Source organism: Bacillus sp. PK3_68, assembly GCF_003600835.1.
GTDB lineage: Bacteria > Bacillota > Bacilli > Bacillales > Domibacillaceae > Pseudobacillus.
Genome location: NZ_NQYC01000001.1, coordinates 1,089,924 through 1,147,311, shown reverse-complemented (window position 1 = coordinate 1,147,311; position 57,388 = coordinate 1,089,924). Strand labels below are relative to the sequence as shown.

The window sequence follows — 57,388 nt, the reverse complement described above, 5'->3', positions numbered from 1 at the left end:
TTTTCGTTCTTTCTTCTATTGCTAGTAATTTTTCAAATGAAGCGATTGCTACTTCCACTTGATCATCTTCCGGCTCTTTTGTTGTTAACAGCTGAAGCCATAAGCCGGGATAGCCAAGATAGCGAAGAATAGGAATATCCCGAAGTTTATTTGTCAGCTGCAACACTTCAAATGAGATGCCGAGAACGACCGGAATAAGAGCGATTCTGTTTAATACCCTGACGTAAAGTGGATCAGTCGGAACGAGCATATAAATGAAGATACCAACAATCACAGTGAACAAAATGAAGCTTGATCCACAGCGATAATGGAGACGCGAGGCAGCCTGCACGTTTTTCACTGTTAGTGGTTGCCCGCTTTCAAACGCATTAATTACCTTATGCTCAGCTCCATGATATTGAAACACTCGTTTGATGAGTGGAGTTAAAGAGATTAAGTAAATATAAACAAGCAGGAGAACTAGCTTGAAAAAGCCTTCAACTAGGATTTGCGCAAAATTGCCCGAGAAAATAGGGCGGGTAAGTTCCGCAAGAAAGACTGGAACAAGTGTAAAGATAAATTTTCCAAACAAAAACGACAGAATGCCGATAGCAGCTACGCCAAGAACCATCGTCCATTTTGAAGGTTCTGCCGCCTCATTTATTTGACCATCTTCATCCGGATCCAAATCATAGCGTTCCTGTGCAAAATTTAAATGCTTAGAGCCGGTCGCTGCTGAATCCAGGATCGCAAAAATGCCGCGTAAAAATGGGATTTTTTTCAACTTCTGCAAAGCAGGTTTAGGTGCTCTTGGCAAATGAAAGAATTCAATTGAACGGTCTTTGCGGCGAATGGCTGTTACCGTATGGTGTTTTCCTCCAAACATAACGCCTTCTACCAGTGCCTGCCCGCCATAAACTGGCTTTTGCTCACTCATCTTATACCCTCTTTCATTATTAACAGATGTAAAAATGTAAAAAGCTTCTATATACATATTCTATCCCTTATTAAGCAAAAATAAAAGCTGAATCACTTAGTAATCTTTTTTTATAATGCTTTAACTCATTTTTGGAGGTGTAGGATGGTGAACAAGCGGGAAAAAGAGCACAAAGCAGAATTTCCTTTAAGTTACGCATTAGTGATCGGCCTGTTCGGCGGGATAATATGGGGTGGCCTTGCGCAATTTGCTGCTTACTTTCATTTTATGACGATCGACATCAATGCGGTCGTTACATATGTCAATATTCCAAAAATTCACAGCGGTTTCTGGAAAGTACTATCTGGCCTGATATTCCATACAGGAATATCACTACTCCTAGCCATAGTGTATTATTTCTTGCTGAGGAAAAGTAAAACGATCTGGTCGGGCGTGCTCTTTGGCGCGGCGATTTGGGTTTTCTTATTTGTGATTATCCATCCACTTCTCGCTAGTATTCCTTCTTGGCAAAAATTAAACGTCAATACATTGTCCACAACTATTTGTCTGTTAATCCTTTACGGGCTATTTATCGGCTATTCGATTTCCTATGGGTATGAACAACATCTTTTGAAAGAAAAAAGATTAAATGAGCGGAAAAAGGCAAACGGCTAAGTAGTTTTTGTAATTTTAAATATGTTAAAATATTCATGTAACTAAATTGGTGGAGCGGAGAGATTACATGAAGAGCATCCTCTTATTGAACGGACCAAATTTGAACCGGCTGGGGAAACGAGAGCCGGAGATTTACGGCAGTGAAACCCTGCAAGACCTAGAAAGCCGTATTATAGCTAGAGGAAAAGAGTTAGGAGCATTTATCAGCGCGTTTCAGTCTAATCATGAAGGAGAATTAATTGACAGAATTCATCTAGCTGCTGATGAAAAAATGGATGGCATCATCTTTAACCCGGGGGCCTTTACTCATTACAGTTATGCAATTAGAGATGCGGTTGCGTCTATTTCTGTACCGGTCATCGAAGTGCATATCAGCAATATTCATAGCCGTGAGCCCTTCCGTGAGCATTCAGTCATAGCGCCTGTAGCCGCTGGGCAAATTGCCGGTCTAGGGTTTATCGGTTATGAACTAGCTTTACAGGCACTTATACATATCTAAGGGAAGGGAGAAACTAATGATTAAAATAGAGAAGCTGCGCACGCAGATGAAAAAAGAGGGAATTGATGGTTTGCTCGTGATGAGTCCTTATAATCGCCGTTACCTGACGAACTTCACAGGATCTGCAGGAGCAGCGCTTATTTCCGAAGAGAAAGCTATTTTTATTACCGATTTTCGATACATGGAGCAAGCCGGGAAACAAGCAGAGGGATTTGAGATAGTTCAGCATAAGGGAACGTTGTACGAAGAGGCAGCCGCGCAAGCTGAAAAGCAAGGAATCAAACGCCTTGGATTTGAAAAAGCATATACAACTTTCCAAACTTATGAAACGCTCAAAGGTCTCTTTAAAGATGAATTAGTCCCTACAAGCGAAATGATTGAAAAATTGCGCTTGATTAAGGATAATTCAGAGATTAAGATATTAAAGGAAGCGGCCGATATCGCTGATGCAGCCTTTAAACATATCATTGAATTTATCCAGCCGGGCATGACTGAGCTGGAGGTTTCAAATGAGCTGGAATTCTTCATGAGAAAATGGGGGGCAACCTCTTCATCTTTTGATACGATTGTAGCTTCCGGCAAACGCTCAGCTTTGCCTCACGGTGTAGCAAGCGATAAGGTGATTGAAAAAGGCGATATGGTGACATTGGATTACGGGGCTTATTATCAAGGGTATGTTTCCGACATTACCCGGACCATTGCAGTCGGAGAACCGTCCGAACAAATGAAGGAAATTTACCAGATTGTGCTGGATGCCCAGTTAAAAGGGATGGAGCAGATCAAGGGAGGCCTGACGGGCAAAGAAGCGGATGCTATTACCCGCGATTATATTACCCAAAAGGGGTACGGAGAGCATTTTGGCCATTCAACCGGCCATGGCATTGGGCTTGAAGTTCACGAAGGGCCGGCGCTTTCTTTCCGTTCTGATATGGTTCTTGAGCCGGGAATGGTCGTTACGGTTGAGCCGGGCATCTATTTGCCAGGCATTGGCGGCGTACGCATTGAAGATGATACGTTGATTACAGAAACAGGCAATGAAACGCTCACGCATTCCACAAAAGATTTACTCATTCTTTAAGGAAACAGGAGGAAACACAACATGATTTCAGTAAACGATTTTCGTACAGGTTTAACAATTGAGGTAGACGGCGGCCTTTGGCGCGTAGTCGATTTCCAGCACGTTAAACCTGGAAAAGGAGCGGCATTTGTTCGTTCTAAATTGCGTAACCTGCGTAACGGCAACATTCAGGAAAAAACATTCCGTGCGGGTGAAAAAGTAGAAAAAGCACAAATCGATCACCGCAGAATGCAGTACTTATATGCAAATGGCGACCAGCATGTATTCATGGACAATGAGTCTTATGAGCAGATTGAATTGCCTGCTTCTCAAATTGAACATGAGCTGAAGTTTTTAAAAGAAAACATGGAAGTTTCCATTATGATGTATCAAACAGAAACATTGGGAGTAGATCTTCCAAACACGGTTGAACTAAAAGTCATCGAAACCGAGCCGGGCATTAAAGGCGACACCGCTTCAGGCGGAACAAAACCTGCAACTGTTGAAACAGGATTAACAGTACAAGTTCCATTCTTCGTTAACGAAGGGGATGTCCTTGTTGTTAACACAGATGACGGAAGCTATATTTCTCGTGCCTAATAGTATGAAAGCCGCTCCTTTAGGGAGCGGCTTTTTTTTATATAAGAATTCATGATAAAAGAGATAAAAAATAAAGAAATGTTGAAATGGCGGAGGGATTCTGGCCATTTTTTCTTTTGATAGAACGGAGTCGGCATATCTTGAAATTAGGCACATACATTGAATAAAAAGGAGGAGAAAAAGGAGGAAGCGTTCATGGAAACTGTATATGCTTATCTGCCGCAAACATTAAAAGAGACAATCAATGCCATGCCATCCGAATTAAAAGGAAAAATTGAAGAAATTAGGGTGCGCATCGGCAAGCCGCTCGAGATTATTGCTGGCCGCCCTTTTCATTTGTCTCACATCGTTACCCTTGAAGAAGGACAAGCGCTCGTCAATAAATTAAGTCAGCATTCGTTTTATGCGTTTGATGAAGAATTAAGATGCGGCTATTTAACCATTGAGGGGGGACACCGTGTTGGCCTGGCGGGAAAGGTCATTCTTGAAGAGGGAAAAGTAAAAGCTTTACGCTATCTTTCTTCCTTTAATTTAAGAATTGCCAGGGAAAAACCGGGTGTTTGCCATCCGCTGATCCCCTGGCTTTTTGATGGGAAATGGAAAAACACACTCATTATTGGAGCGCCACAAACGGGAAAAACTACTCTGCTCAGAGATTTGGCAAAAACCGCAGCTACAGGTATGGAGCAGAGAAACATTGCACCAGTAAAGGTAGGGATTGTGGATGAGCGTTCGGAAATTGCCGGCTGTGTAAAAGGGATTCCACAGCTTGATATTGGCTTGCGGACAGATATTCTCGATGCTTGTCCAAAAGCGGAAGGAATGATGATGATGATTCGCTCCATGAGCCCAGATGTGCTGGTGGCGGATGAAATCGGGAGAGCAGAAGATGGACAGGCTGTAGCGGAAGCGATCAATGCAGGAATTAGATTAATAGCTACTGTTCACGGTTCAAGCTATGCCGAAGTGATTCGCCGGCCGATTGTGAAAGCTATGATAGAAAGCGGAACATTTGAGCGGTTTATCGAGCTTTCTTCCGAGAGAGGAGTCCGGTCATTTAAAGTGCTTGATCATTTGGGCCAGGAGCTGACTTCCCCGGCAAGGACCGTTCAATGAAGTGGGCAGGTGCATTGATCATATTGTTTGCTTCTATTTGGATTGGCGCGGAGCAATCAAAGAAATTAAGCGACAGGCCGAAACAAATTCGTTTAATCCGGTCTGCTTTACAATCGTTGGAAGCTGAAATTGTATATGGGTTTACCCCTTTGCATGAATCGGCCAGAAAATTGTCCGAGCGGCTGCCAGCGCCTATAAATGAACTGTTTGCTTTATTCAGTGAACTGCTCACATCAACCGAATTAGACGCCAAGGAAGCCTGGCGGAAAAGCTTGGCAAAAATTTGGCCCCATACAGCATTGCTGGAAAGTGAGAGATCTATCTTACTAGAATTTGGAGAAACGGTAGGCAAGCATGACCGTATAACAGAGCAAAAACAGATTCTTGTGACACTGAAACACTTAGAACGCCAAGAAGAAGAAGCGCGTGAGAAGCAAAAAAGGTATGGGAAAATGATGAGAAGCTTAAGTCTTATGGGCGGTCTGTTAATCGTGCTTCTGCTGTTTTAGCAGAAAGGGGGAAGAAAATGGGCATTGAGGTGGAAGTGATTTTTAAAATTGCCGGTGTCGGTTTAGTCGTGGCATTCCTCCATACGATTTTAGAACAGGTAGGGAAGAAAGAATATGCCCAATGGGTGACACTGCTGGGCTTCGTCTATATTTTATTTCTGATTGTTTCCATCGTAGAGGAATTGTTTGACAAGATTAGAGAAGTTTTTTTATTTCAGTGATGGGAGAGGAGAACCATTGAAATTATCCAAGTAGCTGCTGTTGTTCTTGTGACAGTTTTTTTGGCTCTTCTCTTGCAAGAACAGCAGCCGATTTTTGCTTTTTTACTCGTAATGTTTGTTGGATGCGGTCTGTTTTTATTTTTAGCTGATCGAATTGCGGAAATTATCCTCATGATTAAAAAGCTGGCAGCCCGGGCGGATGTCGAGTTTGTCTATGTGGAAACGATTTTAAAAATTATTGGTATCTCTTATATTGCTGAGTTTGCGTCTCAAATTACAAAAGATGCCGGCCAGGAAGCATTGGCCGCCAAGATGGAGCTGGCAGGCAAGGTCATTATTTTATCGATGGCTGTGCCCATTTTAACAATTTTAATTGAAACAATTTTAACGATGCTTCCAGGAAAATAAGTGACAGTTCTCAACCGGAGCATGTTAGCTGACTAATTGGTTACCTGATTTTCAAGTAAGCGATGAGGCGGATAGAGGATTGAGTTCGTATTTGCCGACCAATCTACATGGCTATTTACAAACAGCGGCAGGCAGGAAAGAGATAGCCGAGGGAAGGCGGTGAGAAAGGTGAGGATCTGGCAAAGAATCGCTTTACTCTTTCTGGCGCTCTTATTCTCCGCTGCTGCCTCTACACAAGCAGAATCGGAGGAAGAGAGGAGCAAAGATATAGGAGCAGTCGCTGAGGAACAGCTTGGGGAGCTTGGAATGGATGAGCTGTCTGTCTATTGGGATCAGCTCTTGAAAACATATGGACAGTATCTGCCAGAAACAGAACAGCAACCACTGAGCGCTCTTTTTAAAGAAGGACAAGCCTTTTCTATTGGTGCTTGGGCAAAAGGTCTGCTAGGCTTCGTTTTTCATGAGTTATATGCCAATGGAAAGTTGCTCGGAACCCTTATTCTATTAACGGTTTTCTCTGTTTTTCTGCAAATTCTTCAGAATGCTTTTGAACAGGGGACAGTAGGTAAAACAGCCTACAGTGTTGTGCTGATTGTACTTCTTATTCTAGCATTGAACAGCTTTCGACTTGCCATGGAATACGCCACGGATGCTGTGGATCAAATGATCCAGTTTTTGCTGGCACTCATGCCGGTTTTGCTGGCGCTTCTTGCCTCGACGGGAGGAGCTATTTCAGCTACTGTATTTCATCCATTTTTGTTATTTCTGATGAATATTAGCGGATTGGTCATTCAAAAAGTCGTACTTCCACTATTGTTTTTCTCTACTTTGCTAAGCGTCGTCAGTTTATTTTCTACTCATTATAAAGCAACCAAATTAGCTGACTTGCTCCGTCATTGGAGTGTTGGGCTTTTGAGTGCCTTCATGGCGATATATTTGGCCATTGTCTCCATTCAAGGCTCGGCCGCAGCGGTAGCAGATGGGCTGGCCATTCGAACGGCAAAGTTTTTTGCCGGCAATTTTATCCCGGTTGTTGGAAAGATGTTTACGGAAGCGGCGGATACGGTTATGAGTGCTTCCCTGCTGTTAAAGAACACTGTCGGGATTGCAGGAGCGGGAATTTTGCTGGTGATTGTCGCTTTCCCTGCTTTGAAGATCTTTGCTCTTGTCATTGTATATAAGGTTGCTGGTGCTGTTTTGCAGCCGCTTGGTGACGAAACGATTACAGAGTGTCTTGAGATCATCGGGAAAAATATGACTTACGTATTTGCTGCATTAGTCATTGTTTCTTTCATGTTTTTGCTATCCATCGTCATTCTCGTCGCAGCTAGTAACGTGACGATGATGATTCGCTGAAGAAAGGGACGAAGCCTATGGCTTTTTTTACTGACTGGCTGGAAAGTGTCATTGCTTTTCTGTTATTGGCTGCTGTGATGGATTTGCTCATGCCGTCCAATCGCTTTCAGCAATATGCAAAGGTGGTCATTGGATTGCTTTTACTGTTTGTAATGCTGCAGCCATTGTGGAAGGTTCTTTCAGTGAATATTGAAGAAGAGCTGTCAAAGTGGGCAGAGAGCACGATAACTAATCAACAGGCAACTACAGCTGTTGCCAACAAACAAAGCAGCTTGGAGTCTTCTAAAGAGCTATTCATTTTAAAAGAGAGTGAACAGCAACTGCAGGCGCTTGTAGAGAATGAACTGAAGCATACATTCCATAAGCAGATTGTTGATATCAATATTCAGGTGAGCAAATGGGAGAATTCTTTGCCAAAAAATATTGAACGCATTGATGTATACATGGCTTCACTCTCAGCTGAGACAGAAGGTCAATATGTAAAAGAGGTTCGCATTGACTCTTCCGAACAAACAGAGCCCATTCAAAAAGAAGAGAGAAACCTAGCTTCTTTTCTCTCAAAAAAGTGGAATATTCCGATGGAGCAATTGAATATTCATATGGTAGAGGAGGGGGACAGCCTTGAGTGATCGTAAAAGCCGCTTTAAGTGGCTGCAATCCTTAATCCCATCTAAAAAAAGCGGAGAGGAGAAAACAGCGAACAAAGCAAAATGGATGGCAATTGCCGCCATTATCGGTATTAGTTTTATGCTTCTAAGTGATTTGAAGGATAGGGGAGAAATAAATGCTGTCCTCCCGCAAGACTCTTCTGAGGAGGAGGGAAATGAACAAACAGCGCCTGCAAAGGAAGATTTTGAAAAAATCTATGAGCGGGAGCTTACCGCTGCTTTGGAGCAAATCGCTGGTGTCAGCAATGTTACAGTTGTAGTTACTATTGAAGCATCCGAGAGAAAGGTATTTGAGAAAAATACAGCTGTAAAAACACAGGAAACAAAGGAACAGGATAAGAAAGGTGGGGAACGTACCATTACTGACCAAACAAGGGACGAAAATTTAGTTATGGTGAAAAAAGACGGAGGGGAAGCACCCGTCATTCAGGAAATGAAAAAACCTGATATCCGTGGCGTCCTAGTTGTAGCGGAAGGGGCCGAAAATATTCAAGTGAAAAAATGGATCATTGAATCAGTAACCAGGGTGTTAAATGTGCCAAGCCATCGTGTGGCAGTCATGCCGAAAAAACCAAAGGAGGATGCTTAAATGTTATTAAAAAAACAAACTGTCTGGCTGCTGACAATGCTAAGTTTAGTTGTTGTTCTATCGGTCTACTATATTACTTCGCCCGAACAGCTATCTCCGGAAACAGCTTCACCCGTAGAGGAAGGACAAATAACAACTGAAGTGGCGGAAGAAAAAGTAGATGGCAGTAAAGTGACGGACCAAGAAGCAAAGAGCACAGCGGGTGATAAGCAGGCAGCTATCGTTACCGAATCAGCAGGCGATGAAGCGTTTGATATGCTTCGTCTGGAGATGCAAGATGACCGCAATAAGATGAAAGAAGAGCTAACATCAAAAGTAGCGTCGAAGGACTTATCTGCTGAAGACAAAAATGCAGCTTATGAAGAAATGGAGAAGCTGACAGAATTAGCTACAAAGGAAAATGTGCTGGAAACATTGATTAAATCTAAAGGATATTCTGATGCGCTCGTTCGGGCAGATGGAGAGAACATTCGTATCACTGTAAAGTCCAATGAGCATTCAGCAGCGGCTGCAAATGAAATTATCCGCATGGCGAAGGACGAGCTTGGCAAGCAGCAGCCGATCGCTGTTGAGTTCCAGCCAGTTAAATAGATGAGGGTCGAATACTTTTTATCGACTAAGGGAAATTCCTGTCAGGACAGGTAGTCATCTGTCCTGACAGGGTTTTTTTATGAAAGTCCGGATTTATTATTTCATCTTAATAAAAAAAGGGATAAAATGAACCATACAAGCTTCAGCTAATTTTTCAGTTGAAGTTCCACTAGATATTATCGTAAGATGTTAGTATCTAGTCATAATCTTTCAAGGGGTGTCCATTAATGAAAGTACAGGAAATTAGAGAATTGATTAAGCTTGTCGATCAATCGTCAATTGAAGAGTTTGTATTTGAATCTGAAGGCAGTAAAATAGAAATGAAGAAAAATTCAGGTGTTACATATTCAGTTGCACCGCAGGCAGCACCTGTACAAGAGCCTGTGCAAGCTGCGCCTGTACAAGCGGCACCGGTTGCGCCTGCTGTAGTGGAACCAGCTGCTGTTCAGGAAACACCAACACCTGAAGCGCCAAAACCAGCCGCTTCAAACGAGAATTTACATAAGATTACTTCTCCTATGGTAGGAACATTCTATGAATCACCTTCTCCAGATGCAGACCCATACGTAAAAGCAGGCTCGAAAGTTTCGGCAGACACAGTCGTATGCATCGTAGAAGCAATGAAACTCTTTAATGAAATTGAAGCGGAAGTAGATGGAGAAATTGTAGAGGTTCTTGTAAAAGACGGCCAGCTGGTCGAGTATGGCCAGCCGTTATTTTTAGTGAAACCTTAATAAGGGAGAGAACGGAATGATTAACAAACTATTGATTGCCAACCGCGGCGAGATCGCAGTGCGGATCATCCGTGCCTGCAAAGAACTCGACGTGGAAACAGTCGCTGTTTATTCCGAGGCCGATAGAGAAGCTCTCCATGTCCAGCTCGCTGATGAAGCGTACTGTATTGGACCGACGGCTTCTAAGGACAGTTACTTAAATTTTACAAACATTGTTAGTGTGGCCAAGCTGACGAATTGCGATGCCATTCACCCAGGTTACGGCTTTTTGGCAGAAAATGCTGACTTTGCCGAGCTATGCCGCGAATGTAACATTGTTTTCGTTGGCCCGTCACCGGAAGCTATTACACAGATGGGAACGAAAGACGTAGCCCGTGAGACGATGAAGAAAGCCGGAGTGCCAATTGTGCCGGGGTCTAATGGGATTATTCAATCGATTGAAGACGGTCTTTCGACTGCTGCTGAGATCGGCTACCCTGTCATCATCAAAGCAACGGCAGGCGGCGGCGGAAAAGGCATTCGTGTAGCGCGGGATGAAGAAGAATTGAAAAAAGGCATTAATATGACGCAGCAGGAAGCGGCTACGGCCTTTGGAAATCCAGGAGTATATTTAGAGAAGTTCATTGAGGATTTTCGTCATGTTGAAATTCAAGTGCTTGCTGATACACATGGGCATGTTCTCCATTTGGGAGAGCGTGACTGTACGATTCAGCGCCGCATGCAAAAGTTGCTGGAAGAAACTCCTTCGCCAGCACTGGATGAAAAGACCCGAGAAGAAATGGGGAATGCTGCTGTTAAAGCTGCGCAAGCTGTCGAGTACACAGGAGCAGGAACAGTCGAGTTTATTTATGATTACCATGAAAGAAAGTTTTATTTCATGGAGATGAACACCAGGATTCAAGTAGAGCATCCGGTGACAGAAATGGTAACTGGTGTGGACTTGATTAAAGAACAAATCCGGATTGCCTCTGGAGAAGAGTTGTCCTTCACTCAGGAAGATGTAGAATTTACGGGCTGGTCTATTGAATGCCGTATAAATGCGGAAAACCCAGAGAAAAACTTTATGCCTTCTCCAGGAAGAATTACAGACTATATGCCGCCAGGAGGCTTTGGTGTCCGCGTGGATTCAGCCGCTTATCCAGGCTATATGATTCCACCGTATTATGATTCTATGATTGCTAAATTAATCACATATGGAGCAACACGTGAAGAAGCTATCGCCCGCATGAAAAGAGCATTAAGTGAATTTGTGATTGAAGGCATTCATACAACTATCCCGTTCCACTTAAGATTGCTTGAGCATGAGCAATTCGTTGGTGGAGAATTCAACACAAAGTTCCTCGAGAAATATGATGTAATGAAGACGGAGGTGTAAAAAATGGCAGAAAGCAATCAAACAGCTAATCAAGTATTAGAAATGAGCAACGGAGACAACGGTCTTGGTAGAATTGAGATTGCACCGGAAGTGATTGAGGTCATTGCTGGTATTGCTGCATCGGAAGTGGACGGCGTGGAAAAAATGCGCGGCAGCTTTGCATCTGGCGTAGTAGAGCGCCTCGGCAAGAAAAACCACGGGAAAGGTGTCCGTGTTGACTTAACGGAAGAGGGAATTAAAATCGATGTATATTGTGTCATCGCATTTGGCGTTTCTATTCCAGGGGTTGCTCAAAAGATCCAAGACGGTATTCGACAGGCATTATTGAATATGACTGCGTTAGAAGCGGAAGAAGTAAACATTCACGTAGTTGGTGTCCAATTTGATACAAAGGACACAAAAAACACTGAAAGCGATTTCGCTTCAGAGGTGTAAACAAAAAACCAAAGGGCTTTTCCCCTTTGGTTTTTTCTATAGGCAGGTTTTTTCAGAAGAAGATGTGACTTCGTTTGAATATGTGCTATTATCTTTTTATAATGCAGAAAAAGGCCAAATAAAGGAGCTTGAAATACATGAAAAGACGTACAGCACGTGAGAAGAGCCTGCAGGCACTTTACCAAATGGATGTAAGCGGCGCAGAACCGGAAGAAGCGATCAAGAATGTTTTAGAAGAAGAGCCGGCTGATGAATATTTGAGCAAAAGTGTAAAAGGGACTTTTGAGCACCTGGAAGAAATTGATGCAATCATCAAAGCCCATTTAGAAAAATGGTCCTTTGATCGCTTAGCGAGAGTGGACCGGAACATTCTACGGCTTGCCGTATTCGAAATGAAGTATGAAAATGATGTACCAGAGAAAGTAACTATTAATGAAGCCATCGAATTGGCCAAACAATTTAGTGATGAGCAATCAGGCAAATTTATTAATGGTGTGCTATCAAGAGTAAAAGAAACTTTATGATTTAGTGGAGAGCGAAGGGAGAAGAACAATGACAGCAGCTATTATCGACGGCAAAGCAATTGCAGGCGATATTCGTACTGAGTTAAAGAAAGAGATTGCAGAACTGAAGGAAAAGAGAATAACACCGGGATTGGCCGTTATATTGGTTGGGGAAGATCAAGCCTCCCATACATATGTGCGCAACAAAGAAAAGGCTTGCGCTGAAGTAGGCATTCATTCTGAGATTTACCGCTATCCGGCAGATTTGTCAGAAGAAGCGCTTTTGCAAAAGGTAGCAGAGCTTAATGAAGATCCGGCTATCCACGGAATTCTCGTCCAGCTGCCTTTGCCGGCACATCTATCCGAGGACAAAGTGATTGATGCAATCTCTCCGGAAAAAGATGTAGATGGTTTTCACCCAGTAAACGTAGGGAAAATGGCGATTGGCAAAGAAGCATTTTATTCGTGTACTCCGTATGGCATTATTAAAATGCTTGAAAGGGAAAATATTTCTTTAGAAGGCAAGCATGTCGTTGTCGTTGGCCGGAGCAATATTGTCGGCAAACCGGCAGCTCTTCTGTCGTTAAAAGAAAGCGCAACGGTCACTGTTTGTCATTCAAGAACAAAGGATCTGTCCGCTTTTACCAAGCGGGCGGATGTAGTGATTGCTGCAGTTGGAAAAGCAAAATTCTTGAAAAAAGATGACTTCAAGCCGGGAGCAATCGTTATTGATGTCGGCATGAACCGGGATGAAAACGGCAAGCTATGCGGCGATGTGGACTTTGAAAGTGCGAAAGAAATAGCTGGTGCTATTACGCCTGTACCAGGCGGGGTAGGGCCGATGACAATTACCATGCTGCTTTACAACACAGTACAGTCAGCGAAGCAAAAAGCAAAGCAGGCTGTTAAATAATCTTTCTATGAAAAGCTGTCTCCTAATCATGTTATAATGAGGAGGCAGCTTTTTAGCTGTTGTGAAAATCATCAAGTGATGACCGTGATACCTTTTTAAGGAGCCTGTCTTTGACGTCTGGCTTCTTATGCATCCAAATCACTTGTCCTCCATGAAGCCAGAAAACGACTTTTTGCAGGAAAGAACATTTTGCTTGTCTAGATCCATCAAGGCGCTTGCGCATTTGTTTTTCGAAAAGGTGGAATGAGAAATGGAAGTAGAACGTTATTTAACTGTTAAAGCCTTAACAAAATACATAAAGAGAAAGTTTGATGCCGATCCTCATTTAACAAACGTCTATGTTAAAGGGGAGATTTCCAACTTTAAAAGCCATTCAAGCGGGCACATGTACTTTACATTGAAAGATGATAAAGCACGGATTCTAGCTGTTATGTTTTCATCTGCCAATCGCTCGCTGAAATTTCAGCCAGAAAACGGCATGCAGGTGCTGGTCACAGGAGATATTACTGTCTACGAAGCGGGCGGGCAATATCAAATTTATGTAACCTCTATGCAGCCGGACGGTATCGGCAGTTTATATCTAGCTTTTGAACAACTAAAAACGAAGCTTGCGAAAGAGGGGCTTTTTGATGAGAATAGAAAAAGGCCGCTGCCCGCATATCCGAAAACGATCGGTATTGTAACTTCCCCGACAGGAGCAGCTGTTCGGGACATTATTACAACGATTAAGCGTCGTTATCCAGTGGCAGAAATGTTGATTTATCCTGCTCTCGTTCAAGGGGCGAATGCCGCTCCATCCATTGTAGCAGCCATTCAGCGAGCAAACGATGATGAACGGGCCGATGTACTGATTGTCGGGCGTGGCGGGGGATCCATTGAAGAGTTGTGGGCTTTTAATGAAGAAGACGTAGCCAGAGCAATTAATTTTTCGGCCATCCCTGTGATTTCAGCCGTCGGGCATGAAACCGATGTAACGATTGCTGATTTTGCGGCTGACAAGAGAGCGCCAACACCGACGGCTGGGGCCGAAATGGCTGTTCCGCATCTCGAAGAAGTATTGGAGAAGGTATTCGTTCGGAAAACAAGATTGATTCGGGCGATATCGGAAAAAGTGAGACGTGAGAGAAAAAGATTTGAAAGTGCCAGAAGTGCTTATATTATTCGTAATCCACAAGCGTTATATAGGCAGCAGCAGGAACGGCTCGACCGATTAACAGATAGGCTTGAAAGAGGACAATCTGTGTATATAAAAAATACAGCAGCACAAGTCAGCAATTTAACAGAAAGGTTGCAGCGGAGTCATCCAAAACGAAAGATTGATGAAGCAAAGCAGCAAGTCCAACGTCTGGATGCTTCTCTTTCTCGAGAGATTGGAACGCTTTTGCGAAGTAAAAAGGAAGAGTTGCGCCAGCACCTTTCCATGCTGGATGCATTGAGTCCTTTGAAAATCATGGAGCGCGGCTACAGTCTCGCTTATGATGAAGAAAACAAGCTTGTAAAATCAAGCGGTGAGGTGCAGGTCGGCGAGCAGGTGAAAGTGCAGCTTGTTGACGGAAGTTTGATTTGTCAAGTTGAATCAATTGAGGTGAAAGAGAATGGAAAATAAAGAGATCACATTTGAGGAAGCGATGGAAAAGCTGGAGTCTATCATTATGAAGTTAGAAGAGGGAGACGTGCCGCTGGAAAAAGCATTAAGCCTCTATCAAAAAGGGATGGAATTATCCGGGTTTTGTCATGCGCTTTTAAGCCAGGCGGAGGAACAATTAGCAAAACTAATAACAGATGATGGCGAAAAAGATTTTTCTGTTGATGAGGGGGAATAAACATGGCGGCTACACTGTCTGTTTTTATGAAGGAATACAAAGAAGTTTTAGAGAGAGAATTAAAAGAGTTAATTGCTGAATTGCAAGCACCCTCCGTGTTGAAAGAAGCGATGGACTATTCGCTGCAGGCTGGGGGCAAACGCATCCGTCCCATGTTAATTTTTGCTACGCTCGCTTCCTTTGGGGAACATCCTCGGACCGGCCTTGCAGCTGCTGCAGCACTTGAAATGATTCATACATACTCGCTGATCCATGACGATTTGCCGAGCATGGATGATGATGACTTGCGAAGAGGACAGCCTACAAACCATAAGGTATTCGGAGAGGCGGCTGCTATTCTAGCAGGAGATGCCTTATTAACGTACGCTTTTCAAATAATAGCTAAGTCTGAGAGTTACTCAAACGAGCAAAAAGTAACGTTAATTGAATGGCTCGCTGAGGCAGCAGGTCCCGAAGGAATGGTAGGCGGCCAAATGGCTGATATTGAAGGGGAAACAAAAGAGCTAACACTTGCTGAGCTGGAGTACATTCATAAGAATAAAACAGGCCGTTTACTCGCTTACAGTGTAATGGCTGGTGCTTTACTCGGGGGAGCAAATGAAGAACAACTGGCGCATTTTCAGCAATATGCTTTCCACATTGGTCTTGCGTTTCAAATCCAAGATGATATTTTAGATGTGGAAGGGTCGGAAGAAAAGCTTGGCAAACGAGTTGGCAGTGACTCTGCCAATCATAAAAGTACCTATCCAGCCTTGTTGACGATGGATGGGGCAAAAGACCAATTGGCCAAGCATGCAGAATTAGCACGTGCGGCGCTTTTGCAAACGAATACAGACTCGGCCTTGTTGCTCGAGCTTGTTGATTTAATTGCTACACGTGATCAGTAAGAAAATTGGCTAAAATTGTTGTGATTTGTTCTGTGTGGTATAATGATAGTATTACTTTCATCAAATTGCCGTTATCACACTTTGTGTTAGCGGCTATTTTTTCAAAGTATTTCAAGAAAAAGCAAATCAGTCAATTTTTCAGGGAAAAGTTGTGTAAAATAATGATCACGTTATAATAAAGAAAGTGAAATGACACAGTTATGAAAGTGAGTGATCCGATTGGATCTGTTATCTATTAAAAGTCCTGCCTTTTTAAAGGGCTTGACGATTGATGAATTAAATGACTTAAGCATGGATATTCGACAATTTTTGATTGAGAATTTGTCTAGAACAGGTGGCCATATCGGCCCTAACCTTGGGGTTGTTGAGCTGACCGTTGCTTTGCATCGCTGCTTCAATAGTCCTCAGGACAAAATTTTATGGGATGTCGGCCACCAATCGTATGTTCATAAAATATTAACTGGACGTGCTGGGCAATTTGAATCACTCCGCCAATATAAAGGGCTATGCGGCTTTCCTAAAATGGCAGAAAGCGAGCATGACGTATGGGAGACCGGGCACAGTTCTACGTCTTTGTCGGCGGCAATGGGCATGGCGATTGCCAGAGATTTAAAGAAAGAACAATCCTATATTGTGCCTGTGATTGGCGACGGAGCATTAACGGGCGGCATGGCTCTCGAAGCACTGAATCATATTGGCCATGAAAAAAAGAATATGATCGTCATCTTAAATGATAATGAAATGTCCATCGCTCCGAATGTAGGGGCTCTTCACAGCATACTTGGACGACTGCGGACCGCCGGCAAGTATAATTGGGTGAAAGATGAGCTTGAAGGTTTATTGAAAAAAATTCCGGCAGTTGGCGGAAAAATGGCCCAAACAGCCGAACGCTTAAAAGACAGCTTGAAATATTTACTCGTTTCTGGGATGTTTTTTGAAGAGCTTGGGTTTACTTATCTGGGGCCGATCGACGGACACAATTATGAAGAGTTATTAGAAAACCTGCAATATGCTAAGAAAACGGAAGGGCCAGTTTTGTTACATGTTTTAACTAAAAAAGGAAAAGGGTATGGCCCAGCAGAATTGGATACAAAGGGAACATGGCACGGAACCGGCCCGTATAAAATTGATACTGGCGATTTAATCAAGCCGGTCGGACAGCCGCCTGCCTGGAGTGCGCTTGTCAGCGAAACTGTCAGAAAAATCGCCCGCAAGGATGAACGCATTGTGGCGATTACACCAGCCATGCCTGTTGGCTCCAAGCTGCTTGGCTTTGCGGAAGAGTTTCCTGACCGGATGTTTGATGTCGGAATTGCAGAACAGCACGCTGCCACTGTTGCTGCCGGATTGGCTACCCAAGGGATGAAGCCTTTTCTGGCGATTTATTCTACGTTTTTGCAGCGGGCATATGACCAAGTTGTTCATGACATTTGCCGTCCAAACTTAAATGTATTTATTGGCATTGATCGAGCAGGGCTTGTCGGTGCAGATGGAGAAACCCACCAAGGTGTATTCGATATCGCCTTCCTGCGTCACATACCAAACATGGTCTTGATGATGCCAAAAGATGAAAATGAAGGCCAGCATATGGTTCATACAGCCATTCAATATGACAATGGGCCAATCGCTATGCGTTTCCCACGCGGCAATGGGCTGGGAGTAGCGATGGATGAAGAGCTGAAGCAAATTCCGATCGGCTCATGGGAAGTGTTGCGTGAAGGCACAGATGCCGCCATTTTAACTTTCGGCACAACGATCTCAATGGCGTTGAAAGCGGCAGCTATGGCAGAAAAACAAGGGCTATCAGTAAAGGTGGTCAATGCCCGCTTTATCAAACCGTTTGATGAATCAATGTTAATGAGTATATTCGAAGCTAACATGCCGATTTTGACGATCGAAGAAGCTGTTCTCCAAGGGGGCTTCGGCAGCGCTGTGATTGAATTTGCTCACGATCATGGATTTTATGGACAGGTTATTGATCGCATGGGAATTCCGGATTGCTTTATTGAACACGGCAGTGTGAATGCGCTGTTGGAGGAAATTGGTTTGACGGAAGAGACAGCTGTTCGCAAGCTGGCAGCAATGACACCAAAAAAACAGAAAAGAGCATGAGTATGAAAGCAAAGAAAGAACGCATAGATGTACTGCTCGTGGAAAGAGGGCTTATTGAGACGAGAGAAAAAGCAAAGCGGGCTGTGATGGCCGGTCTTGTGTATTCTAATGAAGAACGGCTTGATAAACCAGGTGAAAAGATCTCTTCAGATGCTCCTTTGCAAATAAAGGGGAATGTGCTTCCTTATGTAAGCCGCGGCGGTTTAAAATTGGAGAAAGCACTAAAGGTATTTGATTTAAAAATTAAAGATAAAATTATGATTGATATCGGCTCATCGACGGGGGGATTTACCGATTGTGCCCTGCAAAACGGGGCGAAGCTGTCTTATGCACTTGATGTCGGTTATAATCAGTTGGCCTGGAAGCTGCGCCAAGATGAGCGAGTCGTCGTCATGGAACGGACAAACTTCCGCTATGTGACACTGGCAGATTTTAGCAAAGGAGCTCCTGAATTTGCCACTATTGATGTATCTTTTATCTCGCTTTCGCTCATTCTTCCTGTTTTGAAAACCCTGCTTGTGCCCGGAAGTGACACAATAGCGTTGATTAAACCGCAATTTGAAGCAGGAAAAGAGCAGGTTGGCAAAAAGGGAATTGTCAGAGAGCCGGCTATCCATAAAGAAGTAATAGAAAAGATCATCAGCTTAGCGCTCGGACTCGGGTATGATGTTAAAAACCTTTCTTTTTCCCCAATTACCGGGGGGACGGCAACATTGAGTTTTTGATTCATTTAAATTGGCCACAGGCAAAGGCTGAAACAGGAGAGAACTTTTTAGAGGAGTCCGTTGATTCAGTTGTTAAGGCGGCTCACTCTGAATTGAAACAAATAAAAAAAATAATTAGCCGAAGGAGAAGACTGGTCAGGAATTTCCGGCCAGTTTTCTTGTTTATTAACCATCGGCCATCAAGAGAAAAAGCAAGGCCCATTACCAACATTATTTACCGAATAAACCTTATTGTCTGAAAGCTTTCCCTCGCTATACATAAGAAGTTAAATAAGATAGAATGTTGTATATTAAAGCATATTTATACGATTCCCGAGGTGGTAAACGATGAATAAAGGACAACGTCACATTAAAATTAGAGAAATTATTGCTAATAATGAAATAGAAACACAAGATGAATTAGTGGATTATCTAAAAGAACTCGGTTACAACGTTACACAGGCAACCGTTTCCCGGGATATTAAAGAGCTTCACTTAGTTAAAGTTCCATTAATGGATGGCCGCTATAAATACAGCTTGCCGGCGGATCAACGATTTAATCCCCTGCAAAAGTTAAAGCGTTCGCTGGTAGACTCTTTTGTCAGCATTGATTCTGCTGGACACTTTGTCATCATGAAAACACTTCCAGGAAATGCCCAGGCGGTCGGTGCATTGATTGATAATTTAGATTGGGAAGAGATCATGGGGACTATCTGTGGGGATGATACCTGCCTGCTCATTTGCCGCGCTCCAGAGCATACAGCTGTGATTTCAGAACGCTTTTTAGAAATGCTTTGATTTGAGGTGAACTGATTTTGTTACAGGAACTGTCCATACGCAATTTTGCTATCATAGAAGAACTTCATGTATCGCTGGAAAAAGGGCTGACTGTGCTTACTGGTGAAACCGGAGCCGGGAAATCGATTATTATTGATGCCGTTCACTTGCTTGTAGGCGGCCGTGGTTCGTCCGAATTTGTTCGTCATGGAGAAAAGAAGGCTGAAATAGAAGGAATGTTTCAAATTGACAGCCCCGATCACCCTTGTTTGGAAAAGGCGCAAGAGTTCGGCATTGATGTCGAAGAAGAAGCGATTGTCATTCGACGTGAAATCTCTGCAAACGGCAAAAGCGTGTGCCGCATCAACGGCAAGCTTGTAACGATCGGGATTTTGCGTGAGGTAGGTTCAGCTCTCGTTGATATCCACGGCCAGCATGAACATCAGGAGTTAATGGATGCCAGCCAGCATTTACGCCTGCTTGACCATTTTGGCGGAACGGAAGTGTTAGCAGCGAAGGATAGCTATGCGGAGGTTTACAAACGTTATGAACAAACGGTCAAAGCTATTAGCCAGTTGAGCGAAAATGAGCAACAGATGGCTCATCGATTGGACTTAATTCAATTTCAGCTTTCAGAAATCCAAAAAGCAGACTTACGGATTCACGAAGACGATGAACTTATGGAGGAGAAAAGAAAGCTGAGCAATTTTGAAAAACTGTATGAATCTGTTCAAAATGCCGCCAATGCCCTGCAAGGTGAAGGAAAGGGACTCGATTGGATTGGATTGGCCATGACTCAGTTAGAGGCTGCAGCTGAGATTGATGAGTCATATAAATCAGCCTACGAAGCCGTATCCGAGAGTTTTTATGTGCTTGAAGATGCCGCTCGACATGCAGGCTCAGCTTTGGATGGTCTCGAATTTGATCCAAATCGACTTAACTTTATTGAAGCAAGACTAAATGAAATCAATCAGCTGAAAAGAAAGTATGGAGGCTCTATCGAGGAGATTTTAGAGTATGGAGCCAAAATTGAAGAGGAAATTGACACGTTAACTAATAGAGAAACGCATATTGAAAAATTGCGTCATGAACTCTCAGCGTATGAGAAGGATTTGCTGCTTGAAGGAGAGCAGCTAAGCCATTTAAGACGGAAGGCTGCCAAGAAATTGACGGATGCCATTCATCTCGAGCTTAAGCAGCTATACATGGATAAAACAGTGTTTCAAATCCAATTCGCCACAATAGATGGAAAAGACGGAGTCCAGCCGAAGGTCTTTAAAAAAGATGGCCTTGATGAAGTAGAGTTTTATATTTCAACGAACCCGGGAGAACCGGTTAAACCACTTTCTAAAGTAGCATCGGGTGGAGAATTGTCACGGATTATGCTCGCCATGAAGACAATTTTTTCGCAGCACCAGGGCATCACTTCCATCATATTCGATGAAGTAGACACAGGAGTTAGCGGTCGTGTAGCTCAAGCTATCGGCGAGAAAATATATGAAGTCGCTGTCCATTCACAAGTGCTTTGTATCTCCCACTTGCCACAGGTGGCCGCTATGGCTGATACTCACTTATACATTTCAAAAATGATGAAAAATGGGCGGACGAAAACCCTAGTGGAGCCATTGAAAAACGAAGCAAAGGTCCGGGAGATTGGCCGCATGATCTCTGGAGTGGAGATGACAGATTTAACGAAACAACATGCAAAAGAACTGCTCGATCTGGCTGCCTCGTTAAAAATAAAATAAAAAGAAAAGCTGCTCTTGCGGCTTTTTTCTATCTTTTCATTTATAAGTTTAGAGCATCTCGGAAAGAGATATAAAAGTCCAATCGATATGGTTACGTCGGCAAAGGAGAAGGGGAGATATGTTTATAGCGGTAAGTGATTTTGTGTTTAATTTGGGTGTTGCTACTATTTTATCCATGATCATGGGATTGGAGAGAGAAATCAAGAAAAAGCCTCTCGGTTTAAAAACATGCGTCGTTATCGGAATTACCAGTTGTTTGCTTACCGATGTTTCCATTGAGGCGGCTAATCATTTCGCTATTCCTTACGAAAAACCAATGGATCCGCTCAGGCTTGCTGCCCAAATTGTATCAGGAATTGGTTTTTTGGGAGCAGGTGTTATTTTAAGAAGGAACAACGATATCATTTCCGGACTGACTACCGCAGCCATTGTTTGGGGAGCCGGAGCGATTGGCATTGCCTGCGGGGCCGGCTTTTGGATGGAGGCCATCATTTCCACCTGTCTAATTATTATTAGTGTAGAAATTTTTCCGGTTATATTTAAATGGATTGGTCCTAAATCCTTAACGGAAAAGCAATTAAAGGTAAAAATTATCGTTGATAATGATGATAAAATGACTGAAATACTCAAACAAATGAAACAGAAGGGCATGAAAGCCCATAAAGTTCGGATTAAAGATGTGCAAGAAGGAACGCTCCAACAATTGGATTTAACAATTTTGGTGAATGAGAAATTGTACGCCACTGATGTCTATCATGAGTTGAAACAAATAAAACACGTCATCAGTGTAGAAATGGAAGCACTTTGATCGCCTGCCCTATGCAGGCTTATTTTTTTTGCTCTTTTTCATTGTCAGTCGCACCCAACTGTGGGCAGCTTTTTACGTAATAATTGACGCTCTTCAAGGAAAAAGTATAGATACAGCCGGCAAGTCGGGCTTGATTAGAAGCGAGGAGAGTGAACGGTTTGAACAAGTATACATTCAATACAATCACTGGTGGAATTCTCCTTGTTTCATTTGTAGTATGTTTCGTTATTTCTTCTTTTATAAATAGCGTTTATGCTGCAGGCATCGGACATTCAGAAAAAGATAAAACCTCAGCGGCAGCAGACTATACGCTTAATGATGAAGCCGAGCTTTTGCAGCTGGCAGGCTTTCCAGAGAAAAATGAAAAAGCAGCAGCAGCTAGCAAAATCCGTGTTATTCCAGGAGGGCAATCAATCGGCATTAAATTGAATACATTTGGTGTCCTTGTTGTTGGCCATCATCTTGTGGAAACTGTTGGCGGCAAGCAGTCGCCGGGAGAAAAAGCAGGAATTAGGATTGGCGATATGATTACAGAGATCAACGGAAAAAAAATTAAAAAAATGCAGGACATCAGCGCATTTGTTCAACGGGCGGGACAAGAGGCTACACCGCTCCAAGTGACAATACGCAGGAATCAAAAAGTTGTTCATACGGAATTAAAGCCGTTAAAGGATAAAAATGAACAATCATTTAAGATCGGTTTGTATATTCGTGACTCTGCCTCAGGCATTGGAACACTCACTTTTGTAGAACCGGAGTCAGGGAAATATGGAGCATTGGGACATGTCATTGCCGATGCAGATACAAAAAAACCAATTATCGTTCAAGGTGGAGAAATTGTAAAATCAAAAGTGACGTCCATTGAAAAAGGCCGCAATGGCAACCCGGGTGAAAAGCTGGCTCAGTTTTCGACCGGCCAAAAAAAGCTGGGTGATATTAAAAGAAACAGTCCATACGGCATATTTGGACGCTTAAACCAGCCGATTTCCAATAATTTAGTGAAGAAATCTTATCCAGTTGCTTTGTCTCATGAGGTGAAAGAGGGACCAGCTAAAATTTTAACAGTTATAAACGGGGAAAAAGTGGAGTGGTATGATATAGAAATCGTGAGCACCATCCCCCAAAAATATCCTGCAACAAAAGGGATGGTTTTAAAGGTGACAGATAAGCGGCTTCTTGACAAAACAGGAGGAATTGTTCAAGGGATGAGCGGAAGCCCCATTATTCAAAATGGAAAAGTGATTGGTGCGGTCACACATGTGTTTGTCAATGACCCTACATCAGGATACGGTGTTCACATTGAATGGATGCTCAATGAGGCAGGGGTTTCCTTGACGGGAACAGAGAAGAGTGAAGCGAGCTAAACAAGCGGAGCAATCCGCTTGTTTTTTTATAAATGAAAATGGAAGAAATTCGTCGAAAATAAAAGAAAATCAACGAAAAAATATATATTATTAAAATTTAAAGGAAATCATTTCCCTTTGTCGAAAAAACTATTAGAATAAATGTACACTTGCGAGAGAGCAAACGGATGGGGAGGAATTTAACTATGTCTAAAATAAAAGTAGCTATTGTTGATGATAACCGGGATCTTGTGAATATGCTTGAAGAGTACATCTCTTCTCAGGAGGACATGGAAGTCACAGGAAGGGCGAGCAATGGACAAGACTGTTTGGATATGCTGCCTGACGCTAAGCCAGACGTACTCATTCTGGATATTATCATGCCTCACGTCGATGGATTGGCCGTTTTGGAAAGAATGAGAGATCTTGAACTTGAAACGGTTCCTAATGTAATCATGCTAACGGCTTTTGGACAGGAGGATGTTACGAAAAAGGCGGTGGAGCTCGGTGCCTCCTATTTTATGCTGAAACCATTTGATATTGAGAGTTTGTTTAATCATATCCGCCAGGTAAGCGGTAAAGAAAACTCGATGATGCGGCGTTCGTCGCAAGAAACATTAAAACAACCAGCAAAAAAGGCGGTTAATCTTGATGCAAGCATCACAAGCATCATTCATGAAATCGGTGTGCCCGCCCATATTAAGGGATATATGTATTTGCGTGAAGCTATATCTATGGTATATAACGACATTGAACTGCTTGGGTCTATTACCAAAGTTCTTTATCCAGATATTGCAAAAAAATATAATACAACGGCCAGCCGTGTAGAGCGGGCGATTCGTCATGCGATTGAAGTGGCTTGGAGCCGGGGGAATATTGATTCAATCTCTAGTTTGTTTGGCTATACTGTCTCCATGACAAAAGCTAAACCAACCAACTCGGAATTTATTGCCATGGTAGCAGATAAGCTCCGTCTCGAACATAAAGCTTCTTGAAAGCGAAAGGATGCTAATAATACCCGTAAGTAAAGCCGCCTGCTAAGTTCGTGGTACATAGCAGAAGGTAGAGAAAAAGGATGTGTTTCTATGACCGCTATCTTTGCTCATCGCGGCTTTTCTGCAATAGCTCCCGAAAACACACTAGCCGCTTTTAAAGCGGCAGAAGCAGCAGGAGCTGATGGCATTGAACTAGATGTTCAGCTGACAAAAGATGGACGTCTTGCTGTCATTCATGATGAGAAGTTAAACCGCACGACAAATGGTCAAGGCTATGTGAAAGACTGGGAATGGAAAGACCTGTCACAGTTAGAAGCGAAATATAAGTTTCCAGAAGCCGTTCATGACATTGGCATTCCGCTTTTGGAAGATGTGTTTGAATGGATGCGGGAAAATGAACTTATTTGTAATATCGAGTTAAAAAATAATGAGTTTCCCTACAAGGGAATGGAAGAAAAAGTGATTCGGCTCATCCGTCAATTTAACTATGAAGGCCGCGTGATTATTTCCTCTTTTAACCATTACTCGCTAACTTATGTATACCAGCTCGCACCGGATTTAGAGACCGCAGCTCTTTATTCTGCCCATCTTTACATGCCATGGAAATATGCTGAGGCTATTCGGGCGGGAGCTATTCATCCGAATATTCGCACAGTCAAAGATGAGATTATCCGTTCAGCCGTTGAGAATGGTATTCATATTCGGCCTTATACAGTCAATAAAGAAAAGCAAATCCGCTGGCTAATTGAAGAAGGCTGCTCCGGTCTGATTACTGATGACCCGAAAACAGCTTTATCTATTCGAGACAGTGTGTTAGATGTGTAAAAAAGCTCCTTATGCGTTACCTGCCAAAAAGCAGAAACACATAAGGAGCTTTCATTTGTCTTTAAATCGGTTTTGTACTTTATTGTTTTTTCGATCCCTGTAGAAAATAAAGCCAGCAACAAATCCCAGCCCGCCAACAAATAGAACGAGGCCAATCAGAAACTGCAGCCATAGAAACGGAAAAGGAGGCTGCAGTATGCCAAATAGCATATCCCTCATTAATTTTATACCAAGTCCCGCTAAGAAACCGGGGATAACTAAAACCAATAACGCCAGTAGTCGGATCATTTAGTTTTACTCCTTCAACTCTTACTCACAAAAATCATATCCTACCTATAAAATTTGTCAAGCGGGATTTACAGGTATAAAATAAGAGCATGCAAGAATTTGCAGGCTGAAAGAAAGCGGGGGATGGCTTCATGCAAACAGCTTTAATTATTGGCGGTGGACAAGGCGGCCTTTCAGTTTTAAAAATATTGATGGACAGCCAAATGATGAAAGTAATAGCGGTGGCAGATGTAGATAAGGGGGCCCCGGCTATTCGTTTGGCACGGGAGATGGGGATTTCGACAGGGCAGAATTGGCAGTCATTCATGAAAAAACAGCCCGATGTCATTATTGAAGTAACCGGAGACAGCTGTATATTCGAAGCAGTTCGCCAATATGATCCCAATGCTGTTGTGATTCCAGGTAGTGTCGCTTATATACTGGCTCAGCTCCTTAAACAAAAAGAGGAACTAATTATGCGGCTGAAAAATCAGTCGTATCAATATGACGTCATCTTTGAATCCATTGATGAAGGAATGATCGTCATCGACCAGACAGAAAAGATTATCCTGTTCAATAAAAGTGCGGAACGTATTCTCGGGGTTAGGAAGCAGAACGCCATTGGGCAGCATGTGACGGAAATTGTACCGAACAGCCGCTTGCCGGAAGTGTTAAAACATAAACAGGCGGAAATTAACAGGGAACAAAAGTTGACAGAGAATGAGAAGATTATTACATCGCGGTTCCCAATGATCACAGCAGAAGGAAAGGTCATTGGAGCTTTTTCTATTTTTAAAGACATTACCGAAGTTGTTAATCTGGCTGAGGAGATCACTAATCTCAAGGAAATTCAAACGATGCTTAAGGCGATTATTTTTTCTAGTGATGACGCCATTTCAGTAGTAGACGAAAAAGGAAGAGGTTTGCTCATTAATCCGGCGTACACGAGATTAACCGGTCTCAGTAAAAAAGAGGTGATTGGAAAGCCCGCGACCATCGATATCTCAGAGGGAGACAGCGTGCATTTGCAAGTGCTTGCCAAGAAACAGCCAGTACGTGGTGTGAAAATGTATGTCGGTCCTAAAAAAAAGGAAGTCGTTGTAAATGTCGCCCCTATTCTTGTAGATGATAAGCTGAAAGGCAGCGTAGGCGTTATCCACGATTTAACAGAAATTCAATCGTTAACGAAAGAACTCGACCGTGCAAGACAAATTATTCGTACACTGGAAGCAAAGTATACATTTGAGGAAATCATTGGCTGTTCTGAAGAAATGAAAGTTGCTGTGGAACAGGCGAAAGCTGGAGCGAATACACCGGCAACCGTTTTGTTAAGAGGGGAGTCTGGGACTGGAAAAGAATTATTTGCTCACGCCATTCACAATGCTAGTGATCGCCGCTACAATAAATTTATCCGTGTTAACTGTGCAGCTCTCACAGAATCATTATTGGAGAGCGAGCTGTTTGGCTATGAAGATGGAGCTTTTTCAGGTGCCCGTCGCGGCGGCAAAAGGGGATTATTTGAAGAGGCAAATAACGGAAGTATTTTTCTCGATGAAATTGGTGAGTTAAGCGCCAACATGCAGGCAAAACTTTTGCGTGTGTTGCAAGAGCAAGAGATTGTTCGAGTGGGTGGAGCAAAATCTATCGCTGTTAATGTGCGGGTTATTGCGGCTACAAATGTTAATTTAGAAAAAGCGATGGCGGAGGGGACATTCCGTGAAGATTTATATTACCGGCTTAACCGGATGCCTATACATATTCCCCCACTTCGCAATCGAAAGGTAGATATCCCGCTTTTGTGTGAACGGCTCATCGCAAAGATCAATCAGGATTACGGAAGAAATGTCGAAGGAGTAACTTCTGAAGCAATGGAACGGTTGATGAACTATTCTTGGCCAGGTAACGTGCGGGAATTAGAGAATGTTTTGGGCAGAGCGATGATTTTCCTAAATTACAGCGACAGTTTCATTGATGCAGCTGCTCTGCCGCCGTTGTTGGAGGGAAAAAAGGAAATGAGCAGCATAGGAGATGAGTGGCGGGATGCTGGCAATCAAAAAGGGCATTCACTGCAAGAAATGCTGGATCTCTATGAAAAAGAAATCCTCCAATCACGCTTGGCTAAAAATAATGGAAATAAAACGGCAGCAGCTAAAGAATTAAAAATCTCCATTAGGAATTTATACTACAAGCTAGAAAAGTATCAGTTGCATTGAATTGCCTGCAAAAAATTGCACGGTATGCAAGCAACTGCAGAGAACGAATTGGAAAATAAAGCGTTTTCATAAAGGTGTTAGTGGCATAAGAATTGCATTATTAAGGTCAGACAGAGAATGTTAACGACTTAGAATAAGGAGGATGAACAATGGAAATTTTTAAATATATGAAAACATATGATTATGAACAGCTCGTATTTTGCCAAGATGAGGTATCGGGGTTAAAAGCAATTATCGCTATACATGATACAACATTAGGACCTGCGCTTGGCGGCACAAGAATGTGGACCTATGCATCGGAAGAAGCAGCTATTGAAGATGCTCTTCGTCTGGCACGAGGCATGACATATAAAAATGCAGCCGCAGGCTTAAATTTGGGCGGCGGGAAAGCGGTGATTATTGGTGATCCCCGCAAAGATAAAAATGAAGAAATGTTCCGGGCGTTCGGCCGGTATATCCAAGGGTTAAATGGTCGGTACATTACAGCTGAAGATGTTGGTACAACAGTAGAAGATATGGATATCATCCATGAGGAGACAGATTATGTCACGGGGATCTCTCCTGCTTTCGGTTCCTCTGGCAATCCTTCGCCGGTTACCGCTTATGGTTGCTTTGTCGGTATGCAAGCAGCAGCCAAAGAGGCTTTTGGCACAGACTCACTCGAAGGTCTCACTGTTTCGGTGCAAGGAGTAGGAAATGTCGCTTATCATTTATGCCGGCATTTACATGAGGCGGGAGCCAAGCTAATTGTAACGGATATTAATAAGGAGGCAGTAAAGCGGGCTGTCGATGAGTTTGGTGCTGTAGCGGTGAATACTGATGAAATTTATGGGGTCGAGGCCGATATTTTTGCTCCATGTGCTCTTGGAGCAGTAATTAATTCATCCACTATTCCTCAATTGAAAGTAAAAGTGGTCGCCGGCTCTGCCAATAATCAATTAAAAGAAAACAAAGACGGTGACGAACTGCATGAACGTGGCATTATTTATGCTCCTGATTATGTAATTAATGCCGGCGGTGTAATTAATGTGGCGGATGAACTGAATGGTTACAATCGGGAGCGCGCCATGAAAAAGGTTGAGCAGATTTATCATAACATTGAAAGAACCATTAATATTTCCAAGCGTGATCACATTCCAACCTACCAGGCGGCGGATCGCATGGCTGAAGAGCGAATTCAGAAAATGGGCAAGGCAAGAAATCAATTCTTATTGAATGGCCATCACATTTTATCAAGACGGAAACATTAATTGAGAAGCGGAGGGGTGCTCTTGCAAGCAAAAGCATTCCGCATGCTCGTTATGTATGTATCTAAAGAAGAAGTGATAGCGGGCGTGTTTAATAATCAAATAGCCGTATTTGAACAAGCTTTTCCATATGAAAAGAAGACGCCGGCGGAGCTGTGTCTTCATTTGCTGGCTTCACTTGATAGAGAAGGAATGAACCTTTCAAAGCTTCAGGTCGTTTGTGTACCGAGATCGTTGGATACAACCCTGGAAGATGGGAAGAAAGAAGTCGACTATGGGTAAATATGGCCTGTTATATCTCAGGCCAATTAAACATCCCTGCTTATTTTGTGGTTTTCAGTCAACTCCCACAAACAAGATGCAAATATTCCACTTACCAAGGGGATCGCTATTTACTCTCTTTGGCAGAGCAGACCCTTTTCATCTTAACGGGGGATGATTAATATACTAGGTATGGACCAGAGAAAGAGGAGGAGAAGATTTGGCTGAAGAATATGATTTAGTTATTCTTGGCGGAGGAACGGGCGGATATGTTGCTGCGATTCGTGCGGCACAGCTTGGTTTAAAAACAGCAATTGTAGAAAAAAGCAAGCTCGGAGGGACATGCCTTCATAAAGGGTGCATACCGTCTAAAGCCCTGCTGAGAAGTGCAGAGGTATTTAAGACTGCCAAAAAAAGTGAAGAGTTTGGAGTAACAACAGGCAGCGTAACGTTAAATTTTGCAAGGGTACAAAAGCGGAAGCAGGACATTGTAGATACGCTTTACAGCGGTGTGCAAGGATTAATGAAAAAAAATAAGATTGATATATATGAAGGGTTTGGTCGCATTTTAGGTCCATCTATCTTCTCCCCGATGCCAGGAACGGTGTCGGTTGAAATGAATGACGGAACCGACAATCCCATGCTTATTCCTAAAAATGTTATCATTGCAACAGGCTCCCGTCCGCGTTCTCTGCCGGATCTTCCTTTTGATGGGGAAACCATTTTATCTTCTGACGATGCATTAGCGCTTGAAAGCCTTCCAGCATCAGTCATTATTGTCGGAGGGGGCGTAATCGGCATTGAGTGGGCTTCTATGCTTGTTGATTTTGGAGTCAAAGTAACGGTTCTTGAATATGCAGATCGAATTCTACCAACAGAAGATATGGAAATTTCCAAGGAAATGGAGCGCTTGCTCAAAAAGCGCGGAGTAGAGATAATCACTCGTGCAAAAGTGCTGGCAGAAACAGTGGAAAAACAAAATAGTTCTGTGACCATTCAAGCAGAAACGAGTGAAGGACAGAGCACTCACAAAGCAGAGAAACTGCTCGTGTCCATTGGCCGACAAGCAAACACAGAGGGCATCGGCCTTGAAAATACAGAGATTGAAGTGGAGAAAGGGACTATAGCCGTCAACGAATTTTACCAGACGAAGGAGTCTCATATTTATGCCATTGGAGATGTTATTGGCGGCTTGCAGCTTGCTCATGTGGCTTCTCATGAAGGGATAACGGCTGTTAACCATTTAGCTGGGGAAGAAGCAGACCCGATTGATTATACAATGGTGCCTAAATGTATTTATTCCAGTCCCGAAGCAGCAAGCGTCGGCTTGACAGAACAGGAAGCGAAGGAACAAGGATATGAGTTAAAAACTGGCAAGTTTTCTTTTCGTGCAATCGGAAAAGCTCTCGTCTACGGAGAAAGCGATGGCTTTGTTAAAATAGTGGCAGATAAAGAGACGGATGACTTGCTTGGCGTTCATATGATTGGCCCTCATGTAACAGATATGATTTCAGAAGCGGGTCTCGCCCGTGTACTTGATGCAGCTTCATGGGAAGTGAGTCATGCGATTCATCCGCACCCAACGCTTAGTGAAGCGATCGGGGAAGCGGCTCTTGCTGTGGAAGGTAAGGCCATTCATTCATAAGGATAGAAAGAAGGGAGAGAAATAGCTATGGCTGAAAATCGTCACACTGCGATAGGATTAAGTGATACAACAGTGCTGGAAATGTATGAAACAATGCTGCTTGCCCGCAGGATTGATGAGCGGATGTGGCTTCTTAACCGTTCAGGAAAAATTCCTTTCGTTATTTCCTGCCAAGGTCAAGAAGCGGCACAAGTAGGAGCGGCTTTTGCCCTCGATAAACAAAAGGATTATGTGCTGCCGTATTATAGAGATATGGGAGTCGTACTAACCTTTGGAATGACAGCAAAGGACCTGATGCTTTCTGGTTTTGCAAAAGCAGAAGATCCTAATTCGGCCGGCCGTCAAATGCCTGGGCATTTTGGCCAAAAGAAAAATCGAATTGTAACAGGGTCTTCCCCGGTTACTACCCAAGTTCCTCATGCAGTTGGAATCGCCTTGGGAGGGAAGATGGAAAAAGAGGACATCGTTGCTTTCGTTACTTTTGGAGAAGGTTCCTCCAACCAGGGGGATTTTCACGAGGGAGCCAACTTTGCCGGTGTGCATAAATTGCCTGTTATTTTTATGTGCGAAAATAATAAATATGCGATCTCAGTGCCTGTAGAGAAGCAACTGGCATGTGAAAACGTTGCTGATCGGGCGCAGGGATACGGCATGCCTGGCTTTACCATCGATGGAAATGATCCGATAGAAGTATATAAATATGTAAAAGAAGCGGCAGATCGGGCGCGGCGCGGAGAAGGCCCAACGTTGATCGAGACAGTCTCCTACCGTTTAACAGCCCATTCATCAGACGACGATGACCGTACTTACCGCTCACCGGATGAAGTGGAAAGAGCAAAATCAAATGACCCAATCATCACGTTTGGCAATTACCTGAGAGAGACGGGTGTGCTGAATGATGAAATTGAAAAAGAAATTAATGATCGCATTATGAAAGAAGTCAATGAAGCGACCGATTATGCTGAAAATGCACCGTATGCAAATCCGGAAGATGCATTGACTTACGTATATGCGGAGAAGCAATAGGGGGAGAAAAGGATGCCGGTAATTTCTTATATAGATGCGGTTACAATGGCGATGCGCGAAGAAATGGAACGGGATCCGAGAGTATTTGTTCTCGGGGAAGACGTCGGAAAAAAGGGCGGTGTCTTCAAGGCGACAGCCGGTTTGCATGAGCGGTTCGGAGAAGATCGTGTAATGGATACGCCGCTTGCAGAATCGGCGATTGCGGGAGTAGGCATTGGCGCAGCGATGTATGGTATGCGGCCCATTGCTGAAATGCAGTTTGCTGATTTCATTATGCCGGCTGTGAATCAAATTATCTCAGAGGCAGCCCGCATTCGCTATCGCTCGAATAATGACTGGAGCTGTCCGATTGTCATTCGGGCGCCATATGGCGGCGGAGTGCATGGGGCCTTGTATCACTCTCAATCAGTGGAAGCAGTATTTGCCAATCAGCCAGGCTTAAAGATTGTTATGCCTTCCACTCCTTATGACGTAAAAGGCTTGTTGAAAGCAGCTATCCGCGATGAAGACCCTGTCTTGTTCTTTGAACACAAGCGGGCTTACCGGTTAATTAAAGGAGAAGTGCCTACAGAGGACTATGTACTCCCGATCGGCAAAGCGGATACTAAACGCAAGGGAGAAGACATTACCGTCATTACTTATGGACTGTGTGTCCACTTTGCTATGCAAGCGGCAGAGAAATTAGCAAAGGATGGAATCGAAGCAGAAATACTTGATCTTCGTACCGTTTATCCACTTGACAAAGAAGCAATTTGTGAAGCAGCAAAGAAAACGGGAAAAGTTCTGTTGATCACGGAGGACAATAAAGAAGGCAGCATAATGAGTGAGGTAGCGGCCATTATTGCCGAGAACTGCCTGTTTGATCTCGACGCTCCTGTTAAACGATTGGCAGGCCCTGATGTGCCAGCAATGCCTTATGCACCGACTATGGAGAAGTTTTTCATGATGAACCCGGACAAAGTAGAAAAAGCTATGCGGGAATTGGCCGAGTTTTAAGGCGAACATAGAGAGAGGAGGTTTTTTTGTGGCAATAGAACAAGTAACGATGCCCCAGCTTGGGGAAAGCGTCACTGAAGGTACCATTAGCAAATGGCTTGTCCAGCCGGGGGATCATGTGAACAAATACGACCCAATTGCTGAAGTGATGACAGATAAAGTAAATGCGGAAGTGCCTTCTTCCTTTACAGGCACGGTGACAGAGCTTGTAGCGGCTGAAGGTGAAACGCTCGAGGTCGGAGCCGTCATCTGCCTGATGGATATTGAAGGGGCAGGAGAGAAGAAGGAGTCATCCCTACAGGAGGCTTCTGACGCTGTCCAGTCAAAGCCGGCAGAGGAGACAGAAACGAAGGCGGAGAACAAAGCCCGGTATTCACCGGCTGTTTTAAAACTTTCCCAAGAGCATAATATTGACTTAACGCAAGTGAATGGGTCCGGAAAGGGCGGACGGATTACGCGTAAAGACTTATTGAAAATAATAGAATCCGGTGAAGTGAGAGCACCGCAGCAAATGGCTCCCCAGCCAAAAGCAGCTGCCCCAGAAAAAACAACAGCTCAAGCACAGGCAAAGCCATCGGTTTCCTCCATGCCGGGAGATATTAGCATGCCGGTGAGCGGCGTTAGAAAAGCAATTGCTGCGAATATGGTCCGTGCTAAGCAAGAAGTGCCGCATGCGTGGACGATGATGGAAGTAGATGTAACAAATCTTGTTGCTCGCCGTGACGCTTTAAAAGAAGAGTTTAAGAAGAAGGAAGGCTTTAATTTAACTTATTTTGCTTTCTTTGTGAAAGCTGTTGCTCAAGCTTTAAAAGAATTTCCACAAGTAAACTCGATGTGGGCGGGCGATGAAATTATCCAAAAGAAAGAGATTAATCTTTCCATTGCCGTGGCCACAGACGATGCTCTATTTGTCCCTGTGATCAAGCAGGCTGACGAGAAAACAATTAAAGGCATTGCCCGTGAAATTCACGAGCTGGCCGGCAAGGTTCGCTCCGGCACACTCAAGGCGGAAGATATGCAAGGGGGAACCTTCACAGTAAACAATACGGGGTCATTCGGTTCCGTGCAATCAATGGGAATTATCAATTATCCGCAAGCAGCTATCCTGCAGGTAGAGTCTATTGTAAAGCGTCCTGTTGTCATGCCGGGCGGCATGATTGCTGTGCGTGACATGGTGAATCTTTGTCTTTCATTGGATCATCGTGTGCTTGATGGACTAATCTGTGGCCGCTTTTTACAGCGTGTAAAAGAAATTTTGGAGAACATTTCAGCGGATACTTCCGTTTATTAAAAAGCAAAGGAAGCTGACCAGCTGGCGCAAGGCCAACGGTCAGCTTCCTTTTTGCTGTTTTTGTATTTGATACAGAAAGCTTGATAAGAAAATAAGCAGAAAAATGATTCCGGTTCCAGTGGAAAGCCACTCACGTTTCCCGGTATTAAATAAAGCGTGCATACTATAAGAGATGATCATATTCATGAATAAAATCACTGCTGCAACGAGAAGGCTTACAATAGCTGCTTTTAAATAAGTAACAAAAGTTATCACGGTTGCTGCTCCATCGTTAATCCTTCTTCAAAAGACAAGTTAGCCGGTTCATCGAGCAGTTCAGCTGTCACTTCCAAATTTGTCGTTGGAACAGATGTACTTACCTCTGTAAATGTAAATCCGTCCATCCATACGTGTCCGATGCCGGATAATAATACACCGAAGGAAATAACTGAACTGTCTTCTGTTACATCAAGGACAATGGAATACAGATTCCAGTCTGTACTGCCGGTAATTGGCCGGTTGTTCATATTATCGAATTGCAGCACATCTCCTGCCGCGTTGTCTACTCTCATCCACATGCCGGCAAATTGGTCAACTTTTTCTGTTTTAATGTAAGCAGATAACTTGACTCGTTTTCCAAGAAATTTAGCTGCTTTAAATTGTTGCATAATCGTAGCAAATTCGTCTGCATTTTGAACAGTGACCGATTTTAAATAACCGGAACAATTTCCTTGATGCACAACTTTCGTATCTGTTCCCAGCTCATAATGGAATGGATGACTGCCGCTTAAAAACCATCCTTTTGCCTCTTTATGATTGTCCATGTTTCCGCCTCCATTTTTGATTAAGATTGGGCCTATCAATTTGCGGTATTGCCCTGGGGGCATGTGGAACATTTTCTTGAAGGCTCTTGTAAAAGATTCCTGTGTTCCAAAATGAAAATCCAGAGCAATGCTAATGATCGGTTCGTCTGTATAACGAAGCAAAGCCGCTGCCTGGGTCAGCCTTCTGCTCCGTATATATTCCGCTATTGTCATGCCGGTTTCTTTTTGGAAGATCCGGTGAAAATGATACAAAGAAAAACCGGCATAGTCCGCTATCTTGGCGGCTGTCAGTTCGTCGGTTAAATGCGCCTCGATAAAACGAATGGTTTCTTGCAAAACAGGTTGATAATTCATTGGCTGGCCTCCTTTATAAACAGCATAAATGAAGAGAAGATTTGGTTCTTGACTTTTCTTGCTATTTTTTCAAAAAAAAGCTACCGGTGATTTTTCCGGTAGCTTCATAGCTTATTTGAATAAACCAGCGATCCAGTCAACGATTCCTTGCAAGAAATCAATAATAGACTGCAGGATGCCTTTGCCTTCATCAGAGTTTTTGAATTCGTTCCATTTTTCTTTTGCTTTGTCAATTTGCTGGTTAACCTGATCCCAATTAATATCAAGATTTTTCATTTTATCAAACAGAGCAGAAAGCTGGTCGATTTGATCCTGTGTCAGCTGAATATTTAGCTCGTTCGATACATTGTTAATAATGACTTTAATTTCTTGAATCGTTTGCGGGTTTTCCTTTGCAACTTCTTCTTTTATGCGCTGAATCAATTCAGTCGCTTGCTTTTCACCGATTTGATCGCCGAGTTTCGCTGTGGTAACCATTTCTTCATTGGCGACTTGTTTTTGTTCTTCCGGAATTTTTTCACCGGTAGACGTTTCATAGGCTTTAATCAATCCGGTGAGTGCGGCGGTACCCGATACCTCAAACGGAGCGGTAATATAAATGTCTGCATCTTTTACACCTGCTGTAGACAAAGCATTCGTATACATTTCTTTAGATACCCAGGAAATATTATTCGTCTGGACATTAATTCCGTATCCTTTTTCCTTCATCGTAATTTTACTGGATGAAAGGGCTTTTGAACCAATTTGTGCTTTCGGTATATACTCACCTAAATATTTATGCTCTTCTGCGTTGGATACGGTGACAGTAGTGACGTCAGTTGGAACGTCCATTTCTTTTAAGATTTGTTCTTTTTGAGCAGGTGATAAATTTTCGCCGAGAGTTACGATTACGTCGCCGACGGCACTGTCAGCATGCGCTATCGTGGTTAAGCTTAAAAACAATACTCCCAACCATGCGAAGATTTTTCTCATTTTTTTCTCCCCTATTTCAGTTTCCTTCGAATAAGAAGGTAAGGATAGCATAGCATGTTATCAAAAAATTTTCACGGATGGGCCATAAGAAAAAGAGATGGATGTTTTTTAATGGCTTCTCATTGATGGAAATGGCTGGTTTAGATAAAATAATGATAAAGAAAGAGTTAGAATTTTTAAGAAATAACATTTAGAGCGAGGCGAAGGAGAGGAGATTGCATGGAAATTCAAGAAATGAAAGCCCAGCGTTTTCCAAAAGTGACGATGGAGGAGTGGGAAAAAGCAGCAGAGGCTTCCTTGAAAGGAAAGCCATTTACAGCTCTTCATGCGGCCACTTATGAGCAAATTTTATTAAAGCCTTTATACGGAGCAGAGACTGCCACTTTAGATGTCGAGCAGTACCCAGGCTTTCCTTCGTATACGAGAGGATTTTATAAAGGCGGTTATGCAGAGGTCCCTTGGAAAAACGCCCATGTTATTAAAGCAGATAATGGCGCCATTTTAAAGGAGAAGCTTATGGTTGCACTTAAGGAAGGCCAAGATGCTATAGCGTTTTCAGCAGAAGATATACCTGCCATGACGTTCACTGAATTTTCAGCCCTCCCTTTAGAGAAATATCCATTGTACATAAACACCAAAGACCACTTTCTTGCTATCGCTTCCTTCTTATTAAAGTTAAAGCCTGATAAGCTAACTGGCATAGCTGGAACAGATAGTATTTCTCTGTATGCACAAAAAGGACTTGTTCCGGATGAACGACTGCTCGCTCTACAAGCAGAAGCCATAACAGAATTAAAGAAAGCGTTTCCTAAATTAAGAACAATCCATATTGACATCACTCCTTATCATGAAGCGGGGGCAAATGCTTTTCAGGAAATTTCTCTTGCTCTTGCTGAAGCGGTATTTTACATTGAATGGCTGAAAAAAGAAGGCTGGTCTCCGGCCGAAGTAATTGAGAGCATGTCTCTTCATTTCGCAATTGGTTCACAATTTTTTATGGAAACAGCCAAGCTGCGGGCTTTTCGTCAATGCTGGACCGCCCTTTGCCAGGCGTACGGCATAACGGAAGACAGAATAAAAATCCCAATCGGGGCAGAAACATCGGCTTTCACCTTATCCAAACTGGACAGTCACGTCAATATTCTGCGCACGGGAAGTGAAGCGTTTTCAGCTGTACTCGGAGGAGTGGAATATTTACAGGTTAGATCCTTTGATGAACTCAGAGGTATGCCATCTGCTCTTGGGGAGCGCATAGCGAAGAATATTCCACTCATATTAAAAAATGAGTCTCACCTTGAAAAGGTAATTGATCCTGCAGGAGGCTCTTATTATATAGAGGTGCTGACAGCAGAACTCAGCCGATTAGCGTGGGAAAATTTTGTAACTATTGAAGAGGCAGGTGGGATTATTGCCGGGTTGAAAGCCGGTACTATCCAAAAAGAGCTCGCTGCTATTTTTAAGAAGCGAAGTGCAGACCTTGCTACACGGATAAAATCAATGATTGGAACGAACATTTATGCAGATCTCCATGAACAAAAAATCATAGAAAAGCCAAAGTTAGCTATGCTTTTAGCTGAAAATACAGTATCTTCCTTCCAGGATATAAGAAGCCAAATAGATGAAGAGACAACGCTTGCTGAATTGCATGTAAAAGACAGTGGTGATGAAATTATTCCAGTTAAGAGTCAAAGGCTCGCCGAACCATTTGAGAGATTAAGAGAGAGAGCAGAACGAATAGGAGCACAGGCGGGGCTTATTTGCTTAGGGAAGCTGAAGGATTTTAAACAGCGGGCTGATTTCGTAACGGGCATACTAGCTGCGGGCGGCATTGCTGTCCAGCGAAGCATAGAGTGCGAGACACTTGAAGAAGCTGTACAGTTCGTTAAGGAAAGCGGTTTATCTTATTACTGCATTTGCGGTAAAGATGAGTCCTATACCGCGTTTGGCCCACGGCTTGTGGCCGCAGTAAAACAGATAAATTCTTCAGTCGGAGTTGAAGTGGCGGGCAAGCTTCCTGAAGAGACTAAAGCGGAATGGCAGAAGGCCGGCTTGGACGGACAAATTTACAGCGGCCAGAATCTAATCGAAAAAGTAACAGAACTGCTCGATCATTTGGAAGGAGTGACGGCATATGAGTAAACCTGATTTTCAGCGATTCACCCCAACGAGCACGAAAGAATCCCTTTCTTTTCAAGAGTGGAAGGCCGCTTTTGAGCAGGAAGTAAAGCAGGCCCTTGATGAATGGGTATTTGAAACGAATGAACAAATCCATCTCCATCCGCTTTATACAAAAGAGGCGCTTGAAAAGATGGAACATTTACAGGATTTTCCCGGCGTCGCTCCCTATACACGCGGCCCCTACCCGACGATGTATGTAAATCGGCCGTGGACAATCCGCCAGTATGCCGGCTTTTCCACTGCGGAAGAAAGCAATGCTTTTTACCGCCGCAATTTGGCCATGGGACAAAAAGGGCTGTCCGTTGCTTTTGATTTGCCGACTCACAGAGGGTATGATTCTAACCATCCAAGGGTCGTCGGAGATGTAGGAAAAGCGGGGGTCGCCATTGATTCTGTGGAGGATATGAAAGTTTTATTCGACGGTATTCCGCTCGATCAAATGTCGGTATCTATGACGATGAATGGAGCGGTTCTGCCGATTATGGCTTTTTATATTGTCGCTGCCGAAGAACAAGGTGTAGCTTGTGAAAAACTTTCCGGTACCATTCAAAATGATATTTTAAAAGAGTATATGGTAAGAAACACGTATATCTATCCGCCGGAAGTTTCCATGCGTATTATCGCGGATATTTTTAAGTACACATCGGAGAATATGCCCAAATTCAACAGCATTAGTATTTCTGGCTATCATATGCAAGAAGCCGGAGCGCCGGCTGATATTGAACTTGCCTATACGCTTGCAGATGGGTTGCAGTATGTGCGGACAGGATTGCAGGCGGGCATTGAGATTGACTCTTTTGCTCCGCGGTTATCATTTTTCTGGGCAATCGGCATGAATTATTTTATGGAAGTGGCTAAAATGCGGGCTGCCCGCCGGATGTGGGCCCAGTTAATGAAGCCGTTTGCACCAAAAAATACGAAGTCGCTGGCTTTGCGCACCCATTCACAAACTTCAGGCTGGAGCCTCACAGAGCAAGACCCATTTAACAATGTGACGCGAACGCTTATTGAGGCTCATGCAGCTGCCATGGGACACACTCAGTCACTGCATACAAATGCATTGGATGAAGCGATTGCTTTGCCGACTGACTTCTCGGCCCGAATTGCCCGTAATACTCAGCTGTATTTACAAGAAGAGACCGGCATTACGAATGTCATTGATCCATGGGCAGGCTCTTATTATGTAGAGACACTCACTCATGAATTGATGGAAAGGGCATGGCAGCACATAGAGGAAGTAGAAGAGCTTGGCGGAATGACAAAGGCGATTGAAACAGGGCTCCCTAAGATGCGAATCGAAGAAGCGGCTGCAAGACGCCAGGCGCAAATTGACTCGGGCAAAGAAGTGATTATTGGAGTCAACCGACACAGACTGGCCGAGGAAGAGCCAATTGATATTCTTGATATCGACAATACAGCGGTACGGCTCAAGCAAATTGAACGTTTAGAGCAAGTGAAGTCGACCCGCAATGAAGAGAAAGTAAAGGAAACACTAAGGGCACTCACCCGGGCTGCAGAAACGGGAGAAGGGAATTTGCTTGCGCTAGCTGTCGAGGCAGCGAGAGTACGGGCGACACTAGGAGAAATCTCTGACGCCATTGAACAGGTAAGCGGAAGGCATCAGGCTATTATCCGATCAGTAAGCGGTGTATACAGCTCTCACTTTTCCGATGAAGAACAGATTGCTGAAGTAAAGCGGCTGACTGATGAATTTAATGAACAGGAAGGACGCAGACCGCGCTTGCTGATCGCTAAAATGGGGCAGGATGGCCATGACCGGGGGGCAAAGGTCGTCGCTACTGCTTATGCTGATTTGGGATTTGATGTTGATATCGGGCCATTGTTCCAAACGCCGGAGGAAACGGCTTTGCAGGCGGTAGAAAACGACGTGCACGCCATCGGTGTCAGCTCATTGGCTGCGGGGCACAAAACCTTGCTTCCAGCTTTAATTGGCGAATTGAAAAAATTGGGCAGAGAGGACATTATTGTTTTTATCGGCGGTGTCATTCCCGCCCAAGATTATGAGTTTCTCCGGGCCAGCGGAGCAGCTGGTATTTTCGGACCCGGAACGGTTATTCCAGTCTCTGCCCAAAAAATTCTCGAGGAGATTTATCGCAGGCTCGGTTACGAGGAAGTGGAAGAATAATGTTGAGAGAAGAGCACCTACCGGACAACGAGTCGGCCCTTCACGTAAGAAAAGGTGTGACCTCTTCCCATGACGGTTTCGCTTCTCCTCAAAAGAAACGATTTCGAAAAAAAGCAGAGCAATTGCCAGATGTACAGGAGCTGGCCGCCAAAGTGATTGCAGGGGAAAGAAAAGACCTCGCCAAAGCCATTACTTTTATCGAAAGCAATTCGAATAGCCATTATGCATATGGACAGGAGCTGTTACAGCAGCTTCTTCCTCATACGGGAAGATCCATTCGCATTGGTATTACCGGCGTGCCTGGAGCTGGAAAAAGCACATTCATCGAAGCATTTGGTCATATGCTTTGTGAGAGAGGATATAGAACAGCTGTGCTGGCAATTGATCCCAGTTCCTCTATCTCGGGAGGAAGCATTCTTGGAGACAAGACGCGGATGGAGTCGCTGGCTAGGCATCCAAATGCATTTATCCGCCCATCTCCTTCCGGCGGTACGCTTGGAGGGGTGCACCGGAAAACGAGGGAAACCATGCTTCTTTGTGAAGCAGCCGGCTTTGAGGTTATTTTGATTGAAACGGTCGGTGTCGGCCAAAGTGAATTTATCGTCCGCAGCATGGTTGATTTTTTCCTGCTTATTATCTTGACAGGCGCAGGGGATGAGCTGCAAGGAATGAAAAAAGGGATCATGGAGTTAGCGGATGCTATTGTCGTTAACAAGGCAGACGGTCATAATAAACAGCTCGCTGAAAAAACAAAACGAGAATTTAATCAGATTCTTCATATGCTTCAGCCGGCAACAAAAGGGTGGGCATCACAGGCATTCACCTGCTCTTCGATTGAACGAAAGGGCATCCCTGAATTATGGGACGTGATCCAGGAATTTGAGAAAAAAATGAAAGCAGCCGGCACGTTCGATGAACGACGCCAGCTGCAAACGAAAGAATGGTTACATGCTCTTATTGTAGAACAGCTGAAAGCGACTTTTTATCAGCATCCATATGTTATTGGCAATTTGGCGGAAATGGAAGGTAAAACAATGACAGGCGAAATAACGCCAGCTCAAGCAGTCACCGACTTGTTTTCCAACGTTTACCGGCAGGAGGAGTAGACAAAACAAAAAATGGCTGATGCTCAGAGAGCATCAGCCTTAAATCAGGGAGTTTAGGGGTACGGATCTAGTTGCCTTATTTATCTTCCCCTGTTCGGCGTTTTTAAACCATATTTATAAAAAAAATACTAGATTATTTGAAAACATTGCGCCGTTGTCTTATCATAAGGGTACACGAAAGTGGATAAAGGAGTGGTATGAGATGAGTATAGATTTTAATTTTTTAATGAATGATGTGGTTCGTCAAGCGCGTGAGGAAATCACAGCTGCTGGATATACACAGCTTCAAACACCGGAAGAAGTAGAAGAAGCACTTGCTAAAAAGGGAACAACGCTTGTAATGATTAATTCCGTTTGCGGCTGTGCCGGCGGTATTGCCCGTCCAGCTGCTGCTCACTCGATTCATAGCGATAAGCGCCCGGATCACCTTGTGACAGTCTTTGCCGGACAGGATAAAGAGGCCACAGCCAAAGCACGTAGCTACTTTGTCGGTTACCCGCCGTCCTCTCCATCTTTTGCTCTTTTGAAAGACGGGAAATTATGCACAATGGTGGAACGCCATGAAATTGAAGGACATGACCCAATGTCTGTTGTCCAAAAGCTTCAAGAGGCTTTTGACAAATATTGTGAAGAAGTGTAAATATATATATTGAAACCTTGTCATCGTTATGGCAAGGTTTTCTTTCACTACAAACTGATTCTTCAGCACAGGAGACTATTATGTTTAAAATAGGGTATCGGACGGCAAAAACAGCTGTCGGCACAACCGCAGCTATCATGATTTCCCAGTGGGTGGGACTTGAAAACTTTGTGTCAGCGGGAATTATTACGATCTTATGTATTCAAAATACAAAAAAGAAATCACTGCAGGCTGCGCAGAGCCGTTTTTTTGCGTGCGCAGTGGCTATGCTTTTTTCTTCCGTTTTTTTTGAGGGAATTGGCTATTATGCGCCTGTAATGGGGCTTTTGCTCTTATTTTTCATTCCGACGCTTGTGGCCCTTAAAATCAAAGAAGGGATTGTTACAAGCTGTGTCATCATCTTGCATATTTTTTCTGCCGGGCAAGTAACGAAACAGCTTATTTTTAACGAGTTTTGTATTATTTCAATTGGAATTGGCGTTGCTTTGCTTATGAATCTTTATATGCCAAGCGTAGAGAGAAAACTGTATAGCCTTCAGGAGGAAATTGAACGGAATTTTACATCTATTTTTCACGAAATAGCTCTGTATCTGCGCAATAAAGATCATATGTGGGATGGAAACGAAATTGTGAAAACAGAGAAGCTGATCAAAGAAGGAAAAATGCTCGCTTTTAAAAATGTAGAGAACCATTTGTTAAGGGATGATACCATCTTTTACAGCTATTTTGTTATGAGAGAGAAGCAGTTTAACATCATTGAGCGGGTTTTAGGCATTGTGACCTCAATTTCTCATCAAGTGAAGGCGGCACTTGTGCTTGCTGACTTTATGGATGCTTTAAGTACCCGCGTTCATCCTGGCAACACCGCATTGCTTCACTTAAAAAAATTATACGATTTAAAAGCTGAAATTGATCAAATGGATTTGCCGGACACACGGGAGGAATTTGAGGCAAGGGCGGCATTGTTTCAGTTCATTAAAGAGATGGAAGAGTATTTGCTGATCAAAAGCTCCTTTAAAGGGCTGAAAAAAGAAACAGCCGCTGAGCAAAAAAGAAAGCCGGCCCCTCAGATAGAGTAGGCCGGCTTCTTGTCTATGTTATAAGAACATAGATAATCCGAAAAACAGGGTAGAAACGAGCATGGCTAGCAGCATAATATAAACGACTACTTTTTGAACGATTTTATTTCTCATGAAAGCTTGTACGCTCCTTTTAGTATTCCGAACAGGACTCTTATTTGTTTCTATCATAGCGGTTTTTTCGTAAAATCTCAAGTTAGATTAACGGGATAAAAGCATTAAAAAAGAAGGGATTTTTGGATTCTTATCGAAGACTACACATGTTTCAGTTCTTTTCAAAAAGGGGGCCATTACGATGAATCGAGTGGATCATATCGGTATTGCAGTTAGCTCGCTGGAAGAGACGTTGCGTTTTTATACCGAGCAGCTTGGACTTACCTTAATTAAAACAGAGGAAGTACTTTCGGAGCAAGTAAGAGTCGCTTTTATAGATGCCGGAAATGTGAAGTTTGAATTGCTTGAACCGATGAGCAGTGAAAGTACTGTGGCGAAATTTATTGAAAAGCGGGGCCAAGGCATCCATCATGTGGCCTTTAAAGTGAAGAATATTGAAAAGCGCATTCAGGAGATAAAAGAAAACGGCATTCATATGATCAATGAAACACCAAAGCCAGGGGCTGGCGGAGCGGAAGTGGCCTTCATGCATCCTAAATCGGCACATGGTGTGTTGTTTGAGCTTTGCGACAAGAGCAAGATGGAAGGAGAAAGAAAATTATTATGACAACGCCAGATATTTTCACGAGCATTAATGAGCTGTATGACAGACGCCGGGAGGTAGAGCTGGGCGGCGGTGATGAACGAATTGAAAAGCAGCACGAAAAAGGCAAGCTGACAGCTCGCGAGCGGATTGATTTGCTTGTTGATCCTGACTCATTCGTTGAGATTAATCCGTTTATTGAGCATCGCAGTACATATTTTGGATTAGAAGGCGTGAAAGGGCCGGGCGACGGAGTAGTGACGGGCTATGGGAAAGTAAATGGCCGCCCTGTTTATTTATTCTCCCAGGATTTCACCGTTTTTGGCGGTGCGCTTGGAGAAATGCACGCTAAAAAGATAGCCAATGTGATGGACTTGGCAGCGAAAAACGGAGCCCCTTTTATCGGATTGAATGACTCGGGAGGAGCGCGTATTCAAGAAGGCGTCGTTTCACTGGACGGTTACGGGCATATCTTCTATCGGAACGCAATCTACTCTGGCGTCATTCCGCAAATTTCTGTCATTATGGGGCCATGCGCAGGAGGAGCTGTGTATTCACCAGCTATTACCGACTTTGTTTTCATGGTTGACGAAACGAGCCAGATGTTTATTACCGGGCCAAAGGTTATTGAAACCGTCACGGGAGAAAAAATTTCTTCCGAAGATCTTGGCGGCTCAAAGGTACATAATGCGATCAGTGGAAACGCCCATTTCCGCGGCAGTTCTGAGGAAGAAGTATTAGAGATGGTTCGCAACTTGTTGACTTATTTGCCGCAAAATAACGAAGAAAAACCCCCGATGGTTGAATCCTGCCCGGAGAATGATTACCGTGAAGATATAACAGATATCGTGCCTTTTGATGGGCTTCGTCCTTACGATGTTAGAAAGGTCATTGAACAGGTAGTAGACGAAAGCTCATTCATGGAAGTGCAAAAAGAGTTTGCAAAAAACATTGTCGTTGGTTTTGCTCGCATCAAAGGAGAAACGGTTGGCCTCGTCTGTAATCAGCCAAAATTTATGGCTGGAGGGCTGGATATTGATTCATCCGACAAAGCGGCACGGTTTATCCGTTTTTGTGATTCCTTTAATATTCCGCTCATTACGTTTGAAGATGTATCCGGCTTTTTCCCGGGGGTAAAACAGGAACACGGCGGCATTATTCGCCATGGGGCAAAGATTTTATATGCGTATTCAGAAGCAACTGTGCCAAAAATCACGGTCATTTTACGCAAAGCCTATGGTGGGGCATACGTTGCTCTTAATAGTAAGTCTATAGGTGCGGATCTTGTGTTCTCTTGGCCTAATGCAGAAATCGCCGTCATGGGGCCACAGGGGGCAGCAAATATCATCTTTGCAAAAGAGATTGCAAACAGTGAAAATCCGGAAGAAACACGAGCGAAAAAAATTGAAGAATACCGGGAAAAATTTGCTAATCCATACGTCGCTGCTTCACACGGAATGGTTGATGATGTGATTGATCCACGTGAAACAAGAATAAAGCTAATTCAAGCGCTTGAAATGATGAGAACGAAAAAAGAGGAGCGTCCGAAGAAAAAGCACGGCAACATTCCGCTTTAACATTTTTCCCCGTCCGGAAACTTTATGTACCGGGCGGGGATTTTTCTATGTGAAAGATTTGGAATTGTCCAGTGGAAGGAGTATACTGAAAATGGAAAGAAGCAGGGAGGTACATAAGATGATTAATAAAGAACGGTTAGTGAATGAATTTCTTGAACTAGTTCAAATTGATTCAGAAACGAAAAATGAAGCCGCCATTGCTAAAGTGCTGACAAGCAAGTTTGAAGCACTCGGTGTACATGTGTATGAAGATGATTCCGCTGCTAAAACTGGGCATGGGGCCGGCAATTTAATTTGCACGCTTGAAGCTACGAAGGACGGAATAGACCCAATTTATTTTACATCCCACATGGATACGGTCGTTCCGGGAGTCGGCGTAAAGCCACGCATTGAAAATGGATATGTCGTGACAGATGGAACAACCATTCTTGGCGCAGACGATAAAGCAGGACTTGCTGCAATGCTTGAAATGATTAAAGTGTTAAAAGAACAAAATTACAGACACGGCATGATCCAATTTATTATTACAGCAGGAGAAGAGTCTGGCCTTGTTGGGGCAAAAGCGATGGATTCTTCTCTTGTGAAAGCGAAATTTGGCTATGCATTGGATAGTGACGGCACAGTAGGCAACATTATTGTAGCCGCTCCGACACAGGCGAAAATCAAGGCAGAGATTTTTGGGAAAACAGCTCATGCTGGCGTTGCACCTGAGAAAGGGGTATCTGCCATTACGATTGCCGCAAAAGCGATTGCAAAAATGCCGCTCGGCCGGATTGATAAGGAAACGACTGCTAATATTGGCCGCTTTGAAGGAGGTCAAGCAACGAATATTGTTTGTGACTATGCTTCTATTTTAGCAGAAGCACGCTCACTTGTTCCGGAGAAGATGGAGGCACAAGTAAGCAAAATGAAGGAAGCGTTTGAACAAACAGCGGGAGAAATGAACGGTCGGGCAGACGTGCATGTAGAAGTTATGTATCCGGGATTTAAGTTTGGCGATGGAGACCATGTTGTTGAAGTGGCTAAGAAAGCGGCTGAGCGTATCGGCCGTCCAAGTAAATTGTTAACGAGCGGCGGAGGCAGTGATGCCAACGTGATTGCGGGCTTTGGTATTCCGACAGTAAACCTGGCTGTCGGCTATGAGGAAATTCATACGAAAAATGAAAGAATGCCTATTGAAGAACTTGTCAAGCTCGCTGAAATGGCAACAGCAATCGTAGCAATTACTGCTGAGGAAGAATAAAAGATTGCAGAGCAGCCGGCCTTCTCTTTCAGAAGGCCGGTTTAAAAATATAAACATGCAACTCTTAAAAAGCACTAGTTAACGGAAAATACGTGAAGACGATTGTAACGCGCGCAGGCAGCAGGAATAGCGAACAATAAAGAAATCTGATAATGATTTTTATGCTGGTCTTTTTGCCTATTCCCTTCTCCTTATGGTACATTAGAAGAAAAAGCCAGAGGAGGCGTTTTCGTGCAATTAATAAATAAAGCGGTTATTTTCGAGAGCGGTCAGGAAGAATATGCGGTTCCGGTACAGTCAGTAGTTTCTATAGAAAAAGTAGAATTCATTAATCCTATTCCTCATATGCCTTTTTATATGAGAGGGATCACTAAAGCGAGGGAAGAGTTAATCCCGGTCATTGACTTTGAATCGGTCCTTTACGATCGACCTCTCGCTGAATCAGAGGACGCACGGCTGCTCGTCGTTCAAACAGAGGCTTTGTCTGTGGGCTTTCTAGTAAAAGAAGCAAAAGAAATTATTGATGTTCCCGCAGAGTCTTTAAAGCAGCTGGGAATCGCTTCTTATGAAAAGACGAAATATTTCACAGGAATCGCAGCTTTTTCGGAGCGCATGGTAACAATTGTTGATCCGGACATATTAGTTTCTTCGCTCGAAGGGATTAAGGAGATACAAGAGTACATGAAAAATCATAAAGTACCGTCTGCCTGAGCCATAAAAAAGCACAGAACCTATTTATAGTTCTGTGCTTTTTTACTTAGTTAGCTTGTTGAACTTCTAAAATAGCATCCTTTAAAATATCGACAAGTTCATTTATTTCTTTCTCGTTAATGACGAGCGGCGGAGCGAAGACGATTGTATCTGATTCTCCAAAAGTGACTGTGCGTAAGATGAGTCCACGCTTTCTTGCTTCTGTAATAATTTGCGGAGCAAGTTTTTTCGGGAAGCGTTCGTTTGTTTGTCGGTCTTTGACGATTTCCAGGGCGCCAATCAAACCGAGGAAACGAACTTCTCCAACGATGTCTGTTTCTATTTGGAGCCTTTTTAATTTTTCGTGAAGCAGCGCTCCCATTTCTTTTGAGTTTTGCACGAGGTTTTCTCTTTCAAGAATGTCAATGTTTTTCAAACCGACCGCGCACGCTGTTGGATGACCGCTATACGTAAAGCCATGCAGGAGAGTGCCTTCGGATAGGTTAATAAAGTCTTGATGAATATGGTCACGAACAACGACAGCACCGAGTGGAATGTAGCCGCTGGAAATCCCTTTGGCAAGCAGCATAACATCCGGTACAATGTCCCAATGCTCGCAGGCAAACATTTTTCCTGTTCGGCCGAATCCAGTAATAACTTCATCGGCAATGAGTAAAATATTATATTCGTCACAAATTTTGCGAATCTCTTGGAAATAACCGTCCGGTGGAATATTTACTCCTCCCGCTCCTTGAACAGGCTCTGCAATAAACGCAGCAATTGTGTCGGCTCCCTCTGCTTCAATTGTCTTTCTCAGCGCTTCCGGTGAAAAAGATTCAGTGTGAACGAATCCCGCAGCAAGAGAAGTAGTCATATGGTGAAAGTCTTGGATGCCAGTAGCGCTTGTAGAACCGACTGCCACTCCGTGATAAGCACGTTGACGGGAAATGATTTTTGTTTTGTTGGGCTGACCTTTTATTTTCCAATAATGGCGAACGAGCTTGTATGATGTATCATTCGATTCAGACCCTCCGGAAGTGAAAAAGACAGCATTTAAATCTCCTGGCGCCATTTCTGCTACCTTAGTTGCCAGGCGGATAGCCGGTTCATTACTGAAAGTAGCAAAACTTGAAGCGAAGGGAAGAGTTTCTAATTGTTCTTTCGCCACTTCAGCAAGCTCTGTCCGCCCATAACCAACGTTGACATTCCAAAGGGATGCCATGCCTTCCAGGTACTTTTTTCCGTTAATATCCGTTAAATAAACGCCTTTTCCTTCTTTAAAAATAATAGCTGGCCCATTTTCCTGCTGTTCTTTAATCGAAGAAGTAGGATGGATAAAGTGTTTCTTATCAAGTGATGCTAATTCATTCGTTAATGTTTCATGTACTGCCATTTTTGTTCACCCCATTATTTGATAGTTCTGATTTTACTGGAGAACAGTTGGTTAATCAGAAGGGAAAAACCATGATCCATTTTTGGTAGTATGGCCCAAAAGTGAGCAGGGACGTATGAGACCCTGACTATGATTGATTATTTGTAAACAGTCACCTATCCAAGAATGACTAACCAGTGCTCAATGTTGACTTGTTGTTTTTTAGTACAATAAAAGCCAGCAGTATTCAACCTGATGAATAGGCAGGCTGGTACAGACTGGCTATTTGACTGCTGAAACAATTCTGGAAGGAAAAGTGAGCAGACTAAACAGTTCTTATTCATATAAATTGGATAGGTTTTTCAGGTTTACAAAAATAGTGAAAAGAGGAAGCTCATTTAATCACAGTTTATAATATTAAAAAAAGTTTGTAAACGGTTTTTCCTTCTTATTTAGTTGCCGCGAATATTCTAACGAAGAGGAGGACTAGCACTTTTAGGAGAATGCATGTTCTTTTATCTTTTTCGTTGTATAATAAGGGGGAATATTTATTTAAAATCACAGCGGGAAGTGGAGAGATTGGAAGAGTTTTATCCGAAAAATGGTCGTGTAATCTTTCATATTGATATGAATAGTTTCTATGCTTCGGTAGAAATCGCCGATGATCCCTCTCTGCGAGGCAAGCCGCTGGCGATTGCCGGAAACCCAAAAGAGCGGAAGGGCATTATTGTCACCTGCAGCTATGAAGCGAGACAATACGGGGTAAAAACAACGATGACTGTTCGGGAAGCAAAGCGGTTATGTCCAAATTTAATTATCCTCCCCCGAATTTTGAAAGGTATCGGGAGGCGTCTCGGGAAATTTTCCGTGTTTTTTCCCGATACACCCCACTCGTAGAACCTGTATCTATTGATGAAGGATATTTAGATATAACCAATAGCTATTCACTTGGGAGTCCGCTTGATATTGCTCAGGAAATTCAGCAGCAAATTCTTGAGCATTTACTATTACCATGCAGTATCGGCATTGCTCCGAATAAGTTTTTGGCTAAAATGGCTTCAAACATGAAGAAGCCGCTTGGCATTACTGTATTAAGAAAAAGAGAGGTGCCATCAATTTTATGGCCTCTTCCTGTCATAGAAATGCATGGGGTCGGGCAAAAAACAGCAGATAAGCTAGCTGCTGACGGAATTTTAACGATTGGAGATCTAGCTAAGGGGAACGACCAGTTGTTGAAGAGCCAACTTGGCATTAGAGGAATCCGTTTAAGAGAGCGGGCCAATGGGATCGATAGACGCAAAGTGGATCCCGATGCTGCCAATGACTTTAAAAGCGTCGGGCAATCAATTACACTGCCAAAAGATGAGACAAAACAGCAGGAGCTTCTCAATGTGCTCCACCAGCTCTCTGAAAGAGTAGCTGTCCGCCTGCAAAGAAAGGAAGTGCTAGGGGGGCAATTAGTGTAATGATTCGCTATAAAGACTGGAAGACTATCACCCGAAGTAAAAAGCTACCTAGACCGACGGAGAGCCCGGAGGATATTTTACGGGAAGCCAAACATTTATTTTTAAAGCATTGGAACGGAAACGGCGTCCGCCTGCTCGGTATTACACTGTCCGATTTGGTGGAGAAAAGACAGGCAGATATACAGCTTGATTTATTTTCATATGAGCAGGCGGCTAAAGAAGAGTTATTAGCAGAGACAATGGAAATGCTAGGAAATAAATATGGAGAAGGAATTATCCAGCGGGCAAGCAAAAAGAGGCCGGATGGCAGCAAAGCCGTATCCGGCCTTAAGCAGAAAGATAGTAAGTTAGAGGGCGAGTGAAAGGGATAGGCAGCTATTGCTTAGGAGTGTTCACCCTCAATGGCGAAAAACTGTTTAATTTGCCGTTTAAGTGTAATAGAGGGGCTGTTCCTTCCGATTTTTTTTCATCCTTTAGCCAAATGCTGTCTTTGTCAACTGCGCAAGCATGAGCAATAATAAGGCCGATGTTTGTTTCCAGTTCGTCACTTTCTACTACTATATAGGGAATCTTGTATTGAATAGCCAATTGAATGTAAGGGATTAAGTACATGTAATCAAGATCGCTGTTTAAGCGCATTTCTCCTTCACGAATAATCGAGACCCATTTCTCTACTTCTTCTCGTCCCTGCTTTTTATAGATTTGTTTGGCTGTGAGTGCACCCTCAATCCGCTCTCTTTCTGTTCCCAGGTATTCTTTTGCTCCATCAGACAAGGTAGTAGCGGATGTTTTGAAAGCTGATTTTAATCTTTTCAAAAGCCCAACCTCCCTCTGTGTAGACAGCATTTTACTTTGTATACCCTTAACTGTTGCAGATTAACGTATTTTTTTGTCTTATTGTTAAATTTTTTTAAGGAAGTGGACAGGATGGACATTTTATTTTTAGGAACTGGGGCAGGCATGCCAGGAAAATTGAGAAATGTAAGTTCGCTGGCATTAAGAATGTTGAACGAAAGGGGAACCGTCTGGTTATTTGACTGTGGGGAAGCGACGCAGCACCAGATCTTACATACCTCTCTTAAGCCAAGACGAATTGAAAAAATATTTATTACCCATTTGCATGGGGATCATATCTTCGGTTTGCCGGGCCTGCTTGGTAGTCGCTCTTTTCAGGGGGGCGAGCTGCCGCTAACGGTTTATGGGCCGAAAGGAATCAAAGAGTTTATTCAGGTCTCTATCGGCATAAGCGGGACAAGACTGCAATATGAGTTAGACATAATAGAAATAGATGAAGGGCTTGTATTTGAAGACGATCAACTAATAGTAACAGCTCGCCGGCTTGACCATGGAATCGAGTCGTATGGATATCGTCTTCAAGAAAAGGATAAGCCGGGAGTACTGCTCGTTGACGAGTTAAAAAAAGATGGGGTACCTCCGGGACCTTTATATAAGGAAATTAAATTGGGGCATGCGGTTAGGTTAGAGGATGGCCGGCTCATTGACCCGAGTAAATATACCGGACCGCAGCAAAAAGGAAAAATTATTGCGATTCTTGGCGACTCAAGACCCTGCGCGGCGGCTGTTGCTCTGGCCCACGAAGCGGATGTACTGATTCACGAAGCCACTTTTTCAGCAGAAAATCCGCAGATGGCTCATGACTACTTTCATTCAACAACAGTTCAGGCTGCGGAAATGGCCAAACAGGCTGGAGTCAAAGCGCTCGTTTTAAATCATATTAGTTCAAGATATACAAAAGAAGAAGCAACGAACCTAAAAAGAGAAGCGGAAGAAATTTTTGCGCCGGTCACGTTGGCGCATGATTTCATGGAGTTTTTAATTTAAAATAAAATCAGAAAGTAGAAAGTCTATTTTCATTAAGTAAGCTTACTTAATGAAAATAGACTTTTTTGTTACCAGCCCCGTTCGTATGGCACGGGAGCTTCAATTTCTGTTTTTAGTTCTATTGCGGCCCGCCGAGGCCAGTATGGATCACGCAGCAGCTCGCGTCCGAGAAAAACTAAGTCTGCCCGTTCGTTGCGCAAAATTTCTTCCGCCTGGGTAGGAGAAGTGATCATGCCAACAGCACCGACAGGGATGTCAGCTCCGTGTTTGATAGTTTCAGCGAATTTCACCTGGTAACCAGGAAAGACGCTGATCTTGGCAGGTACTACAGCTCCTGAGCTTACATCTATTAAATCAATATCCAGGTCTTTTAGCTGTTTGGCGATTTCGCTGTAATCCTCAGCATCCAGGCCATTTTCATGATAGTCATGGGCTGACACGCGGACAAACAGCGGACCGCTCCAAACGTCCCGGACTGCTATAATCACTTCTTTTAGAAAACGGAATCGATTTTCCGGGCTTCCACCGTACTCATCTTCCCGATGGTTCGTTAACGGGGAAAGAAATTCATTGATCAAATATCCGTGGGCCCCGTGAAGTTCAATTACATCAAAGCCGGCTTCTTTTGCTCGTCTAGCTCCATCTGTAAATGCTTGGATGGTTCGTTTAATGTCACTTTCCGTCATTTCTTTCGGTGTTTTCATTGTTTCATCAAATGACAGGGCAGTAGGGGCAAGAATCTCGCCTCTCACTTCTGATTTACGTCCGGCATGAGCGAGTTGAATACCAATTTTCGCCCCATGAGCCTGCACAAGTGGAGCGAGTCTCTTGAACCCTGGTACATGATCATCGCTCCATATACCAAGATCATGCTCGGTAATCCGGCCTTCAGGCGTGACGGCGGTTGCTTCCACCATAATCAAGCCAACCTGGCCGACAGCCCGGGCTGGATAGTGAACGAGATGCCAATCATTGACTTTGCCGTCCTCTTCAGCGGAGTACATGCACATAGGTGACATAACGATCCGGTTCTTTAAAGTAACATCTTTGATAGTGTAAGGTTCAAATAATTTCCTTGCCATTGGAATCCTCCTTCGGTCTGTGCCACATTCCATTATAGCAAGGCTTTTTGAACAGTGAAAATGATCAGCTTATTGTTTGATAGGATTCTGATAAGGCAGACCAAGACGTTTCGACTGGGCAGTAGCTTCAATGATACAGTTCACAAAAGCCTCTTTTACTTTTTTGTCTTCTAGAATTCGGATGCCAGCTTCTGTTGTGCCTCCCGGACTTGTTACCCCTTTGCGGAGCTGTTCGGCTTTCCCTTCTGAAGCGGAAAGCATCTCAGCTGCGCCAAGCAGCGTTTGAATAATGAGCGGCTTTGCAGTTTCTTTTTCAAGACCAATGGCTTCCGCTGCTTGTTCCATTGCTTCGGCTACATAGTAAATATAAGCGGGTCCGCTTCCCGAAAGGCCGGTAACCGCATCCAGCTGTTCTTCCTTTACTATTTTCGTGAGACCAATAGAAGAGAAAAGGGCAAGGGCCGCTGTTTTTTGCTGCTCTGTTACATGCTCATTAATCGCAATCGCCGTCGCGGATTTTCCAACTGCAGCAGATGTGTTTGGCATGGCGCGGACGACTGCACAAGGGCGTCCTGTCTCCTGTTCGATAAAATGAGTGGTGACACCTGCCATCAATGTAATGATTAACGAGGAAGGGGATAGGTAAGCTTTAATCTTTTTTAAAGCATCTCTTGCATCTTTTGGTTTCATAGCTAGCACAACAATGCCGCTGTCCGAAAGCATGGATTCTATCTCATAGCTGGTATGAATGCCGTAGCGGCCTTCCAGTTCCTGAAGCCTGTCTATATCCGCTCTGTTTGTCGCATAAATATCGCCAGCAGCCAAAGCACCGCTTGATAAGGCACCCGAAATCATTGCTTCTGCCATGGAGCCGGCACCGATAAATGTCGTTTTCATCTGAACATCCTCCTTTAATAAAAGTGAGTCGATCAATAAACAATAAAAAACACCCTTTCGTCCTCTAATAAAGGACGAAAGGGTGTTTGCTTCCGTGGTACCACCTTTGTTTGCAGAAACGAATTTCCGCACACTCTGGCCCGATAACGCCGGGTTTGCGTTTAGGTTTTCCTAAAGGCTCAAAAGGCAGGTTCAATAAAAAAGCGGGTGATGGAGCTTCTCAGCCGGCGGGCCCCATTCTCTGACACCATTTTTTATTTACTAATCCTTTTTCATCGCTCGTTTATTTTTAGAATGTTCTTTTAACTTATTATAGTTTGAGTTATATGTGATTATGCAAAAAACACTCTTATCTGTCAAGGGATAATGAAAAAATAAGTCAAATTTTCCAGCGGTATTGTGTGAAAATAATGACAAATTACTATTGAAACGCTAAAATGGATAAAAAGATTATTTTTTTGAAATAAAGATATGTTTATTATGATGCAGGTAGGTGTTTCTTTTATGAATGTAGAAAGCTTTGGCGATATTATAAAAATCACATTGCCGACACCTTTTCCAGTCGGTGATGTAAATGTTTTTCTAATAAAAGGAGATCGTTTAACGCTGGTGGATGCGGGTGTAAAAACTGCGGCTTCCTTTGAAGCGTTCACCTCGGGCTTATCAGAGGTGGGGTATACAGTTGAGGACGTTGAACAAGTGATTTTGACTCATCATCATCCCGATCATATTGGGTTGCTTGACTTTCTTCCTGAAGGAATTGATATTATCGGGCATCCATACTGTAAAAAGTGGCTCGCGAAAGATGACGAGTTTTTACAGGAGAATTTTCTGTTTTTCCGGGAGCTTTTTTTACAATCCGGTTTGCCTCCTGAAGCAGAAGCTGTGTTTGGCAAAATACAATCACCGCTAAAATTCAGCAGCGAAAAAAGTGCCCTGACGATCGCTGTGCAGGAAGGAGATCAGCTTCCGGGATTGCCGGATTGGCGTATTTTCGAAACGCCTGGCCATGCCCAAAGCCATCTCGCTTTCTTTCGGGAAAAAGATGGTGCTTTGGTGGCGGGCGATCATATTTTGGCGACCATCTCTTCCAATCCGTTGTTGGAGCCGCCGCTGATTCCAGGAACAGAACGACCAAAGCCACAGCTTCAATACAATCATTCACTAAAAAAAATGATGGGTTTTCCAGTTGATATCGTCTACACAGGGCACGGGAAAGAAGTGAGAAATATCGTTCCGCTTATCACTCGTCGTTTGGAGCGTCAGCATGAGCGGGCGATGTCCGTAAAAGAGATGCTGCAAGAAAGGCCGCTTACTGCATTCGAAGTATGCATGCGTCTTTTCCCGGCTGTATACAAAAAAGAGACGGCTTTAACGATGTCAGAAACGGTGGGCCAGCTCGATTATCTTCTCGATATTGGTGAAGCGGGCGCAGAGCAGAATGACCAGGGTGTTCTGTTTTATTTTCCTTTGTGAGGAGGGGAAGAACAATGAGTCGCTTGCAAGGAAAGACAGTCGTCATTACGGGGGCATCGAGCGGCCTGGGGATGGAAATCGCTAAGCAGACAGCAGCAGAAGGAGCGCGGCTTATTTTGCTGGCTCGCCGCCAGGAGCGTCTGGAAGAGGTGAAGGAAACGCTGAGCCGTACTTTTTCTGCTGATGTTCGTATTTACTCCGTAGACATTAGCAAAAAAGCCGAGGTTGAGAAGGTCTTTTCCCAAATGCTTGAAGAGGTGTCTGCTATCGATATTCTCATCAATAATGCAGGCTTTGGCATATTTAGCGAAGCGCATGAAGCCAGGTGGGAGGAAACGGAAGCGATGTTTAAGGTGAATGTCCTTGGCTTGATTGCCTGTACGCAAATGGTCATTCCACATATGAAAGCTAGGAAAAGCGGCCATATTATCAACATTGCTTCACAGGCAGGGAAGATGGCTACACCTAAATCGAGCATCTATGCAGCAACAAAGCATGCCGTTCTCGGTTATACAAACAGTCTCCGTATGGAAATGGCGCGCGATGGAGTTCATGTGACTGCAGTGAATCCGGGACCAATCGCTACAGAGTTTTTTACGACAGCTGATCCCTCCGGTTCCTATGCGAAAAATGTAGCGCGTTGGATGCTGAAGCCGGAGAAAGTGGCCCGTGAAGTGGTAAAAGCAATGAACACAAATAAAAGAGAAATTAATCTGCCGAGGTGGATGAACACCGGCAGTGTAATTTATACCTTGTTTCCTCGGATTGTAGAAAGACTTGGCCGCAAAGCGTTTTTTAAAAAATAGGTGCTGTTAAAAATGAGGGGTTGTTCTTCAAGCATCGATTGAAGCAGAAAGCGGTCGCCCACAGCAAAATCAACCATCAAGTACAACAGAGACGAAACATAGAGCAATAACGCGTTTGTATGTGCTCGCTTATAGGTCCATAAGGTGGCACAAGTGAAAGTTGATAGGATGATCTTAGGCGCCAGGTGTTGAAAAAACATCTGGCACCTTTATGTATTTGTGATAAATGCGTACACTTCATCCTCAATAATCTCGTGCCATTCCCCCTCCTCAGCATAGCGACGATTTTGAATGCGTTCCATCAGCAGGCTATAAACGTTTTCTGCTTCATTTTCTTCCAATATAAGATAGTACTGAGATAGGCTTTGTCTAATCATTTTTTTCATAAATGCTTTTTCCAAAGAAATTCACTCCTCTATTAGTGGGGAAAAAAGAGCCGCCAACAATGGCGGCTCACAGGCTCTAATAAACACCCGACTTTCGCTGCTTGCTCTGCTTATGACTGGTAGGTTACTCTTTGCCTTGTCAGGATCGAGTAAGTGTTGTTAATCATAATAAGAAGAGAAAAATTTACTTTTCTTTTTCTTCTAATACTTGTTCCGCACGGACACAGGATTCAAACTGTCTCCGGTGGGAAGCATCACAAAAAGGCATTTTCTGTGATTGACCACAGCGACAGAGTGAAAATACCGGCTTTGTTTTAAATACATTTCCATCCATATCAATTAGTTCTACATCCCCGGACACTTTAAAGGAACCATTGTCCATTACTTTAATCTGAGCTTTTGACATTTCATTATCCCCTCTCTTATCATTGACTCAGTTTGATAGTATAAAGAAACAGGCTAAA

Annotated in this window: 58 protein-coding genes, 2 pseudogenes and 1 other annotated feature (1 of these 61 running past the window's edge); of the genes and pseudogenes, 48 read left to right on the top strand and 12 right to left on the bottom strand. The window is 43.5% G+C overall.

Annotation, left to right across the window (positions count from 1 at the left end):
- On the bottom strand, positions 1-916 hold the 5' portion of the coding sequence (locus CJ483_RS06010; protein WP_120037821.1) for a DUF1385 domain-containing protein. It extends 29 nt beyond the left edge of the window; the window shows 916 of its 945 coding nt (coding positions 1-916); its start codon is at positions 914-916; its stop codon lies off the left edge, out of view.
- Positions 917-1,060: 144 nt separating this feature from the next.
- Between CJ483_RS06010 and CJ483_RS06005 the strand changes: the two genes are divergently transcribed.
- From CJ483_RS06005 to CJ483_RS05870, 28 genes and pseudogenes are all read left to right on the top strand, one after another.
- Positions 1,061-1,570, top strand: coding sequence for a YqhR family membrane protein (locus tag CJ483_RS06005; protein WP_120032933.1), 510 nt, complete (start codon positions 1,061-1,063; stop codon positions 1,568-1,570).
- 67 nt (positions 1,571-1,637) lie between these two features.
- Positions 1,638-2,069, top strand: coding sequence for a type II 3-dehydroquinate dehydratase (gene aroQ, locus CJ483_RS06000; RefSeq protein ID WP_120032930.1), 432 nt, complete (start codon positions 1,638-1,640; stop codon positions 2,067-2,069).
- Positions 2,070-2,085: 16 nt separating this feature from the next.
- Positions 2,086-3,147, top strand: a complete 1,062-nt coding sequence (locus CJ483_RS05995) for a M24 family metallopeptidase (protein ID WP_120032927.1) — start codon at positions 2,086-2,088, stop codon at positions 3,145-3,147.
- 21 nt (positions 3,148-3,168) lie between these two features.
- Positions 3,169-3,726 carry an elongation factor P gene (gene efp / locus CJ483_RS05990; RefSeq protein WP_120032924.1) on the top strand — a complete coding sequence of 186 codons (558 nt, stop codon included), beginning with the start codon at positions 3,169-3,171 and terminating at the stop codon, positions 3,724-3,726.
- 195 nt (positions 3,727-3,921) lie between these two features.
- The gene (spoIIIAA, locus tag CJ483_RS05985; protein ID WP_120032920.1) at positions 3,922-4,842 is read left to right on the top strand and encodes a stage III sporulation protein AA; all 921 of its coding nucleotides are present in this window, start codon (positions 3,922-3,924) and stop codon (positions 4,840-4,842) included.
- Positions 4,839-5,351, top strand: coding sequence for a stage III sporulation protein SpoIIIAB (spoIIIAB, locus tag CJ483_RS05980; RefSeq protein ID WP_120032917.1), 513 nt, complete (start codon positions 4,839-4,841; stop codon positions 5,349-5,351). The genes spoIIIAA and spoIIIAB overlap by 4 nt, the downstream gene beginning before the upstream one ends.
- 17 nt (positions 5,352-5,368) lie before the next feature.
- Complete coding sequence (gene spoIIIAC / locus CJ483_RS05975) at positions 5,369-5,572, top strand: stage III sporulation protein AC (protein WP_120032911.1); 204 nt, start codon at positions 5,369-5,371, stop codon at positions 5,570-5,572.
- 24 nt (positions 5,573-5,596) lie between these two features.
- On the top strand, positions 5,597-5,980 hold the full coding sequence (gene spoIIIAD / locus CJ483_RS05970; RefSeq protein ID WP_259455784.1) for a stage III sporulation protein AD: 384 nt from the start codon (positions 5,597-5,599) through the stop codon (positions 5,978-5,980).
- Positions 5,981-6,148: 168 nt separating this feature from the next.
- The gene (gene spoIIIAE, locus CJ483_RS05965) at positions 6,149-7,336 is read left to right on the top strand and encodes a stage III sporulation protein AE (protein WP_120032905.1); all 1,188 of its coding nucleotides are present in this window, start codon (positions 6,149-6,151) and stop codon (positions 7,334-7,336) included.
- A 17-nt stretch (positions 7,337-7,353) separates the two neighbouring features.
- Positions 7,354-7,965 (top strand): stage III sporulation protein AF, encoded by a 612-nt coding sequence (gene spoIIIAF / locus CJ483_RS05960; protein ID WP_120032902.1) that lies wholly within the window; start codon positions 7,354-7,356, stop codon positions 7,963-7,965.
- Positions 7,958-8,593, top strand: a complete 636-nt coding sequence (gene spoIIIAG / locus CJ483_RS05955; protein WP_259455578.1) for a stage III sporulation protein AG — start codon at positions 7,958-7,960, stop codon at positions 8,591-8,593. The genes spoIIIAF and spoIIIAG overlap by 8 nt, the downstream gene beginning before the upstream one ends.
- Entirely contained in the window at positions 8,594-9,184 is a 591-nt protein-coding gene (locus CJ483_RS05950) for a SpoIIIAH-like family protein (RefSeq protein WP_120032899.1), read from the top strand.
- Between the two features lie 227 nt (positions 9,185-9,411).
- The gene (accB, locus tag CJ483_RS05945; RefSeq protein ID WP_120032895.1) at positions 9,412-9,918 is read left to right on the top strand and encodes an acetyl-CoA carboxylase biotin carboxyl carrier protein; all 507 of its coding nucleotides are present in this window, start codon (positions 9,412-9,414) and stop codon (positions 9,916-9,918) included.
- Positions 9,919-9,934: 16 nt separating this feature from the next.
- Positions 9,935-11,293: an acetyl-CoA carboxylase biotin carboxylase subunit gene (gene accC, locus CJ483_RS05940; RefSeq protein ID WP_120032892.1), complete on the top strand. Its 1,359-nt coding sequence runs from the start codon at positions 9,935-9,937 to the stop codon at positions 11,291-11,293.
- A gap of 3 nt (positions 11,294-11,296) precedes the next feature.
- Positions 11,297-11,728, top strand: a complete 432-nt coding sequence (locus tag CJ483_RS05935; protein WP_120032889.1) for an Asp23/Gls24 family envelope stress response protein — start codon at positions 11,297-11,299, stop codon at positions 11,726-11,728.
- A gap of 137 nt (positions 11,729-11,865) precedes the next feature.
- Positions 11,866-12,252 carry a transcription antitermination factor NusB gene (gene nusB, locus CJ483_RS05930; RefSeq protein ID WP_120032886.1) on the top strand — a complete coding sequence of 129 codons (387 nt, stop codon included), beginning with the start codon at positions 11,866-11,868 and terminating at the stop codon, positions 12,250-12,252.
- A 28-nt stretch (positions 12,253-12,280) separates the two neighbouring features.
- Positions 12,281-13,144: a bifunctional methylenetetrahydrofolate dehydrogenase/methenyltetrahydrofolate cyclohydrolase FolD gene (folD, locus tag CJ483_RS05925; RefSeq protein ID WP_120032882.1), complete on the top strand. Its 864-nt coding sequence runs from the start codon at positions 12,281-12,283 to the stop codon at positions 13,142-13,144.
- A gap of 250 nt (positions 13,145-13,394) precedes the next feature.
- On the top strand, positions 13,395-14,750 hold the full coding sequence (gene xseA / locus CJ483_RS05920; RefSeq protein ID WP_120032879.1) for an exodeoxyribonuclease VII large subunit: 1,356 nt from the start codon (positions 13,395-13,397) through the stop codon (positions 14,748-14,750).
- Positions 14,740-14,967 carry an exodeoxyribonuclease VII small subunit gene (gene xseB, locus CJ483_RS05915; protein WP_120032876.1) on the top strand — a complete coding sequence of 76 codons (228 nt, stop codon included), beginning with the start codon at positions 14,740-14,742 and terminating at the stop codon, positions 14,965-14,967. The genes xseA and xseB overlap by 11 nt, the downstream gene beginning before the upstream one ends.
- Positions 14,968-14,969: 2 nt before the next feature.
- A complete protein-coding gene (locus CJ483_RS05910; RefSeq protein WP_120032873.1) occupies positions 14,970-15,854 on the top strand; it encodes a polyprenyl synthetase family protein in 885 nt (294 codons plus the stop codon).
- Between the two features lie 219 nt (positions 15,855-16,073).
- Positions 16,074-17,966: a 1-deoxy-D-xylulose-5-phosphate synthase gene (gene dxs, locus CJ483_RS05905; RefSeq protein ID WP_120032870.1), complete on the top strand. Its 1,893-nt coding sequence runs from the start codon at positions 16,074-16,076 to the stop codon at positions 17,964-17,966.
- A gap of 2 nt (positions 17,967-17,968) precedes the next feature.
- Positions 17,969-18,798: pseudogene (locus CJ483_RS05900) on the top strand (TlyA family RNA methyltransferase); the annotation flags it as partial.
- 220 nt (positions 18,799-19,018) lie between these two features.
- Complete coding sequence (gene ahrC, locus CJ483_RS05895; RefSeq protein WP_120032867.1) at positions 19,019-19,468, top strand: transcriptional regulator AhrC/ArgR; 450 nt, start codon at positions 19,019-19,021, stop codon at positions 19,466-19,468.
- Positions 19,469-19,485: 17 nt separating this feature from the next.
- Positions 19,486-21,195, top strand: a complete 1,710-nt coding sequence (gene recN, locus CJ483_RS05890; protein ID WP_120032863.1) for a DNA repair protein RecN — start codon at positions 19,486-19,488, stop codon at positions 21,193-21,195.
- A gap of 118 nt (positions 21,196-21,313) precedes the next feature.
- The gene (locus CJ483_RS05885) at positions 21,314-22,003 is read left to right on the top strand and encodes an MgtC/SapB family protein (protein WP_120032860.1); all 690 of its coding nucleotides are present in this window, start codon (positions 21,314-21,316) and stop codon (positions 22,001-22,003) included.
- A 158-nt stretch (positions 22,004-22,161) separates the two neighbouring features.
- Positions 22,162-23,367 (top strand): SpoIVB peptidase, encoded by a 1,206-nt coding sequence (gene spoIVB / locus CJ483_RS05880; RefSeq protein ID WP_259455577.1) that lies wholly within the window; start codon positions 22,162-22,164, stop codon positions 23,365-23,367.
- Between the two features lie 185 nt (positions 23,368-23,552).
- The gene (gene spo0A / locus CJ483_RS05875) at positions 23,553-24,341 is read left to right on the top strand and encodes a sporulation transcription factor Spo0A (protein ID WP_120032853.1); all 789 of its coding nucleotides are present in this window, start codon (positions 23,553-23,555) and stop codon (positions 24,339-24,341) included.
- Between the two features lie 90 nt (positions 24,342-24,431).
- Positions 24,432-25,166, top strand: a complete 735-nt coding sequence (locus CJ483_RS05870) for a glycerophosphodiester phosphodiesterase (protein WP_120032850.1) — start codon at positions 24,432-24,434, stop codon at positions 25,164-25,166.
- Positions 25,167-25,217: 51 nt separating this feature from the next.
- Here the strand turns inward: CJ483_RS05870 and CJ483_RS05865 are convergent, their stop codons facing one another.
- Positions 25,218-25,454: a DUF2627 domain-containing protein gene (locus CJ483_RS05865; RefSeq protein ID WP_120032847.1), complete on the bottom strand. Its 237-nt coding sequence runs from the start codon at positions 25,452-25,454 to the stop codon at positions 25,218-25,220.
- 131 nt (positions 25,455-25,585) lie between these two features.
- Here CJ483_RS05865 and CJ483_RS05860 point away from each other — a divergent pair, with 131 nt between their 5' ends.
- From CJ483_RS05860 to CJ483_RS05830, 7 genes are all read left to right on the top strand, one after another.
- Entirely contained in the window at positions 25,586-27,646 is a 2,061-nt protein-coding gene (locus CJ483_RS05860) for a sigma-54 interaction domain-containing protein (protein WP_120032844.1), read from the top strand.
- Positions 27,647-27,795: 149 nt separating this feature from the next.
- A complete protein-coding gene (gene bcd, locus CJ483_RS05855; protein WP_120032840.1) occupies positions 27,796-28,896 on the top strand; it encodes a branched-chain amino acid dehydrogenase in 1,101 nt (366 codons plus the stop codon).
- A gap of 21 nt (positions 28,897-28,917) precedes the next feature.
- Positions 28,918-29,175 carry a hypothetical protein gene (locus tag CJ483_RS05850; RefSeq protein WP_120032837.1) on the top strand — a complete coding sequence of 86 codons (258 nt, stop codon included), beginning with the start codon at positions 28,918-28,920 and terminating at the stop codon, positions 29,173-29,175.
- A gap of 199 nt (positions 29,176-29,374) precedes the next feature.
- Entirely contained in the window at positions 29,375-30,799 is a 1,425-nt protein-coding gene (gene lpdA / locus CJ483_RS05845; protein ID WP_120032834.1) for a dihydrolipoyl dehydrogenase, read from the top strand.
- A gap of 27 nt (positions 30,800-30,826) precedes the next feature.
- Positions 30,827-31,825, top strand: a complete 999-nt coding sequence (locus tag CJ483_RS05840) for a thiamine pyrophosphate-dependent dehydrogenase E1 component subunit alpha (protein ID WP_120032831.1) — start codon at positions 30,827-30,829, stop codon at positions 31,823-31,825.
- Between the two features lie 12 nt (positions 31,826-31,837).
- Positions 31,838-32,821 (top strand): alpha-ketoacid dehydrogenase subunit beta, encoded by a 984-nt coding sequence (locus tag CJ483_RS05835; RefSeq protein WP_120032828.1) that lies wholly within the window; start codon positions 31,838-31,840, stop codon positions 32,819-32,821.
- 28 nt (positions 32,822-32,849) lie between these two features.
- Positions 32,850-34,112 (top strand): dihydrolipoamide acetyltransferase family protein, encoded by a 1,263-nt coding sequence (locus CJ483_RS05830; RefSeq protein ID WP_120032825.1) that lies wholly within the window; start codon positions 32,850-32,852, stop codon positions 34,110-34,112.
- 39 nt (positions 34,113-34,151) lie between these two features.
- On the opposite strand, the gene CJ483_RS05825 is transcribed toward CJ483_RS05830, so the two are convergent.
- The 3 genes from CJ483_RS05825 to CJ483_RS05815 all read right to left on the bottom strand — a co-directional run bounded on the left by CJ483_RS05825 (position 34,152) and on the right by CJ483_RS05815 (position 36,241).
- A complete protein-coding gene (locus CJ483_RS05825; RefSeq protein WP_120032821.1) occupies positions 34,152-34,367 on the bottom strand; it encodes a hypothetical protein in 216 nt (71 codons plus the stop codon).
- A complete protein-coding gene (locus tag CJ483_RS05820) occupies positions 34,364-35,269 on the bottom strand; it encodes a helix-turn-helix domain-containing protein (RefSeq protein WP_120032819.1) in 906 nt (301 codons plus the stop codon). The genes CJ483_RS05825 and CJ483_RS05820 overlap by 4 nt, the downstream gene beginning before the upstream one ends.
- Positions 35,270-35,380: 111 nt before the next feature.
- The gene (locus CJ483_RS05815; RefSeq protein WP_120032815.1) at positions 35,381-36,241 is read right to left on the bottom strand and encodes a DUF1002 domain-containing protein; all 861 of its coding nucleotides are present in this window, start codon (positions 36,239-36,241) and stop codon (positions 35,381-35,383) included.
- Positions 36,242-36,460: 219 nt separating this feature from the next.
- Between CJ483_RS05815 and CJ483_RS05810 the strand changes: the two genes are divergently transcribed.
- From CJ483_RS05810 to CJ483_RS05790, 5 genes are all read left to right on the top strand, one after another.
- A complete protein-coding gene (locus CJ483_RS05810) occupies positions 36,461-38,380 on the top strand; it encodes a methylmalonyl-CoA mutase family protein (protein ID WP_120032812.1) in 1,920 nt (639 codons plus the stop codon).
- On the top strand, positions 38,373-40,565 hold the full coding sequence (gene scpA / locus CJ483_RS05805; RefSeq protein ID WP_120032808.1) for a methylmalonyl-CoA mutase: 2,193 nt from the start codon (positions 38,373-38,375) through the stop codon (positions 40,563-40,565). Before CJ483_RS05810 ends, scpA begins: the two co-directional genes overlap by 8 nt.
- The gene (meaB, locus tag CJ483_RS05800; RefSeq protein ID WP_120032805.1) at positions 40,565-41,671 is read left to right on the top strand and encodes a methylmalonyl Co-A mutase-associated GTPase MeaB; all 1,107 of its coding nucleotides are present in this window, start codon (positions 40,565-40,567) and stop codon (positions 41,669-41,671) included. Before scpA ends, meaB begins: the two co-directional genes overlap by 1 nt.
- Before the next feature lie 202 nt (positions 41,672-41,873).
- A complete protein-coding gene (locus CJ483_RS05795; RefSeq protein ID WP_120032802.1) occupies positions 41,874-42,311 on the top strand; it encodes a BrxA/BrxB family bacilliredoxin in 438 nt (145 codons plus the stop codon).
- A gap of 80 nt (positions 42,312-42,391) precedes the next feature.
- A complete protein-coding gene (locus CJ483_RS05790; RefSeq protein WP_120032799.1) occupies positions 42,392-43,390 on the top strand; it encodes an aromatic acid exporter family protein in 999 nt (332 codons plus the stop codon).
- An 18-nt stretch (positions 43,391-43,408) separates the two neighbouring features.
- Here CJ483_RS05790 and prli42 read toward each other — a convergent pair whose 3' ends face one another.
- Entirely contained in the window at positions 43,409-43,504 is a 96-nt protein-coding gene (prli42, locus tag CJ483_RS24415) for a stressosome-associated protein Prli42 (RefSeq protein WP_182916976.1), read from the bottom strand.
- Positions 43,505-43,685: 181 nt separating this feature from the next.
- On the opposite strand from prli42, the gene mce reads away from it, so the two are divergent.
- From mce to CJ483_RS05770, 4 genes are all read left to right on the top strand, one after another.
- Positions 43,686-44,111, top strand: coding sequence for a methylmalonyl-CoA epimerase (mce, locus tag CJ483_RS05785; RefSeq protein ID WP_120032796.1), 426 nt, complete (start codon positions 43,686-43,688; stop codon positions 44,109-44,111).
- The gene (locus CJ483_RS05780) at positions 44,108-45,664 is read left to right on the top strand and encodes an acyl-CoA carboxylase subunit beta (RefSeq protein ID WP_120032793.1); all 1,557 of its coding nucleotides are present in this window, start codon (positions 44,108-44,110) and stop codon (positions 45,662-45,664) included. The genes mce and CJ483_RS05780 overlap by 4 nt, the downstream gene beginning before the upstream one ends.
- Before the next feature lie 118 nt (positions 45,665-45,782).
- Positions 45,783-46,907, top strand: a complete 1,125-nt coding sequence (locus CJ483_RS05775; protein ID WP_120032790.1) for a M20/M25/M40 family metallo-hydrolase — start codon at positions 45,783-45,785, stop codon at positions 46,905-46,907.
- Between the two features lie 231 nt (positions 46,908-47,138).
- Positions 47,139-47,618, top strand: a complete 480-nt coding sequence (locus tag CJ483_RS05770; RefSeq protein ID WP_120032787.1) for a chemotaxis protein CheW — start codon at positions 47,139-47,141, stop codon at positions 47,616-47,618.
- Between the two features lie 46 nt (positions 47,619-47,664).
- On the opposite strand, the gene CJ483_RS05765 is transcribed toward CJ483_RS05770, so the two are convergent.
- Positions 47,665-48,990 (bottom strand): aminotransferase family protein, encoded by a 1,326-nt coding sequence (locus CJ483_RS05765; RefSeq protein ID WP_120032785.1) that lies wholly within the window; start codon positions 48,988-48,990, stop codon positions 47,665-47,667.
- A gap of 606 nt (positions 48,991-49,596) precedes the next feature.
- Here CJ483_RS05765 and CJ483_RS05760 point away from each other — a divergent pair.
- Positions 49,597-50,797: pseudogene (locus CJ483_RS05760) on the top strand (DNA polymerase IV).
- Positions 50,798-50,810: 13 nt separating this feature from the next.
- Here CJ483_RS05760 and CJ483_RS05755 read toward each other — a convergent pair.
- Positions 50,811-51,251: a DUF1694 domain-containing protein gene (locus CJ483_RS05755; RefSeq protein ID WP_182916975.1), complete on the bottom strand. Its 441-nt coding sequence runs from the start codon at positions 51,249-51,251 to the stop codon at positions 50,811-50,813.
- A gap of 111 nt (positions 51,252-51,362) precedes the next feature.
- Here CJ483_RS05755 and rnz point away from each other — a divergent pair, with 111 nt between their 5' ends.
- Positions 51,363-52,277: a ribonuclease Z gene (gene rnz, locus CJ483_RS05750; RefSeq protein WP_120032779.1), complete on the top strand. Its 915-nt coding sequence runs from the start codon at positions 51,363-51,365 to the stop codon at positions 52,275-52,277.
- Between the two features lie 68 nt (positions 52,278-52,345).
- Here the strand turns inward: rnz and namA are convergent, their stop codons facing one another.
- Both namA and proC read right to left on the bottom strand, forming a co-directional pair.
- Complete coding sequence (gene namA, locus CJ483_RS05745; RefSeq protein WP_120032776.1) at positions 52,346-53,359, bottom strand: NADPH dehydrogenase NamA; 1,014 nt, start codon at positions 53,357-53,359, stop codon at positions 52,346-52,348.
- Between the two features lie 69 nt (positions 53,360-53,428).
- The gene (proC, locus tag CJ483_RS05740; RefSeq protein WP_120032773.1) at positions 53,429-54,256 is read right to left on the bottom strand and encodes a pyrroline-5-carboxylate reductase; all 828 of its coding nucleotides are present in this window, start codon (positions 54,254-54,256) and stop codon (positions 53,429-53,431) included.
- Between the two features lie 67 nt (positions 54,257-54,323).
- Positions 54,324-54,541 (bottom strand) — a binding site (T-box leader).
- A gap of 219 nt (positions 54,542-54,760) precedes the next feature.
- On the opposite strand from proC, the gene CJ483_RS05735 reads away from it, so the two are divergent.
- Together CJ483_RS05735 and CJ483_RS05730 are read left to right on the top strand one after the other, a co-directional pair.
- Positions 54,761-55,732, top strand: a complete 972-nt coding sequence (locus tag CJ483_RS05735; protein WP_120032770.1) for an MBL fold metallo-hydrolase — start codon at positions 54,761-54,763, stop codon at positions 55,730-55,732.
- Positions 55,733-55,746: 14 nt separating this feature from the next.
- Entirely contained in the window at positions 55,747-56,538 is a 792-nt protein-coding gene (locus tag CJ483_RS05730) for an SDR family NAD(P)-dependent oxidoreductase (protein WP_120032767.1), read from the top strand.
- 209 nt (positions 56,539-56,747) lie between these two features.
- Here CJ483_RS05730 and CJ483_RS05725 read toward each other — a convergent pair whose 3' ends face one another.
- On the bottom strand, positions 56,748-56,939 hold the full coding sequence (locus CJ483_RS05725) for a YqzH family protein (RefSeq protein ID WP_120032764.1): 192 nt from the start codon (positions 56,937-56,939) through the stop codon (positions 56,748-56,750).
- 169 nt (positions 56,940-57,108) lie between these two features.
- Entirely contained in the window at positions 57,109-57,330 is a 222-nt protein-coding gene (locus tag CJ483_RS05720) for a CDGSH iron-sulfur domain-containing protein (protein ID WP_120032761.1), read from the bottom strand.
- Between the last annotated feature and the right edge of the window lie 58 nt (positions 57,331-57,388).

What these genes read in the sequence shown, in the direction of transcription:
- CJ483_RS06005 (WP_120032933.1), top strand. Translation starts at nt 1,061, where the DNA reads ATGGTGAACAAGCGGGAAAAAGAGCACAAAGCAGAATTTCCTTTAAGT.
- aroQ (WP_120032930.1), top strand. Translation starts at nt 1,638, where the DNA reads ATGAAGAGCATCCTCTTATTGAACGGACCAAATTTGAACCGGCTGGGG.
- CJ483_RS05995 (WP_120032927.1), top strand. Translation starts at nt 2,086, where the DNA reads ATGATTAAAATAGAGAAGCTGCGCACGCAGATGAAAAAAGAGGGAATT.
- efp (WP_120032924.1), top strand. Translation starts at nt 3,169, where the DNA reads ATGATTTCAGTAAACGATTTTCGTACAGGTTTAACAATTGAGGTAGAC.
- spoIIIAA (WP_120032920.1), top strand. Translation starts at nt 3,922, where the DNA reads ATGGAAACTGTATATGCTTATCTGCCGCAAACATTAAAAGAGACAATC.
- spoIIIAB (WP_120032917.1), top strand. Translation starts at nt 4,839, where the DNA reads ATGAAGTGGGCAGGTGCATTGATCATATTGTTTGCTTCTATTTGGATT.
- spoIIIAC (WP_120032911.1), top strand. Translation starts at nt 5,369, where the DNA reads ATGGGCATTGAGGTGGAAGTGATTTTTAAAATTGCCGGTGTCGGTTTA.
- spoIIIAF (WP_120032902.1), top strand. Translation starts at nt 7,354, where the DNA reads ATGGCTTTTTTTACTGACTGGCTGGAAAGTGTCATTGCTTTTCTGTTA.
- CJ483_RS05950 (WP_120032899.1), top strand. Translation starts at nt 8,594, where the DNA reads ATGTTATTAAAAAAACAAACTGTCTGGCTGCTGACAATGCTAAGTTTA.
- accB (WP_120032895.1), top strand. Translation starts at nt 9,412, where the DNA reads ATGAAAGTACAGGAAATTAGAGAATTGATTAAGCTTGTCGATCAATCG.
- accC (WP_120032892.1), top strand. Translation starts at nt 9,935, where the DNA reads ATGATTAACAAACTATTGATTGCCAACCGCGGCGAGATCGCAGTGCGG.
- CJ483_RS05935 (WP_120032889.1), top strand. Translation starts at nt 11,297, where the DNA reads ATGGCAGAAAGCAATCAAACAGCTAATCAAGTATTAGAAATGAGCAAC.
- nusB (WP_120032886.1), top strand. Translation starts at nt 11,866, where the DNA reads ATGAAAAGACGTACAGCACGTGAGAAGAGCCTGCAGGCACTTTACCAA.
- folD (WP_120032882.1), top strand. Translation starts at nt 12,281, where the DNA reads ATGACAGCAGCTATTATCGACGGCAAAGCAATTGCAGGCGATATTCGT.
- xseA (WP_120032879.1), top strand. Translation starts at nt 13,395, where the DNA reads ATGGAAGTAGAACGTTATTTAACTGTTAAAGCCTTAACAAAATACATA.
- xseB (WP_120032876.1), top strand. Translation starts at nt 14,740, where the DNA reads ATGGAAAATAAAGAGATCACATTTGAGGAAGCGATGGAAAAGCTGGAG.
- CJ483_RS05910 (WP_120032873.1), top strand. Translation starts at nt 14,970, where the DNA reads ATGGCGGCTACACTGTCTGTTTTTATGAAGGAATACAAAGAAGTTTTA.
- ahrC (WP_120032867.1), top strand. Translation starts at nt 19,019, where the DNA reads ATGAATAAAGGACAACGTCACATTAAAATTAGAGAAATTATTGCTAAT.
- CJ483_RS05885 (WP_120032860.1), top strand. Translation starts at nt 21,314, where the DNA reads ATGTTTATAGCGGTAAGTGATTTTGTGTTTAATTTGGGTGTTGCTACT.
- spo0A (WP_120032853.1), top strand. Translation starts at nt 23,553, where the DNA reads ATGTCTAAAATAAAAGTAGCTATTGTTGATGATAACCGGGATCTTGTG.
- CJ483_RS05870 (WP_120032850.1), top strand. Translation starts at nt 24,432, where the DNA reads ATGACCGCTATCTTTGCTCATCGCGGCTTTTCTGCAATAGCTCCCGAA.
- CJ483_RS05865 (WP_120032847.1), bottom strand. Translation starts at nt 25,454, where the DNA reads ATGATCCGACTACTGGCGTTATTGGTTTTAGTTATCCCCGGTTTCTTA.
- CJ483_RS05860 (WP_120032844.1), top strand. Translation starts at nt 25,586, where the DNA reads ATGCAAACAGCTTTAATTATTGGCGGTGGACAAGGCGGCCTTTCAGTT.
- bcd (WP_120032840.1), top strand. Translation starts at nt 27,796, where the DNA reads ATGGAAATTTTTAAATATATGAAAACATATGATTATGAACAGCTCGTA.
- CJ483_RS05840 (WP_120032831.1), top strand. Translation starts at nt 30,827, where the DNA reads ATGGCTGAAAATCGTCACACTGCGATAGGATTAAGTGATACAACAGTG.
- CJ483_RS05835 (WP_120032828.1), top strand. Translation starts at nt 31,838, where the DNA reads ATGCCGGTAATTTCTTATATAGATGCGGTTACAATGGCGATGCGCGAA.
- CJ483_RS05820 (WP_120032819.1), bottom strand. Translation starts at nt 35,269, where the DNA reads ATGAATTATCAACCTGTTTTGCAAGAAACCATTCGTTTTATCGAGGCG.
- CJ483_RS05815 (WP_120032815.1), bottom strand. Translation starts at nt 36,241, where the DNA reads ATGAGAAAAATCTTCGCATGGTTGGGAGTATTGTTTTTAAGCTTAACC.
- CJ483_RS05810 (WP_120032812.1), top strand. Translation starts at nt 36,461, where the DNA reads ATGGAAATTCAAGAAATGAAAGCCCAGCGTTTTCCAAAAGTGACGATG.
- scpA (WP_120032808.1), top strand. Translation starts at nt 38,373, where the DNA reads ATGAGTAAACCTGATTTTCAGCGATTCACCCCAACGAGCACGAAAGAA.
- meaB (WP_120032805.1), top strand. Translation starts at nt 40,565, where the DNA reads ATGTTGAGAGAAGAGCACCTACCGGACAACGAGTCGGCCCTTCACGTA.
- CJ483_RS05795 (WP_120032802.1), top strand. Translation starts at nt 41,874, where the DNA reads ATGAGTATAGATTTTAATTTTTTAATGAATGATGTGGTTCGTCAAGCG.
- CJ483_RS05790 (WP_120032799.1), top strand. Translation starts at nt 42,392, where the DNA reads ATGTTTAAAATAGGGTATCGGACGGCAAAAACAGCTGTCGGCACAACC.
- prli42 (WP_182916976.1), bottom strand. Translation starts at nt 43,504, where the DNA reads ATGAGAAATAAAATCGTTCAAAAAGTAGTCGTTTATATTATGCTGCTA.
- mce (WP_120032796.1), top strand. Translation starts at nt 43,686, where the DNA reads ATGAATCGAGTGGATCATATCGGTATTGCAGTTAGCTCGCTGGAAGAG.
- CJ483_RS05780 (WP_120032793.1), top strand. Translation starts at nt 44,108, where the DNA reads ATGACAACGCCAGATATTTTCACGAGCATTAATGAGCTGTATGACAGA.
- CJ483_RS05775 (WP_120032790.1), top strand. Translation starts at nt 45,783, where the DNA reads ATGATTAATAAAGAACGGTTAGTGAATGAATTTCTTGAACTAGTTCAA.
- CJ483_RS05765 (WP_120032785.1), bottom strand. Translation starts at nt 48,990, where the DNA reads ATGGCAGTACATGAAACATTAACGAATGAATTAGCATCACTTGATAAG.
- rnz (WP_120032779.1), top strand. Translation starts at nt 51,363, where the DNA reads ATGGACATTTTATTTTTAGGAACTGGGGCAGGCATGCCAGGAAAATTG.
- namA (WP_120032776.1), bottom strand. Translation starts at nt 53,359, where the DNA reads ATGGCAAGGAAATTATTTGAACCTTACACTATCAAAGATGTTACTTTA.
- proC (WP_120032773.1), bottom strand. Translation starts at nt 54,256, where the DNA reads ATGAAAACGACATTTATCGGTGCCGGCTCCATGGCAGAAGCAATGATT.
- CJ483_RS05735 (WP_120032770.1), top strand. Translation starts at nt 54,761, where the DNA reads ATGAATGTAGAAAGCTTTGGCGATATTATAAAAATCACATTGCCGACA.
- CJ483_RS05730 (WP_120032767.1), top strand. Translation starts at nt 55,747, where the DNA reads ATGAGTCGCTTGCAAGGAAAGACAGTCGTCATTACGGGGGCATCGAGC.
- CJ483_RS05720 (WP_120032761.1), bottom strand. Translation starts at nt 57,330, where the DNA reads ATGTCAAAAGCTCAGATTAAAGTAATGGACAATGGTTCCTTTAAAGTG.